General features: G+C 61.6%; 60 protein-coding genes and 2 tRNA genes (1 of these 62 cut by a window edge). 29 read left to right on the plus strand and 33 right to left on the minus strand.

The genetic code is table 11. From position 1 onward, the window contains the following. Together EOA19_RS08740 and EOA19_RS08745 are read left to right on the plus strand one after the other, a co-directional pair. A protein-coding gene (locus EOA19_RS08740) for a DUF6513 domain-containing protein (RefSeq protein ID WP_128303325.1) crosses the window boundary here: on the plus strand, positions 1-943 show its 3' portion. Its footprint begins 452 nt before the window's first position; the window shows 943 of its 1395 coding nt (coding positions 453-1395); the start codon falls outside the window, past its left edge; its stop codon occupies positions 941-943. A gap of 3 nt (positions 944-946) precedes the next feature. Further along, complete coding sequence (locus EOA19_RS08745) at positions 947-1537, plus strand: DUF447 domain-containing protein (protein WP_128303326.1); 591 nt, start codon at positions 947-949, stop codon at positions 1535-1537. Positions 1538-1556: 19 nt separating this feature from the next. Here the strand turns inward: EOA19_RS08745 and EOA19_RS08750 are convergent, their stop codons facing one another. Continuing rightward, the gene (locus tag EOA19_RS08750) at positions 1557-2594 is read right to left on the minus strand and encodes a hydantoinase/oxoprolinase family protein (protein WP_128303327.1); all 1038 of its coding nucleotides are present in this window, start codon (positions 2592-2594) and stop codon (positions 1557-1559) included. 33 nt (positions 2595-2627) lie between these two features. Between EOA19_RS08750 and EOA19_RS08755 the strand changes: the two genes are divergently transcribed. Beyond that, a complete protein-coding gene (locus EOA19_RS08755; protein ID WP_128303328.1) occupies positions 2628-3338 on the plus strand; it encodes a HisA/HisF-related TIM barrel protein in 711 nt (236 codons plus the stop codon). A 137-nt stretch (positions 3339-3475) separates the two neighbouring features. On the opposite strand, the gene fae is transcribed toward EOA19_RS08755, so the two are convergent. From fae to EOA19_RS08790, 7 genes are all read right to left on the minus strand, one after another. Further along, the gene (gene fae, locus EOA19_RS08760) at positions 3476-3982 is read right to left on the minus strand and encodes a formaldehyde-activating enzyme (RefSeq protein ID WP_013532036.1); all 507 of its coding nucleotides are present in this window, start codon (positions 3980-3982) and stop codon (positions 3476-3478) included. A 149-nt stretch (positions 3983-4131) separates the two neighbouring features. Then, on the minus strand, positions 4132-4992 hold the full coding sequence (locus EOA19_RS08765) for a triphosphoribosyl-dephospho-CoA synthase (protein WP_128303329.1): 861 nt from the start codon (positions 4990-4992) through the stop codon (positions 4132-4134). Between the two features lie 11 nt (positions 4993-5003). Continuing rightward, positions 5004-5951 carry a RimK family alpha-L-glutamate ligase gene (locus tag EOA19_RS08770; RefSeq protein ID WP_128303330.1) on the minus strand — a complete coding sequence of 316 codons (948 nt, stop codon included), beginning with the start codon at positions 5949-5951 and terminating at the stop codon, positions 5004-5006. 135 nt (positions 5952-6086) lie between these two features. After that, positions 6087-7043, minus strand: coding sequence for a methenyltetrahydromethanopterin cyclohydrolase (mch, locus tag EOA19_RS08775; protein WP_128303331.1), 957 nt, complete (start codon positions 7041-7043; stop codon positions 6087-6089). Then, complete coding sequence (locus EOA19_RS08780; protein WP_128303332.1) at positions 7040-8134, minus strand: ATP-grasp domain-containing protein; 1095 nt, start codon at positions 8132-8134, stop codon at positions 7040-7042. The genes mch and EOA19_RS08780 overlap by 4 nt, the downstream gene beginning before the upstream one ends. A gap of 13 nt (positions 8135-8147) precedes the next feature. Next, a complete protein-coding gene (locus EOA19_RS08785) occupies positions 8148-9041 on the minus strand; it encodes an NAD(P)-dependent methylenetetrahydromethanopterin dehydrogenase (protein ID WP_023810423.1) in 894 nt (297 codons plus the stop codon). A 29-nt stretch (positions 9042-9070) separates the two neighbouring features. Further along, positions 9071-10042, minus strand: coding sequence for a beta-ribofuranosylaminobenzene 5'-phosphate synthase family protein (locus EOA19_RS08790; protein WP_128303333.1), 972 nt, complete (start codon positions 10040-10042; stop codon positions 9071-9073). Positions 10043-10197: 155 nt separating this feature from the next. Here EOA19_RS08790 and EOA19_RS08795 point away from each other — a divergent pair, with 155 nt between their 5' ends. The 7 genes from EOA19_RS08795 (at position 10198) to EOA19_RS08825 (ending at position 16324) form a co-directional block, all read left to right on the plus strand. Beyond that, positions 10198-10578 (plus strand): 4a-hydroxytetrahydrobiopterin dehydratase, encoded by a 381-nt coding sequence (locus EOA19_RS08795; protein WP_013532029.1) that lies wholly within the window; start codon positions 10198-10200, stop codon positions 10576-10578. A gap of 117 nt (positions 10579-10695) precedes the next feature. After that, positions 10696-11784 carry a tungsten formylmethanofuran dehydrogenase gene (locus tag EOA19_RS08800; protein ID WP_128303334.1) on the plus strand — a complete coding sequence of 363 codons (1089 nt, stop codon included), beginning with the start codon at positions 10696-10698 and terminating at the stop codon, positions 11782-11784. Next, positions 11778-13409, plus strand: coding sequence for a formylmethanofuran dehydrogenase subunit A (locus EOA19_RS08805; RefSeq protein ID WP_128303335.1), 1632 nt, complete (start codon positions 11778-11780; stop codon positions 13407-13409). Before EOA19_RS08800 ends, EOA19_RS08805 begins: the two co-directional genes overlap by 7 nt. Next, a complete protein-coding gene (gene fhcD / locus EOA19_RS08810; protein ID WP_128303336.1) occupies positions 13397-14305 on the plus strand; it encodes a formylmethanofuran--tetrahydromethanopterin N-formyltransferase in 909 nt (302 codons plus the stop codon). The genes EOA19_RS08805 and fhcD overlap by 13 nt, the downstream gene beginning before the upstream one ends. Next, positions 14302-15111: a formylmethanofuran dehydrogenase subunit C gene (locus tag EOA19_RS08815; protein WP_128303337.1), complete on the plus strand. Its 810-nt coding sequence runs from the start codon at positions 14302-14304 to the stop codon at positions 15109-15111. Before fhcD ends, EOA19_RS08815 begins: the two co-directional genes overlap by 4 nt. A gap of 99 nt (positions 15112-15210) precedes the next feature. Then, positions 15211-16041 (plus strand): S-formylglutathione hydrolase, encoded by an 831-nt coding sequence (gene fghA, locus EOA19_RS08820; protein WP_128303338.1) that lies wholly within the window; start codon positions 15211-15213, stop codon positions 16039-16041. Further along, positions 16025-16324 carry a hypothetical protein gene (locus EOA19_RS08825; RefSeq protein ID WP_245486111.1) on the plus strand — a complete coding sequence of 100 codons (300 nt, stop codon included), beginning with the start codon at positions 16025-16027 and terminating at the stop codon, positions 16322-16324. The genes fghA and EOA19_RS08825 overlap by 17 nt, the downstream gene beginning before the upstream one ends. Positions 16325-16371: 47 nt before the next feature. Here EOA19_RS08825 and EOA19_RS08830 read toward each other — a convergent pair whose 3' ends face one another. From EOA19_RS08830 to EOA19_RS08865, 8 genes are all read right to left on the minus strand, one after another. Continuing rightward, a complete protein-coding gene (locus tag EOA19_RS08830) occupies positions 16372-16578 on the minus strand; it encodes a type II toxin-antitoxin system HicB family antitoxin (protein ID WP_127293307.1) in 207 nt (68 codons plus the stop codon). Positions 16579-16582: 4 nt separating this feature from the next. Beyond that, the gene (locus EOA19_RS08835; RefSeq protein WP_023810432.1) at positions 16583-16783 is read right to left on the minus strand and encodes a type II toxin-antitoxin system HicA family toxin; all 201 of its coding nucleotides are present in this window, start codon (positions 16781-16783) and stop codon (positions 16583-16585) included. A gap of 6 nt (positions 16784-16789) precedes the next feature. Beyond that, entirely contained in the window at positions 16790-20566 is a 3777-nt protein-coding gene (locus EOA19_RS08840) for a vitamin B12-dependent ribonucleotide reductase (protein WP_128303339.1), read from the minus strand. A gap of 598 nt (positions 20567-21164) precedes the next feature. After that, a complete protein-coding gene (locus tag EOA19_RS08845) occupies positions 21165-21476 on the minus strand; it encodes a PilZ domain-containing protein (RefSeq protein WP_023810434.1) in 312 nt (103 codons plus the stop codon). Between the two features lie 132 nt (positions 21477-21608). Next, positions 21609-22097 carry an NUDIX hydrolase gene (locus EOA19_RS08850; protein WP_023810435.1) on the minus strand — a complete coding sequence of 163 codons (489 nt, stop codon included), beginning with the start codon at positions 22095-22097 and terminating at the stop codon, positions 21609-21611. Positions 22098-22307: 210 nt separating this feature from the next. Further along, positions 22308-22808, minus strand: a complete 501-nt coding sequence (gene gpt / locus EOA19_RS08855) for a xanthine phosphoribosyltransferase (RefSeq protein WP_128303340.1) — start codon at positions 22806-22808, stop codon at positions 22308-22310. A 132-nt stretch (positions 22809-22940) separates the two neighbouring features. Beyond that, complete coding sequence (locus tag EOA19_RS08860; protein ID WP_023810436.1) at positions 22941-23774, minus strand: universal stress protein; 834 nt, start codon at positions 23772-23774, stop codon at positions 22941-22943. A gap of 81 nt (positions 23775-23855) precedes the next feature. Next, entirely contained in the window at positions 23856-24599 is a 744-nt protein-coding gene (locus EOA19_RS08865) for a competence/damage-inducible protein A (RefSeq protein ID WP_128303341.1), read from the minus strand. Between the two features lie 321 nt (positions 24600-24920). On the opposite strand from EOA19_RS08865, the gene EOA19_RS08870 reads away from it, so the two are divergent. Next, positions 24921-25202: a hypothetical protein gene (locus EOA19_RS08870; protein WP_128303342.1), complete on the plus strand. Its 282-nt coding sequence runs from the start codon at positions 24921-24923 to the stop codon at positions 25200-25202. A 155-nt stretch (positions 25203-25357) separates the two neighbouring features. Here EOA19_RS08870 and EOA19_RS08875 read toward each other — a convergent pair whose 3' ends face one another. The 3 genes from EOA19_RS08875 to EOA19_RS08885 all read right to left on the minus strand — a co-directional run bounded on the left by EOA19_RS08875 (position 25358) and on the right by EOA19_RS08885 (position 27261). After that, positions 25358-25597, minus strand: coding sequence for a DUF2188 domain-containing protein (locus EOA19_RS08875; RefSeq protein ID WP_013532013.1), 240 nt, complete (start codon positions 25595-25597; stop codon positions 25358-25360). Between the two features lie 30 nt (positions 25598-25627). Beyond that, complete coding sequence (locus tag EOA19_RS08880; RefSeq protein WP_013532012.1) at positions 25628-25906, minus strand: DUF982 domain-containing protein; 279 nt, start codon at positions 25904-25906, stop codon at positions 25628-25630. A 251-nt stretch (positions 25907-26157) separates the two neighbouring features. Continuing rightward, positions 26158-27261 (minus strand): NADH:flavin oxidoreductase/NADH oxidase, encoded by a 1104-nt coding sequence (locus tag EOA19_RS08885; protein WP_128303343.1) that lies wholly within the window; start codon positions 27259-27261, stop codon positions 26158-26160. Positions 27262-27485: 224 nt separating this feature from the next. Here EOA19_RS08885 and EOA19_RS08890 point away from each other — a divergent pair, with 224 nt between their 5' ends. Continuing rightward, positions 27486-28064 carry an NUDIX domain-containing protein gene (locus EOA19_RS08890; RefSeq protein ID WP_128303344.1) on the plus strand — a complete coding sequence of 193 codons (579 nt, stop codon included), beginning with the start codon at positions 27486-27488 and terminating at the stop codon, positions 28062-28064. 66 nt (positions 28065-28130) lie between these two features. On the opposite strand, the gene EOA19_RS08895 is transcribed toward EOA19_RS08890, so the two are convergent. Beyond that, a tRNA-Leu gene (locus tag EOA19_RS08895) sits at positions 28131-28215 on the minus strand. A gap of 372 nt (positions 28216-28587) precedes the next feature. Between EOA19_RS08895 and tig the strand changes: the two genes are divergently transcribed. Both tig and EOA19_RS08905 read left to right on the plus strand, forming a co-directional pair. Next, entirely contained in the window at positions 28588-30054 is a 1467-nt protein-coding gene (gene tig, locus EOA19_RS08900; RefSeq protein WP_128303345.1) for a trigger factor, read from the plus strand. 160 nt (positions 30055-30214) lie between these two features. After that, entirely contained in the window at positions 30215-30739 is a 525-nt protein-coding gene (locus tag EOA19_RS08905) for a hypothetical protein (RefSeq protein ID WP_128303346.1), read from the plus strand. A 254-nt stretch (positions 30740-30993) separates the two neighbouring features. Here the strand turns inward: EOA19_RS08905 and EOA19_RS08910 are convergent, their stop codons facing one another. The 8 genes from EOA19_RS08910 to radC form a co-directional block, all read right to left on the minus strand. Further along, positions 30994-32310: an ArgE/DapE family deacylase gene (locus EOA19_RS08910; RefSeq protein WP_128303347.1), complete on the minus strand. Its 1317-nt coding sequence runs from the start codon at positions 32308-32310 to the stop codon at positions 30994-30996. Next, positions 32310-33269 (minus strand): ABC transporter permease, encoded by a 960-nt coding sequence (locus EOA19_RS08915; protein ID WP_128303348.1) that lies wholly within the window; start codon positions 33267-33269, stop codon positions 32310-32312. The genes EOA19_RS08910 and EOA19_RS08915 overlap by 1 nt, the downstream gene beginning before the upstream one ends. Then, positions 33266-34213: an ABC transporter permease gene (locus tag EOA19_RS08920; RefSeq protein WP_023810447.1), complete on the minus strand. Its 948-nt coding sequence runs from the start codon at positions 34211-34213 to the stop codon at positions 33266-33268. The genes EOA19_RS08915 and EOA19_RS08920 overlap by 4 nt, the downstream gene beginning before the upstream one ends. 47 nt (positions 34214-34260) lie before the next feature. Next, positions 34261-35247, minus strand: coding sequence for an autoinducer 2 ABC transporter substrate-binding protein (locus EOA19_RS08925; protein WP_023810448.1), 987 nt, complete (start codon positions 35245-35247; stop codon positions 34261-34263). A gap of 33 nt (positions 35248-35280) precedes the next feature. Beyond that, positions 35281-36051 carry an ATP-binding cassette domain-containing protein gene (locus EOA19_RS08930; protein WP_023810449.1) on the minus strand — a complete coding sequence of 257 codons (771 nt, stop codon included), beginning with the start codon at positions 36049-36051 and terminating at the stop codon, positions 35281-35283. A gap of 28 nt (positions 36052-36079) precedes the next feature. Next, positions 36080-36853, minus strand: a complete 774-nt coding sequence (locus tag EOA19_RS08935) for a glutamine amidotransferase (RefSeq protein WP_023810450.1) — start codon at positions 36851-36853, stop codon at positions 36080-36082. 70 nt (positions 36854-36923) lie between these two features. Next, positions 36924-38105, minus strand: a complete 1182-nt coding sequence (locus tag EOA19_RS08940; RefSeq protein ID WP_023810451.1) for a PfkB family carbohydrate kinase — start codon at positions 38103-38105, stop codon at positions 36924-36926. A 256-nt stretch (positions 38106-38361) separates the two neighbouring features. Beyond that, entirely contained in the window at positions 38362-39123 is a 762-nt protein-coding gene (gene radC, locus EOA19_RS08945; RefSeq protein ID WP_127293273.1) for a DNA repair protein RadC, read from the minus strand. Positions 39124-39374: 251 nt separating this feature from the next. On the opposite strand from radC, the gene EOA19_RS08950 reads away from it, so the two are divergent. The 3 genes from EOA19_RS08950 to EOA19_RS08960 are packed head-to-tail and all read left to right on the plus strand — an operon-like array spanning position 39375 to position 42356. Continuing rightward, positions 39375-40232, plus strand: coding sequence for a MipA/OmpV family protein (locus EOA19_RS08950; RefSeq protein WP_128303349.1), 858 nt, complete (start codon positions 39375-39377; stop codon positions 40230-40232). Between the two features lie 40 nt (positions 40233-40272). Further along, positions 40273-41034: a response regulator transcription factor gene (locus EOA19_RS08955; RefSeq protein WP_032900681.1), complete on the plus strand. Its 762-nt coding sequence runs from the start codon at positions 40273-40275 to the stop codon at positions 41032-41034. Continuing rightward, positions 41031-42356, plus strand: coding sequence for a HAMP domain-containing sensor histidine kinase (locus tag EOA19_RS08960; RefSeq protein ID WP_128303350.1), 1326 nt, complete (start codon positions 41031-41033; stop codon positions 42354-42356). Before EOA19_RS08955 ends, EOA19_RS08960 begins: the two co-directional genes overlap by 4 nt. A gap of 26 nt (positions 42357-42382) precedes the next feature. On the opposite strand, the gene map is transcribed toward EOA19_RS08960, so the two are convergent. Further along, positions 42383-43210 carry a type I methionyl aminopeptidase gene (gene map, locus EOA19_RS08965; protein ID WP_127259746.1) on the minus strand — a complete coding sequence of 276 codons (828 nt, stop codon included), beginning with the start codon at positions 43208-43210 and terminating at the stop codon, positions 42383-42385. A gap of 199 nt (positions 43211-43409) precedes the next feature. Between map and EOA19_RS08970 the strand changes: the two genes are divergently transcribed. From EOA19_RS08970 to EOA19_RS09025, 11 genes are all read left to right on the plus strand, one after another. Continuing rightward, positions 43410-43832: a hypothetical protein gene (locus EOA19_RS08970; RefSeq protein WP_023810457.1), complete on the plus strand. Its 423-nt coding sequence runs from the start codon at positions 43410-43412 to the stop codon at positions 43830-43832. A gap of 111 nt (positions 43833-43943) precedes the next feature. Further along, positions 43944-44183 (plus strand): hypothetical protein, encoded by a 240-nt coding sequence (locus tag EOA19_RS08975; protein ID WP_128303351.1) that lies wholly within the window; start codon positions 43944-43946, stop codon positions 44181-44183. Positions 44184-44342: 159 nt separating this feature from the next. Further along, positions 44343-44639 carry a DUF982 domain-containing protein gene (locus EOA19_RS08980; RefSeq protein WP_128303352.1) on the plus strand — a complete coding sequence of 99 codons (297 nt, stop codon included), beginning with the start codon at positions 44343-44345 and terminating at the stop codon, positions 44637-44639. Positions 44640-44709: 70 nt separating this feature from the next. Then, entirely contained in the window at positions 44710-45114 is a 405-nt protein-coding gene (locus tag EOA19_RS08985) for a DUF6074 family protein (protein ID WP_245486113.1), read from the plus strand. A gap of 282 nt (positions 45115-45396) precedes the next feature. Beyond that, positions 45397-46623, plus strand: a complete 1227-nt coding sequence (locus tag EOA19_RS08990) for a pilus assembly protein TadG-related protein (protein WP_023810461.1) — start codon at positions 45397-45399, stop codon at positions 46621-46623. Between the two features lie 19 nt (positions 46624-46642). Then, entirely contained in the window at positions 46643-47068 is a 426-nt protein-coding gene (locus EOA19_RS08995; RefSeq protein ID WP_050592670.1) for a TadE/TadG family type IV pilus assembly protein, read from the plus strand. Further along, entirely contained in the window at positions 47058-47465 is a 408-nt protein-coding gene (locus EOA19_RS09000; protein WP_128303353.1) for a TadE/TadG family type IV pilus assembly protein, read from the plus strand. Before EOA19_RS08995 ends, EOA19_RS09000 begins: the two co-directional genes overlap by 11 nt. A gap of 394 nt (positions 47466-47859) precedes the next feature. After that, entirely contained in the window at positions 47860-48102 is a 243-nt protein-coding gene (locus tag EOA19_RS09010) for a hypothetical protein (RefSeq protein ID WP_081734816.1), read from the plus strand. Between the two features lie 114 nt (positions 48103-48216). Further along, on the plus strand, positions 48217-48519 hold the full coding sequence (locus EOA19_RS09015; RefSeq protein ID WP_023810464.1) for a DUF1330 domain-containing protein: 303 nt from the start codon (positions 48217-48219) through the stop codon (positions 48517-48519). 451 nt (positions 48520-48970) lie between these two features. Continuing rightward, positions 48971-49270: a hypothetical protein gene (locus tag EOA19_RS09020; RefSeq protein WP_127297149.1), complete on the plus strand. Its 300-nt coding sequence runs from the start codon at positions 48971-48973 to the stop codon at positions 49268-49270. Between the two features lie 272 nt (positions 49271-49542). Next, positions 49543-50370, plus strand: a complete 828-nt coding sequence (locus EOA19_RS09025; RefSeq protein ID WP_164892885.1) for a methyltransferase domain-containing protein — start codon at positions 49543-49545, stop codon at positions 50368-50370. A gap of 492 nt (positions 50371-50862) precedes the next feature. Here EOA19_RS09025 and EOA19_RS09035 read toward each other — a convergent pair whose 3' ends face one another. Continuing rightward, positions 50863-51162 carry a hypothetical protein gene (locus tag EOA19_RS09035; protein ID WP_245273186.1) on the minus strand — a complete coding sequence of 100 codons (300 nt, stop codon included), beginning with the start codon at positions 51160-51162 and terminating at the stop codon, positions 50863-50865. A gap of 1022 nt (positions 51163-52184) precedes the next feature. Between EOA19_RS09035 and EOA19_RS09040 the strand changes: the two genes are divergently transcribed. Beyond that, the gene (locus EOA19_RS09040; protein ID WP_031212982.1) at positions 52185-52418 is read left to right on the plus strand and encodes a hypothetical protein; all 234 of its coding nucleotides are present in this window, start codon (positions 52185-52187) and stop codon (positions 52416-52418) included. Positions 52419-52573: 155 nt separating this feature from the next. On the opposite strand, the gene EOA19_RS09045 is transcribed toward EOA19_RS09040, so the two are convergent. The 3 genes from EOA19_RS09045 to EOA19_RS09055 form a co-directional block, all read right to left on the minus strand. Continuing rightward, positions 52574-52816 (minus strand): hypothetical protein, encoded by a 243-nt coding sequence (locus EOA19_RS09045; protein WP_023810468.1) that lies wholly within the window; start codon positions 52814-52816, stop codon positions 52574-52576. 336 nt (positions 52817-53152) lie between these two features. After that, positions 53153-53227 (minus strand) — tRNA-Glu (locus EOA19_RS09050). A 241-nt stretch (positions 53228-53468) separates the two neighbouring features. After that, the gene (locus tag EOA19_RS09055; RefSeq protein WP_023810470.1) at positions 53469-54716 is read right to left on the minus strand and encodes a YcbK family protein; all 1248 of its coding nucleotides are present in this window, start codon (positions 54714-54716) and stop codon (positions 53469-53471) included. Positions 54717-54914: the final 198 nt, after the last annotated feature.

Genomic DNA, 54914 nt, shown 5'->3' on the forward strand with positions numbered 1-54914 from the left:
GCCGTTTCCGTTGCTGGCGGAGGCTGTGCGAGCGCTCAAGGCACGGGGATTCATGGTCAGCGTCGATTCGGCCAGCGTGGACGAACTGACGATCGGGGCACGCGCTGGCGCGGACTATCTTCTCAGCCTCGATGAGAACACGCTGCCGTTGATCTTCGACCATAGGGCTACGGCAGTGTTGATACCGTCCACGCCTGGCGATCTGGATTCGCTCGGCCGGGCCATCGAAGCCGCGCAAAAGGCCGGCGTTGCCTTCATTGCCGATCCCGTGCTCGACCCGATCCATTTCGGCTTCGCCGTTTCACTCGGGCGCTTCATCGAGGCGCGGCGCCGCTGGCCGGACGTCGAATTGCTGATGGGCACCGGCAATCTCACCGAATTGACCGACGCGGACAGTTCTGGTGTTACGGCCGTTCTAGCGGGACTCTGCTCGGAACTCCGGATCCGAAACGTGCTGGCGGTGCATGTCAGCCCACACACGGTGCGGACGATCGAGGAGCACGATATCGCCCGCCGCGTCATGTTGGCTGCTTGCACGGACGGCGCCTTGCCGCGCGGCTATCACCCAGGCCTGTTGCAGGTCCACGATCGCAAGCCTTTCACAGCCTCAACCGACGATATCGAGGCATTGGCGGCCCAGGTGCGCGATGCCAACTTCCGGATCGCGGTAGCGGAGGACGGCATCCATGTTTTCAATAGCAAAGGGCATGCAGTTGCCACGGATGCGTTCGAACTTTTTGCCGGGCTGGACGTCAACGCCGATGGCGCACACGCTTTTTACCTCGGCGCGGAACTGATGAAAGCCGAGATCGCCTGGCGCCTCGGCAAGCGTTATGTGCAGGACGAGCCGCTCGCATGGGGCGTTGCCGCGCCGGCTCCCGAAACCGACCGTACCCGTCTTGCCGAGCCGGGTAAAACGCTCCGCGCAAGGAAAGAGCGCTAGACCATGCCCTACATTCGCGAATCGATCATCACGACGGTCAACAAGGCAGGCAACGTCCACATCGCGCCGATCGGCATCATTGCCGAGAATGACGGCTGGGTGATTGCGCCGTTCCGGCCGTCGGTCACGCTCGACAATCTCGCCGAAGTGCCGTTCGCCATCGCCAATTATACCGACGACGTGCGTGTCTTTGCCGGCTGCCTGACAGGCCGCAAGCATTGGCCAATCGTTCCGGTTGACGGGTTTCCCGTGCCGAGGCTCGAGTCGGCGCTGGCGTATTCGGGCCTCGAAGTCCAGGCGGTCGATGACAATGGCGTGCGCCCCCGCCATCTCTGCCGCGTGGTGCGGGAGGAAGTACTTGCGCCGTTCACCGGCCTCAACCGAGCCAAGGCGGCGGTGCTTGAGTTGGCCATCCTGGTCAGCCGGCTCGGCATGCTGCCGCGCGATAAGATCGAGGCGGAAATCGCCTACCTTTCGATCGCCATCGAAAAGACAGCAGGCGACGGTGAAAAGGAAGCCTGGGGCTGGCTGATGCAGCGTGTCAGCGATCATTTGACCGCCAAAGGTTCCGGGAGCAAGGACGCGCGGGCTTAGGCCGAGCGCCGCATCCTGCTTACGACGGATATCCCGCCAAAAGCGCTACCGCGGAAGCGGGTGCCGCGCTGCTCGCTTGGCCGCGAACGGTGTCATCCGCGGGGATGATGTCGGCGAAATCGACATAGCTGCGTTCCATGCGTTCGGCCAGTCGCCTGATCTGCCAGCGACCGATTCCGGCCCCGACGATCGGGACATCCCGAGGCAAGGTCCCGGCAACCAGCGACGCTGCATCATGCATTTTGCGCAGTTGCTGCTCGCTGAACCAGCGCGCGATTTCACCCCATTCCGGCGAGGTCAGGTCAGTGGCGTCGCGCCCGACCATGCGCGCCAGCCGCGCGATCGAACCATCCACGGTCTTTTCCTTGCCGTCGGCGGGAGGGTGCCTGTCGTCGTCCTCGTCGAGCACGCCCAGGATGCGGTGAGCGTCGGCGATCGAGGCGAAATACTCGTTCATCAGCGGCGTTAGCCTGCCATGGACGGGAGCCGACGAGGCTACGCCGAACAGGAATGTCCTGGTAAAGCCGGTATAGACCAATTCGCCGGTTAGAAGCCGTCCGGCGTCGGTGTAGCCGTCATTGGCCACGACGCCGTTCTTGATGGCAATGATATCGGTGGTGGTGGAGCCCATGTCGACGAACAGGGCATCGCCGGCGAGTTTTGCCACCAACAAGGCTGTCGCGTGCCAATTGGCGGAAGCCACATCGGCGGCTAGCTGCGCTGCCCGCTCAATCCCGACGAAACCGGATGGCCCAGCATAGACCAGCTTTTTGTCTGTGGGGAAATGGGTGGAAATCTGACCCAGCAGAGCCCCTACGCCGACATCGCGGGACGGAAAGATGTCCGACAGTTCGCCTGTCATGGTGAATGCGTTGAGATCCGCACCCGCGTAGATCGGAGCCGTTTCGTCGAGGGCTGAAGCCAGCTTGTGCAGCCCTTGCCAGAGCGGCGTTGCGATCGTTACCGCCTCGACGATGCGACCGTCTTGTGCGCGGGTCACCTTCAGATGTGCGCCGCCAATGTCGAAACCGGCAATGATGCCCTTTCTTTTTTCCACGCTTCAAGCTTTCATGACGGGGGCAATTGGTCGGTGAAAAAAGCGTTGCGTATCATTCCGGTTCTCGACCTGAAAGACGGCGTGGTGGTTCGCGCCCAGCAGGGAAAACGCGATCGCTACAGGCCGATCGTTACGCCGCTCAGCCGAAGCCCTGATGTCGTCGCGGTCGCTGAAGGACTGCGTGGGCTTTATCCTTTTTCGACCTTCTACATCGCGGATCTGGACGCTATCGAAGGCGGTGTGCCAAACAGCGACGCACTCGCCCGGCTGAGGACGATGGCGGAGCCGCCGGAACTTTGGGTCGATGCCGGTGTGGCCGACGAAAAGACACTTTTGGCGGCGCTTGCCGAACGCTCGCTGTCTCCTGTTTTGGGCTCTGAATCGCAGCGGGACGACATGTTGCTGCGGCGTTTTCGCGATCATCCCGATCTCATCCTGTCCCTTGATTTCGTGGGCGATAGTTTTTGCGGACCGCGTTCTCTTCTCGATGAGCCCGAGCTTTGGCCGCAAAAGGTGATTGTCATGACGCTGGCCAAGGTCGGTGCGGCCGCCGGTCCCGACTTCGGGCGGTTGCAGGAGGTCAAGGCCAAGGCCGGAAATCGCGCCGTCATCGCGGCCGGCGGCGTCCGAGATGAGACCGACATCAGCGCCTTGTCCGCGATGGGTGTCGCCGCGGCGCTGGTCGCAACCTCATTGCACAACGCTACGCTCACCCCCGGCCGCCTCGCGTCACTCGGCGCCTGACAATCGTCGCTCGTCAACTCCCGAAGGGCGAGCGCCCTTCGGGAGTTGACGTTTCAAAAGCCCAGAACCTTTTTCAGCCGGCGCAACAGACCATCCGTCTCAGAAGAGGGTTTTTCCTGTGCGGGGCTGTCTCTTGTCTAGGCTGCGAACGGATGCTTGACCTTGTCGCGCTGGGCCGTTGCTTCGGCGGCGGTCGGCGTTCCTGCAACGGCGCGCTGGATAGCTTCCTTTGTCGCCTCGTAATTGTATTTCTGGATCTTGGCGTCGTCCGCCGCGTCCCAATGGATGAATACCCCGACGCAGATGAACACGTCGTCCGCTTCGTTGGCCGGAATGGTCCCGTCCGCGACGCTGTCCTGCACGGCCTTTGCCACGGCGTGCTGCGCCGGGCCGAACATCTGGACCGCCTGCTTGGCGCCCTTGATCGTGACCTTGTTGAACATCACGGTGTTGGGCTTGCATTGAAGATTGGGCGCGATCACCGCCAAAAGCGAAGTAAAGCCGTCCTTGTTGTTGGTAAGCGCGTTGCAGAATGCCGTTTCGACCGCGCTCCCCCGCGGGCCGATGAGCAGGTCGACATGCGCGACTTCGTTGCCGTCTCCCACCAGCGATTCACCGACCATAACCTTTGAGATTTTTGCCATGCCAATTTCCTCCAAGACACAATTATGGTGTCCACGGACGCTGCAACCGAGCAGGCGCTCGATGGACAGCTATCCTTGTTGGCAGCGTCCGGATTTGCCCGGACCGGTTGGCTAGATAGCCGCGGAAGCACAGCTTCCGCTTTTCGAAGTCAAGCACCAACGCCGCGATTATGCAAGGTGAGGGCGAGGGTGTGGACTAAAAGAGTAGCCACGGTGAGGTCGGCCGAGGTGCCGGGATTGATGTTGTCGGCCTTCAGCCGACGGTCGAACTCCATGAGCAGGCGAATGCGCGACGGCTCGTCGCCCTCGGCATGGAGCGCCGCCTGGACGGCAACGGCTTCCTGCCGCGCCTGATTTGCGACGTCAACGCCATGCTTGCGCATCACATGGCTGTCGGGGAAGCCGGCGAGAAACGCCATGTAGACGAATACCGTCGGCCACATGCCGGTTTCTCCACGTGCCAACGCTCCATCCAGCGCCGCGAGCCCGACCCCGAACACGTCGCCGAAACAGCTGCCGTACTGGCGGGCGATCATGTCCCGGTCGGTGGCCTCCCGCATCGCGTCCAGCAAATGGATCTTCGGCTCCTGCCGCACATCGTTGGCGGCTTCTCCGAGGCCGCCTGGCGCGGCCGTGACGATCGCCTCGAACACCGCCTTGGTATCCTGCACGCTCAAAGCCCGAAGCAGCGAGTCGAGATTGTCCTGCAGTCTGTCACCGCTCATTTCGGCGGCGCATATCAGTGGCCCTGTCAGAAGGATGATTCCGAGATTGGTATTGGTTGCGACCGCCAGTCGGGTCGCGCGCACCGCCTCCAGCATGCGCTGTCCGACCGGCAGACGAGGATCGGTCAGCGGCCCGGAAGAAACCTCCGCACTCATCATGAATTGAGCGGCCGACATGCCGTGTCCGTCGGCGAACAGATGGACGTTGCCCGGTTTGAGGGCTTCGATCTCCATCCTGCAGGCATCCTTGTAGCTGGCCCGGAGGCGTTCACGCGATAGCGCCATCCTACGGGCCCTCACGAATTCGCAGGCGCGGCGAAACGGTAGGGCCGCGGCGCGGCGGCCGCTTCGGCGCGGTCGGCCAGGAGTTTCAGCAAGGCATCGGCGATTGCTTCGGCGATGTTCACGGCGACCACCGATTGCAATCCCGACCAGGCGGGCATGCTGTTCACTTCGAGTATGAACAGATTGCCGTCGTCAGCCCGCACGATGTCCACGCCGGCAAAATCCGCGCCGACCGCGGCTGACGCGGCGACAGCCAGCGAGGCCAGTTCCGCCTTGCCATGTTCGGAAACCTGTTCCGGCACGCCGCCCCTGTTGACGTTCGTGATCCAGTCGTCGCTGATGCGGCTCATCATCGCCACGGTCTCGCCGGCGCAGACAAAGACGCGAAAATCCCGGAAAGGCGGACCGGCACGCGACACATATTGCTGAAGGTAGTAGACGCTGTTCACCTCTTCTGCGGCCGGCAGGTCCGAGAGCGTGCGGATCAGCTTTATCCCGCGGCCTTGCGCGCCGAACAATGGTTTCAGCACCAGCGGTCCCCGCGGAAGCTCTTGCGCCGCGATCTCCTCGGCGACGGCAAGTCCTTCTACGGCAAAGGTGCGTGGCGTAGGCAGGCCGGCATTTTTCAGGAGGAATGTCGTCATCGACTTGTCGACGCAGCGCTCGATCGCCTGCGCGGAATTCCACACGGGAACCGACAGTCTGCTTAACGCGTGCAGCACGCCGAGGCGCCGGGTAATCGCTTCGAACGATCCGGCGGCGATCGAACGGACGAGCACGGCGTCGGGCAGCGTGCCGCCGAAGCCAGGGATCGAAAGCCCGCTCGGGCTGCTGGTGTCGAATGCGATCGCCGCCAGCGGCACGGCTGCAACGGCGGCGCCTCGCCGACCAAGCCCTGCCGCCAGGCCGTTGGAGCCGGTGTCCACTTTGTCGCTGACGATCAGGATGCGAGGGATCATGTGGCCTCTCGGGTACGGGAATGTCGGCGGCGCGAGCGATTCCACGCCCCAATGGCCGCGTCCGCGATGGGGCTGCACGAAATGCAGTCGTCGGGCAGGCGAATGACGGACGAATCCCTTTGCACCGCCATCCTCTTAGCCGAGACTCCGTTCGAGCATCTTCAGATCACGCCGACCGGCGCGAAACGTATCGCCGGTTTCGATCGCTGTCACGATCACTTCGGCCGGGCTGAACAGCAGCGGGTCGATGGCATAGAAATCGCCCTTGAACCGCGCAAAGATCTCGGCGAAGGGTTGGCCATAGTCCCGTGAGGCGCTGCTTGGGAGTTTTTCCGCGAGTTTGCCAGCTTCTTTCGCCGATCCTTTCACGAAGAGCTGGACGCTGCCGCCATAGATGATGGCATCGTTGGTTCGGCCCATGGCGGTCAGGAAATCCGGATGGGGGGCGGGGATCGGAGCCGTTCCGATGCCATCGACAACGTTCTCCAGCGGGAATTTGAGATCGTTGATCTTGTGCAGGGCAACCTCGAGCGCGCGCGCAACGATCTGCACGCCGCCGGCAAGGCTTTGTGTCGGCGCATAGAGGAAGGTGAGCTTTTCCGTCGCCAATCCAGTTGCCTTGCCCACTTTCTCAACGATCGCGCGGGGAGGCGGTTCGGCCGTCTCCAGGATAAGCACCGCGGACGATGCGATGTCGCGATAGGAAAGTGTTTCGAACAGCGGTTCGACCCGGGCGAGCGCCCGCGCCGGCCCAGATCCCATGGCGAAATAGTCCTGGCCAGATAGATTCCAGCCCGCATATTGGCTGCCCAGGCAGGCTAGCACCGGCTGCGAAGATCGCGCTTCGACGGTGAACGGCCATTGCTGTGACGCACGATCCATGAACACCGAAACGCTGCCGAGACCGCCCATCGCAGCCTCAGCCATGCGCAGCCCGGCTTCGACGCTGCCGACGGTCTTGGCGCCGGCATCGATCAGGCGCTCGCCCAATGGCCCCGTGGAGACGACGATACGCAGGCGTTCGGCGTCGTCGATCATGCCGTCAACGATGCGCTGTGCATTGTCGTTCAGGAATGCCGAACCGTCTTTCATGTCCGGTCTCCTTCCCATTGGAGTTGCAATTGACTGACTTGTCCCTTGATGAGCCGCTTGGTCGATTGGACGCTCGGACCGCGCGCGAAGACCGTGCAGACAGGGTCGCCGGCAATCAGACGGGTGCCAGCCGACTGCTGGTCCGCTGTCCATTCAGGCCAGGCGATCGACGGAAAGTGAGTGATTGGCGTCGCGGCGTAAGTCACCATCGACGCCATCGAATCGACGAAGCGCGGCAAGCGGAAGACCTGACCCGTCGCGGCGCGCAGATGCGCTTCGATCAATGGCGCTTCGACATCGTCGAAAATGTCGAGGGTGGCGCCTGGCCTCGGATTGATCTCGATGAACTTGTAGCCATCCGGCCCGCGGATGAGATCGGCGCTGCACAATCCAACCAGGCCGGCGCGCCGCGTCAGACTTGAGAGCCAACCGCCGATGAGCGCCGCCTGTCTGCGATCGAAGCGTCTCAACCGCACGGCGCCGCCGTAGCGATAGGGCGCTGTCGGGGAGGGGGACGTCCATTGTTGGCTGAAGCCCACGACGTGCGCGGTTTGCCCGTTGCCGACGAACAGGGCCGAGATGCTGCGACCGGCAACGAAGCGCTGGAAGTAGCGGCCGGCGGTCGGGCTTTCTCCGGTTGCTCGTCTGACGTGCCCGCCACCGGCGCCGCCCGCGGTCTTGGCCACCCAGTTCTCCGGATCAGGCGGCTGGTCCCATCGCAATTGCGGATGCGGGATGCCAAGTTCGGCGCAATCATCAGCCAGCAACTGCGGATCCTTGATCCTGCGGATCGCGCCGCCGCCATTGCCTGCGAGCGGAAAGTGTCGCGCGATCTTGTCCACGGTCTCAGGCATCCGCTCAAACCCAGAGCCCAGGATAATGGCGACCGGGAGGTCGTCGCCAGCCAATCGCCGAAGCGTGTCGATGATGCGCTCGCCATCGACGCCCCCCTGCAGGTCGCCTGGCAATATCGTCGCGCGTTCTGCGAGCGCGACGGTGTCCGTATCGCAAAAGAAATCGGCGACCAGCGGACGATAGCCGGCGCGACGCGCGGCGGCGGCCAGCGCCCGGCCTGAAATTGCCGCGATCAAAAGAGATCCGGCGTTACTTGGCAATCTCGCGTGCAAGGGAAAACGCTTCCTGAAAATCGAGCGTGATCGTCTTTTCGGATTCGATCATTCTTTTGAAGAGACCGAATTCGACCTTATATTTGACATTGCCGATGGCAAGCGGACCAATGCCGACAGCTTTTGCCGTTTCGAGTGGATCACCATTAGCATTGACGGCCAATCCTTCGATGCCGGCCGGGGGAACAGCATTGACGTCGGCCGCAATAAGCAGGTCATTGCCTTTCAATTGGGCTTTGGAGACCACTTGGACGCCGGCTTTAGCGCAAGCCAGGATAATTTCGTTTGCCTCGACCAGCTTTGTCTTGCGGGCGTCGCTCGATCCGTCAGCGGCATCGACGATGATGTTGAATCTGCTTTCGATCTCGGCCGCGATCTGCTTGACCCTTTCGATGCCGTCATGGCCGACAAGTGTGACCCGTGCACCTTCCTCTGCCGCGATGACGGCGGTGCAGAAGCCGACGACGCCGGTGGCGCCGAAAACAGCCACCCTCGTATCCCTGAGCCCACGCTGGAATTTCTTCTCCAGCGCCTTTTCGACCTTGGCCACCATCGCCGCGGCCGTGGTGAACGAGCCGGCCGGATCGGCAAATACCGAAACCTGGAAAGGCGGCACCATCGCCTTCTTCGCGGCGTCGAACATGTCGAGCGCCAACGAGGCATCCTTCCCGGCGATGAAGATGCCGGTGTCGACACCCGCATCCGGCGGGCGCGAAAAGATCGCGTCCTGGACCAGGCCTGTCACTTCGGCGAGGCTTACATCGACATAGGGGACGACGGCGTCGAAACCTGCGTCGAGCGCCATATTCACGTCGAAGGGGCTCATCTGCTTCAACGGTGTCAGCATGTGCAGGATGTGTTTGCGGGCCATTTCTTGCCTTTCTGCCTGAAACGGGAGCGTCAGCTGCCGACGAGATTCAGCCTGGTTGAGCTGATCTTCGCGCCGGAGTTCCTGCCCTTGACGATCTTGATCTCAAGGCCGTCTCCAACTTTCGTCTTCCGAACCGCGTCGACGAACTTGAGTGCGGCGTCATGCGATGGCGCGAAGGCAAAGCCTGTCGGCCCCCAGGAACTCTGGCCGATGCCGACGGCGCCTGCTTCATTGAGACGGTGGGCCGCCATCTCGACCCCCTTCGAGGTGAACACGCCGCCCTGCGCCGGGGCGAAATGGCTGCCGATCAGCATCTGTATCGCGGTGACGGCGGCGCCGAATGCCGGAAGGTCCCGCTCGACCAGAGCCGGCATAATGCCCATCAGCACCCTCCGGCAGATCTCCCCGCTGCCTGCCGTTGGGAATGGCGGCAGCGAACGAAACGCCGCGACCTCGGCAGCGCCATGCAGTCCATGCCCGGAATGGTCGAGGATGAGGATGACGCGCCACTCTTCCGGAAACGGCAGCCGCGCGACGACCGGAGGCGTTCCGCCGCGGTCGTTCTTGCCGGCGTCGACTATGACGCCGCCGTCTTCGAAACTTGCGATGCCGATGCCGGATCGGCCGCCCCGCTCGAGCAGGCTGGCGTCGCCGACGATATCCAGAGGCAAATTATGGAGAGTGCGCAATGCCGAGGCGACGGCAAGGGCGATCTGCGTGCCGGACCCCAGACCCGCATGACTGGGGATCGACTGCTCGACCACCAGATGGTGCTGGCCGCGAATGCCGAGATGCTTGCAGAGCGTCGACAGATGCTCGCTGGCGCGGGTGCTCTCGGAGTCTTCGACGATGGTCTCGCCGGACCGCGACAGGGTGACGACGGTTTCGGGTTCGCTCAATGGAAGCCCGACGCTGCCGAACCGCCGTCCGGCATCGCCATTGAGATCAAGGAAGCCAAGGTGCAGGCGAGCGGGCACTCGTATGGTAACAGAATTCGACATCTGCCCCCCGATGGGTGCATCATGGATGCATCATGGAAGTTTAGGTGCCCGGTACCATGATAACTGTTTTCGTCGATGGGGCAAGCCAAAGAGAATGCATCACGTGTTTGCCGGCTCCGGCGCGTAGACAGACCGAGCAATTCGCGGAGGTCGAGATGAACGAGACAGTCAAGGAAAAGGTCTATTCGGAAGCCGAGATCGCCGATCGGCTTGAGAAGGAGCTGCCGAAATGGCGTTATGAAAACGGCTGGATCCGGCGCAAGTACAAGACCCACAGCTGGAAATCGACGCTCATGGTCATCAACACGGTTGGCCATCTCGCCGAGGCGGCGTGGCACCATCCCGATATCACCGCCTCCTATGCCTGGGTCGAGGTGCGCCTGACGAACCACGCGGCGAAAGGCATTACCGACAAGGATTTCGAGTTGGCGAAAAAGATCGAGGATGTTGTCCAGTGGCAGCCGGCCAAGGAAGGCGGGGCACTGGAAGGCACTCCGCTGACCGATCAACGCTTCGCTTACGTCAAATATGACTAGGCAGGGTCGGAATTTGTTGACGCGTATGAAAACATTCGCTGATCCGCTGCAAGGTGGGGTTCACGGCCAATCCAGTTTCGTCTAGGATCGGGCCGGCACCAGAAAGTAGTTTAGCGAATGGCGGTTGCTTGGATCGGCAACCGGGAAGCGCTGATTGAGCGCGCGGCTGCGCATGCCGCGTCGCTATTGTCGTCAAGTCGGTGCCCGGTTTTCAGCTTTGATACGGATATAGACGGCACCAGGGCGGCGATCGCGCTGGCCGAGCGGGCTGGCGCGGCATACGACCATGCCGATGGCGCGGCACTTGCCCGGGAGACCGCGCTTTTTACCGACAAGGGGGCAATGACCGTCGCCCCCGGAGAGACGCGCCGGCGTGCCGATGTCGTGGTGATCGTGGGCGAGATCCCGCGGATCCATCATGGTCTTGTTGGCGAACTCGACGGGACGGTTCCCGACCTCTCGACCGGGAACCAGCGCGCGTTCTTCGTGGTAGGTCCAAACGGGATGTCCGTGCCGCCGCTGAACGGCGGGCGCAAGGCAACGCAACTTTCCTGTGGCCAAGCCAGCCTCGCCGCCACGCTAGCGGCACTGCGGGCACAGTACAAAGGGCAGCGTACATCGCAACCGGTGTCGAATTTCAATGATTTCGCCAAAGCTCTGGCGGCCGCGCATTTCCCCGTGTTCCTGTTTTCAGGCCACGCCGCCGAAGGCTTGGCATTGGAGATGCTGCAAGGACTGATCGCCGATCTCAATCGCAAATCGCGCGCATCCGGCCTTCATCTGCCGGCGAACGAAAACGGCTGGGGAAGCACGCTCGCCTCGGCCTGGATGACAGGTTTTCCACTGCGCACCGGCTTTGCGCGCGGCTTCCCGGAATTCGATCCCTGGCGCTGCGATGTGGCGCGCATGATCGCTGCCGGCGAAGCCGACCTGCACCTGCGGATCTCCGCCACAACGGCTCAACCGAAGGAAAAAAAGCGCCGCATCGCGCTGATTGCGTTGACGAAAACGCAAGAGCCGGTTGCCGGCGCCGCGGTCACCATCGCCATCGGCGAGGCTGGGGTCGATCACGATGCGGTTGTCTACTCCAGCCGCACGGGCTCGCTCAGGTCGATCGATGCGCAAGCGGCCTCGCAATTGCCCTCCGCCGCGACGATCATCCGCCTGATCGCTACCCATGCTTTCGCCGAGGCACTGCCATGCTGACGAAAATCGCCGGCGGCGACATCATCGATCCCGTCAACGGCCGTCTCGGCAAAGGCGACCTCTGGATCAAGGACGACAAGATCGTTCCGGCGCCGGCGGGAGGGGCGGCCGACCGGATCATCGAAGCCAGCGGCTGCATCGTGATGGCTGGCGCCATCGACATCCACTCCCACATCGGCGGCGGCAATGTGAACACCGCGCGGCTGCTCTTGCCCGAACAGCACGCCGCCCATCAGCCGCGGCCAGCAATGACGCCGCTCTCCAATGCCGGCTGGTCGACGTTCCAGACCGGCTGCCTCTACGCAAAGATGGGCTTTACGACGGTGGTCGAGCCGGCGATGTCGCCGGGAGCGGCGCTTCACACGCATCTCGAACTGGCTGACATCCCGATCATCGACAAAGCAACCCTCGCCATTCTCGGCAATGACGATTTCCTGTTGTCGATGATCCGCGACGACGCCCCCCGAACGATGATCGAGGACTATGTCGCCTGGACGGTCGCTTCGACGCGAGCGCTTGGGGTCAAGGTGATCAACGCCGGTGCGGCGGCCGCCTTCAAGGAGAACGTCCGCACCTTCTCGCTGGACGATGTCGTGCCTTCCTATGGCGTCAGTTCGCGCAAGATCGTCAAGACGCTGCAGGCCGCCGTCGACAGTCTTGGCCTGCCGCATCCCCTGCATGTCCATTGCAACAATCTGGGCAGCCCCGGATCGGCGGATACGGCGGCTGCGACGATTGCAGCGGCGGATGGGCTGCCGCTGCATCTCGCCCACCTCCAGTTCTATGGCTATGGCACGGAAGGAAAACGCGGGTTTTCTTCCGCCGCCGCACGGCTTGCCGAACTGGTCAACGCGACGCCGGAAGTCACCATCGATATCGGCCAGGTCATGTTCGGCCAGACGGTCACGGTGTCCTCCGACGTCATGCGGCAGTTTTCGGCGCGTGGCAGCGCGCACCCGAAAAAGACCGTCATTCATGATGGTGACGGCAATGGCGGCGGCATCGTGCCCTACAGCTATGGCAAGGACTTCTACGGCACGATGCAGTGGGCGATCGGGCTCGAGCTTTTTCTCCTGATCGACGATCCCTGGCGCGTGTTCTTCACCACCGATCACCCCAACGGTGCACCTTTTACCGCTTATCCGGCGCTGTTCGAACTGCTGATGAGCCGGGAAGCGCGCACCGAAATGACCGCTGGACTGTCATCATCCGCCCTGGCGCTCTCTACCCTGGCCGCAATCGACCGCGAATACACGTTTGAGGAAATCGCCATCATGACGCGCGCGGCGCCAGCCAAGCTGCTCGGCTTGACGGATCGAGGCCATCTCGGCGCCGGCGCAACAGCAGACATCGCTATCTATCGCAGGGACCGCAGTATCGCGAAAATGCTCGGACGGGCGGCGTATGTTTTCAAGGATGGCGATCTCGTCGTGCAAGACGGGGAAATCATCCATTACCGCTGGGGCAAGGCATTGAGGCTCAAGCCCCCTGTCGACAAGGCAATGGTGCGACGGCTCGAGGACTATCACCAGCAGCGCTACGGCCTGTCGCTGGACTGGTTCAATTTTCCGGATTCCGCGATTGCGCGCGAACAGCCATTCGGCGAGGTGCCATGCCGAACATGAGCGTCAATGGGATGACGATCGACGATACCTTCGCGGAAGCCTTCGGCATGCGCGCAACCGCCATCGTCATCACCGCGCCGAGCCGGAAATGGGCTCGCCAGGCGGCGATCACGATGACCGGCTTCGCCACCTCGGTGATCGGTTGCGGCTGCGAAGCGGCAATCGATCTCGACCTGCCGCCGTCGGCCACACCGGATGGCCGGCCGGGCTGCCGCGTCATGATTTTCGCGATGGGAACGGACGAATTGCAGAAACAACTGCTCAATCGTGTCGGCCAGTGCGTTTTGACCTCGCCGGGTTCCGCCTGCTTTGCCGGGCTGCAGGGCAGCGCCGAGCTCAAGCTCGGTTCGGCGCTGCGTTATTTCGGCGACGGCTGGCAAATCTCCAAGAAGATCGGCGACAGGCATTTTTGGCGTATTCCCGTCATGGATGGCGAGTTCCTGTGCGAAGCAACGACCGGACTGACGAAGGAAGCTGTCGGTGGCGGCAATTTCTTTGTCATGGCGCAAAGCAGCGCCAACGCTTTGGCCGCTGCCGGGGCCGCGGTCGCTGCGATCGGCATGGTGCCTGGCGCCATCGTGCCGTTTCCGGGCGGCATTGCCCGTTCGGGTTCCAAGATAGGTGGCAAATACAAAGGCATGATCGCCTCGGCCAACGAAGCCTACGCGCCGACGCTGCGCGGCGTCGTCGCGAGTGAACTCGGTCCCGACATCAACGCCGTCCTGGAAATCGTCATCGATGGTGAAACCAATGATGCAGTTGCCGCCGCGATGAAGGCCGGCATCAAGGCTGTCATAGAGCTCGGACCGAAAAGAGGCGCGGTTCGCATCAGCGCCGGCAATTACGGCGGCAAGCTCGGAAAATTCATCTACTCGCTGAAGAATATGCTGCCATGAAGGGGCTGACCTTCACCCTGGTTGCCGAGCCGCCGGAGCGCCTTGACCTGTCGCCGCTGACGCCGGAGCGGCTGGCCGGGATCGAAACGCGCGACGTCGAAACAATCCAGATCGGCATGTCGAAGCAGGGATCGAAGGTGGGCGACATTTTTCGCGTCGCCGGCAGCGATCCGACAAACATCGTGTTCGAGGGCGGAAGCACGCGCCTTGACCTTGTGGCGCAAGGCATGCGGGGTGGGTCGGTTCGCCTCGTTGGCAATGCCGGCGCCCAGGCCGGGCGCGCCATGCGCGGTGGCAAGCTGACGATCGAAGGCAATGCGGGTCCATACGCCGGCTCCGGCATGCGCGGCGGCAGGCTTGAGATAACAGGCAATGCCGGCGACCACCTCGGTGCGCCGCTCGTGGGGGAACTGGCCGGCATGAACGGCGGTGTGTTGATCGTCAGGGGCAAGGCGGGCGCCTTCGCGGCGGACCGCATGCGGCGCGGCCTGATCGCGGTGCTGAAAGGCTCCGGCGACCTTGCCGGCAGCCGCATGATCGCCGGCACGCTGGTGGTGGCCGGTGGCACCGGCGAGATGCCCGGCTATTTGATGCGTCGCGGTTCGATCCTTCTCGATCGCGCGCCGGCACGCATGTCGCCGAGCTTCGTCGAATGCGGCGCGCCCGAGAGCGTTTTCGCCGCCATCATCGATCGTCATCTGATCGCCGAGGGCATTTTGAAACGGCCGCTTCTGGGGAGCGCACCGCGCAAATATGGCGGGGATAACGCAGTGCTCGGAATGGGCGAGGTTCTTTTTTCGCGCTGAGATCCGTCGACACAAGAACCATAGGATGGCAGGACGCAAGTGCTGCCGCTGGTTGGCAGTAGGGGGCGACCGTCATCCGACCCGCAACGTGGAGAACACATGAAAATCATCTCTCAAACGAAAGCCCATGGCGGCGTGCAGGGCGTCTATTCCCATTTGTCGACGAGTTGCCGTTGCGACATGATTTTTGCCGTTTTCATACCTCCGCAGGCGCGGGAGGCGCCTTGTCCCGTTGTGTGGTATCTCTCAGGCCTGACGTGCACCCACGCCAATGTAATGGACAAGGGCGAGTACAGGCGCATGGCCGCCGAGCTTGGCCTGATCGTCGTTTGTCCCGACACCAGCCCGCGCGGGGCCGACATTCCGGATGAAAAAGACAACTGGCAGTTCGGCTCCGGCGCCGGCTTCTATCTCGATGCGACGCAAGAACCTTATGCGAAGAACTATCGTATGTATTCCTATGTCACCGAGGAGTTGCCAGCTCTCATCGCGGCTGAATTTCCAGCCGATATGGCGCGCCAGGCTATCTCCGGCCATTCGATGGGCGGGCATGGCGCGCTGACGATTGCCTTGAAGAATCCGCAGCGTTTCAAGAGCTGCTCGGCGTTCGCCCCGATCGCCCAGCCAAGCACCGCCGGCTGGTCGAGACCGGCCTTTGAGAAGTATCTGGGCAAGGATGAGGCCTTGTGGCGAACCTGTGACGCGACGTCGCTCATCGACGACGGATACCGTTTCCCCGAATTTCTGGTGGATCAGGGAACGTCGGATGGATTTCTTGACGACGGGCTGAGGCCCTGGCTGCTTGAGGCGGCCTGCGCCAAAGCGGGTATTCCGCTAAAATTGCGGATGCAGGATGGATATGATCACTCGTATCTTTTCATCTCCAGCTTCATGGACGACCATCTGAGATGGCATGCTGAGAGGCTTTGATCTGGGCAGGCCGAAGGCATGGCCAGATGCAAACAAGTTATCGAATCCGACGCCTTACACCGAGGGCGCCGCGCCTGCCGCCGTCAATTGCTACACATTCAGCCCCGACGCCGCCCACGCGAAAGAACTGAAAGCAGTAGCCGACCTCAATGAGATCCCCGAGCCGCCCTGCGGCGAAATGCCTGACGGCATCCAGTATTTCGAGGTGCCCACGGGTGAGGGGCGCAAGGTGCTGTTCGTGCGGATAAGGCAGGACGAGCAGACGCTGGAGGTGTTGCCTTAGAGATAGGAGGCGGGATCAGAGCCTGATCCGATTGAGTGAATTGCCTTCTACGCCTCTACGTATTCCGCGAGGCTGACACCCTTGGGCACATCCAGCCCATCGGCTCGCAAACCTTCGATGTGAAAGCGTATTGCATCGCGGATCTCGGTTTCCACTTCAGGCACAGTGGCACCTGTCGCGATGCAGCCGGGTAGGTCCGGCACATAGGCAGAGAAATTACTTCCTGCTTTTTCAATCACCACCGCGTAACGCATGTCATCACTCCTTCAAACCTGACTGCTTGAGGATGCTGTTCAGTGTTCCCTGTGCAACCTCTTCAGACGGCTTGCCAGCCACGGTGACGCGGCCGGCTTTGACTTCATGCTTATATTGGCGATGGCTGCCCTTGGTTGCAACCAGATACCAGCCGTCGGCCTCCAGCAGGCGAATGATCTCGCGAACTGTAAGCCGAGGTGGCACTAAACCTCAGCTGCACCCGCTCGTCGAACCACACGTATCGCACTTCTCACAGGTCCCATTCCGCACCATGGTGAAATTCTGGCACTCGGAGCAGGAATTGCCGGTGTAGCCCTGGAGCAGGGATCTTGCACGGCGGTCGTTGGCGAGTTTCTTGGCTTCGGCCGCCTCAACGGCCGCGGCATCGGTGAACAATCCCGCCGTGGCGTCGGAAGCAGCCGCTTCCTCGAAGGCGATGTCCTCGGCCAGTTCCTTCGCCCGCTCCTCATAGTCGCGCTTGTAGGCGACCGCTTCGTCGCTGGCCGGTTTCAGGGCCAGCACGTTGGAGCCGGAGAAGGCGGTCGGCACTGAGCGGGCAGGGGTGCCCGAGGGAGCCGCAAAGCCTTTCGGATCGTTGCCGCTGACGCGCGACACCAGCTTCACCGGCGAGGCGCCGCGGGTCAGGCCCTTGGAGACCGCATCCGTCTTGCCTTCGCTGATGCCGCGGCCAAGTGCGGTGTTGGAAAAGTCCGACTGGTCGACATGAGCGAGATCGTTGCGCCCGAGATAGGAGATCGCCAGCTCGCGGAACACGTAGTCGAGGATCGACGTCGCGCTCTTGATGGCGTCATTGCCCTGCACCATGCCGGCCGGCTCGAACTTGGTGAAGGTGAAGGCGTGCACATATTCGTCGAGTGGCACGCCGTACTGCAGGCCGAGCGAAATGGCGATGGCGAAGTTGTTGAGAAGGCCACGCAAGGTCGCGCCTTCCTTGTTCATGTCGATGAAGATCTCGCCGAGACGGCCATCGTCATATTCGCCGGTGCGCAGGAAGATGGTGTTGCCACCGATCTTGGCCTTCTGCGTGTAACCCTTGCGGCGGCCGGGCAGCTTTTCCTGCTCGCGCGACACGCGCTCGATGATGCGCTCGACGATCCGCTCGGTGATCTGTGCGGCACGTGCTGCCGCAGGTGCGGCGAGCAGCTGCTCGACGGCATCATCCTCGTCGTCCTCGCCATCGGCGAGCAGCGAGGAATTGAGCGGCTGCGACAGTTTCGAGCCGTCGCGGTAGAGCGCGTTGGCCTTCAGCGCCAGCTTCCACGACAGCATGTAGGCGCCCTTGGCGTCTTCCACCGTCGCGTCGTTGGGCATGTTGATGGTCTTCGAGATGGCGCCGGAAATGAAGGGCTGTGCCGCCGCCATCATCTGGATGTGGCTGTTGATCGAAAGCGAGCGCTTGCCGATCTTGCCGCACGGGCTGGCGCAGTCGAACACCGCCAGGTGTTCGGCCTTGAGGAAGGGCGCGCCTTCCAGCGTCATCGCACCGCAGACATGGATGTTGGCGGCCTCGATGTCTTTGCGGGAGAAGCCCAGCGCCGGCAGGATCTCGAACGAGAAGTCGTTGAGCTGCTCGTCGGTGAAGCCGAACGTCTCCTTCACCCAGTCGGCGCCGAGCGTCCACTGGTTGAAGACGAACTTGATGTCGAAGGCCGACTTCAAGGCTGCGTTGAGCGCCGCGATCTTGTCGTCGGTGAAACCCTTGGCCTTGAGCGCGCCGGGGTTGATGGCCGGCGCCTGGTTGAGGTTGCCGTGGCCGACCGCATAGGCCTCCATCTCGGCGATCTGGGCTTCGGAGTAGCCGAGCGTGCGCAGCGCTTCCGGCACGGCGCGGTTGATGATTTTGAAATAGCCGCCGCCGGCCAGTTTCTTGAACTTCACCAGCGCGAAGTCGGGCTCGATGCCGGTGGTGTCGCAATCCATGACCAGACCGATCGTGCCGGTCGGCGCAATCACGGTCGCCTGCGCGTTGCGGTAGCCATGCTCCTCGCCGAGTTCGATGGCGCGGTCCCAGGCGGCCTTAGCGTGGGTAGCAAGGTCCTGCTGCTTCAGGTCGGAAGCGACCAGCGGCACCGGATTGACGGCGAGCTTCTCGTAGCCCTGCTTCTCGCCATAGGCGGCACGGCGATGGTTGCGCATGACGCGCAGCATGTTCTGCGCATTGCGGTCGTAGTCGGCGAAGGCGCCGAGCTCGCCGGCCATCTCGGCCGAGGTGGCATAGGCCATGCCGGTCATGATCGCGGTGAGTGCGGCGCAGATCGCGCGGCCTTCATCGGAGTCGTAGGGAATGCCCGACGTCATCAGCAGGCCGCCGATATTGGCATAGCCGAGGCCGAGCGTGCGGTATTCGTAGGACTGCTTGGCGATCTCCTTCGACGGGAACTGCGCCATCATGACCGAGATTTCGAGAACGATGGTCCACAGCCGCACCGTGTGCTCGTAGGCTGCGATGTCGATCGTGCCGTCGGCGTTGCGGTAGGGCAGCAGATTGATCGAGGCGAGATTGCAGGCCGTGTCGTCGAGGAACATGTACTCCGAGCACGGGTTGGACGCCCGGATCGCACCAGCGGAAGCGCAGGTGTGCCAGTCGTTCATCGTGGTGTTGAAATGCAGGCCCGGATCGGCCGACGCCCAGGCGGCGTAACCGATCTTTTCCCAGAGATCCCTGGCCTTCAGCGTTTTCATCACCTTGCCGTCCTTGCGGGCGGTCAGGTGCCAGTCGGCATCGTCCTCGACGGCGCGCAGGAAATTGTCCTTCAGCGACACCGAATTGTTGGAGTTCTGGCCCGAAACCGTGAGGTAGGCATCCGAATCCCAGTCGGTGTCGTAGGTCTTGAACGACATCGAGCTATAGCCCTGCTTGGCGAACTGGATGACGCGGTAGATGTAGTTCTCCGGCACGGCGGATTTCTTGGCCGCCTTGATCTCGCGCTTCAGCGCGGAGTTGATCGACGGGTCGAAGCAGTCGTCGCCATTGCCTTCGCAGTTGACGCAGGCCTTCATGATCGCTTCGAGATGCTTCTTGACGATCTTCGAGCCGGTCACCAGCGAGGCGACCTTCTGCTCTTCATTGACCTTCCAGTCGATGAATTCCTCGATATCGGGGTGGTCGGCGTCGACAATGACCATTTTGGCGGCGCGGCGCGTGGTGCCGCCCGACTTGATGGCACCCGCCGCACGGTCGCCGATCTTGAGGAAGCTCATCAGGCCCGACGAGCGGCCGCCGCCGGACAGTTTTTCGCCTTCGCCGCGCAGCAGCGAGAAGTTGGAGCCGGTGCCGGAGCCGTATTTGAACAGGCGCGCTTCACGCACCCACAGGTCCATGATGCCGCCCTCGTTGACGAGGTCGTCCTGTACGCCCTGGATGAAGCAGGCATGCGGCTGCGGATGCTCGTAGGAGGATTTCGACTTGGTCAGCTTGCCGGTGAACGGGTCGACATAGAAGTGGCCCTGGCTCGGGCCGTCAATGCCATAGGCCCAGTGCAGGCCGGTGTTGAACCATTGCGGCGAGTTCGGCGCGACGCGCTGGGTGGCCAGCATGTAGGCAAGCTCGTCGCGGAAGGCGCGCGCGTCTTCCTCCGACCCCTTGAAGTAGCCGCCTTTCCAGCCCCAGTAAGTCCAGGTGCCGGCAAGCCGGTCGAAGACCTGGCGGGCGTCGATCTCGGAACCGTAGCGCTCGGCTTCCGGCAGCTTCGCCAGTTCCGCCTCATCGGCGACGGAGCGCCACAGGAAGGAGGGGACGTCGTTCTCCTCGATCTTCTTAAGGCGTGCGGGGACACCGGCCTTGCGGAAATATTTCTGCGCCAGGATATCGGCTGCAACCTGGGAGAACTGCGCCGGCACGTCGATATTGTCCAAGCGGAACACCACCGAACCATCCGGATTCTTGATCTCCGAAAGCGCCTTGCGGAATTCGATCTCCGCATAGGCAGATTGTCCTGGCTTGGTGAAACGACGCTCGATGCGCATTGGTCCGGTCCCTTTTGTCTATATATAGCGCTTTTCCCAAGGGATTTCTGCCCCCGATGCGAAACGCGCATGTCCGCCGTCTGCCGGGCGTTCGAAACGACCGGCTATCCATTTTCGCGGTCTCCGCCGGCCCTGCTGGTCAAACTCCTTGCGAAGTATCTGTCCAACGCGCCGACGAACCCGCGGGTCCCTCAAAACTGATTTTTTCCGATTCCCTCGATCGAGGGAAATTCACACTATCTAGCGTCGAACCTACCTGCAAACACTAAATATAGTATTAACAGACAATTTATTCAAGCCCGACAATTGTCCCTATCGTCCCAACCGCCCCACAATCCCAACGCTTCCGCCGGCCTCGTAAACAGGCGGAAATGCGAGCAAAAACGCACATAGTCCGGGAAAAAAGACCGGGCTCAGAACTTTCCGGTCGCACTCTCAACAGGAGCACATGGCCTATAAAAGGCGACTCGTTTTGCGCCGTCAAGGATTCGTTTGCGTAGCTTTTGTGACCCCAACATCTTGTGTGTCACATATGTGGATAACGGGGATAGAATGCAGGCGCGGATCACGATTTTCCGCGCGCAAGCTTGCCCGGGCGTCAGCCGTAATGCAGCCGGGGTTTTGGCTCGGTGCCGGTGAACTGCACCCCGATACGGTCGTTGCGTCGCCAGCGGACCTCGCAACGATAGGCAATGCCGTCGAGCGGCACATAGAGAAGGAAGCGATCTGGGACCCGGGCTTCGAGCGGTATCTTCAGTTCGGCGCCGCCGTCGTGCTGATTGCGCAGCGTGCAGCCCACTTCCGAATTCGAAATTCCGGTGATGATCGACCCGCCCTTGAGCACGCGCGGACGACGCTCGCGCTGGGGCTCGTCGGACTCGTTTGGAATTGGATTTGCGGGATTCGCCATCGATCAAAAATACCAGAGCTGCCGAATCCTATCCTTGATTCCTTAGCAAAGCATTCATGTCGATACGCGCCAACGCATGTCCAGCCCTTGCAAGCCAGTCCCGTTTTGCAAAGAGCGCGGTGTGGCCGCCCGTCAGGAGAAGCTGTGCGGGTCGGCGCAGAAATAGGCGATGATCTGGCAAAGGTCGGGTTCGTTGACCATGCGCACCGCTTCGCTTGCGCGGACCCATTTGCGGGTGCGTGAGTGTTTTTCCTTCCAGCGGTCCGCGACTTTGTCGACATGCAGCGGAAACACCAGGACCTCGCACGGCACTTCTTCGCCGGAAGCCAGTACCTTGGCGTAGAAGTAACGGCCGGCTTCAAGATGAGAGACACGACCGCGCAGCCCGGCCTCCTCGCCGGCTTCGCGCGCCGCGGCCTCGCAGAGCGGCTCCCTGGCCTCGGGCCAGCCCTTGGGCAACACCCATCGACCCGTATCGCGGCTGGTGATCAGCATGATCTCGACGCCGTCTCCCGTGTCGCGCCAAGGCAGGGCGGCAACCTGCAGGCGGCACGGCGCCGTGCCGAAGAGCCGTCGGACCCTTTCGGCCAGATGATTGTGTGTCGTTGGCCTCGTCAACATCGAAGAAGCTAGCCCCAGCCTCCGGAATCGTTTGCCGTCTCACGAATCTTACGGCTAATTGTCGGCAATAAAAGTAAAAAATTTCATTCGCCTGGCCGATTTCCGCCGATAGACGTCGATTTCACAAATATCCGGCCCTGCCGGACCTGTTTGCGAAAGCAAATCATCCCCAGTGCAAGCTGCCGGTCTGTAACAGGCAGGTAGTTCGAATCAGCCCGCGTGGTCGTCGGCGATCGGCTTCTGGTAGGTGAAGCCCATGTCCCACGGGAAATAGATCCAGGTGTCCTGGCTGACTTCGGTGACGAAAGTATCGACCAGCGGCCGGCCTTTCGGCTTGGCGTAGACGGTGGCGAAATGCGCCTTGGGCATCATCGCGCGCACGATGCCCGCCGTCTTGCCGGTGTCGGTCAGGTCATCGATGATCAGCACGCCGGCGCCGTCTTCGGCGAGCAGGGCAGGGGTGATCTCCTTGAGGACCTGCAGCTGCCCCTGGCTGGTATAGTCGTGATAGGAGGCGACGCAGACCGTCTCGATGACGCGGATGCCGAGTTCACGCGAGATGATCGCCGCGGGGACCAGCCCGCCTCGCGTGATGCAGACGATCGCTTTCCATTGTCCCTTGTTGGCGCCGGAAAGCCGCCAGGCGAGCGCCCGGGCGTCGCGATGGAACTGGTCCCAGGAGACCGGAAAGGCTTTTTCGGGAAGGGACATGTCGCGCACTCCACAGCACGCGGGGATCGCGCGCAGGTAAACAGGGGAATGCGCGCGGAATTAGCTGGAAAGCCCCCATCTTGGCAAGAGCAAGGGCCTTGGCAAAGGCAAGGGCCAACGATCGGTGTGGACCTACCGCGACAGGAAGGCTGCCACCGGCGCGGTGCGCAGCACGCTGCGCGTCACGCCGCCGAACAGAAGCTGACGCAGCCATGAGTGGCTGTAGGCACCAAGCACCAGCAGATCGGCGCCGGTTTCCGCGATCCTGGTCTGGATGATATCATCGACCGAACTGCCGCCCGACTGCTGCACCGAGACGCTGACGGTGGCGCCGTGGCGCGATAGCGCCGACGCGATTTCGGCGCCGGCGGCCTCCGGGCTGTCGTCGAGCGTTTCAGGAGGGTCGATAACCAATATGTCGGTCTTCTCGGCTTCGATGATGAAGGGCAGCGCGTCGAAGGCGGCGCGTGCCGCTTCCTTGCTTCCGTTCCAGGCGAGCAAGACGCGTTTGAAGGTGGTGATCAGCGGACCCTCGTGCGGCACCACCAGCACCGGCCGGCCGGCATCGTAGACCAGCGTGTCTACGTCCGCACTGGAATCGCCGCCCGTTTCGCGCTGCGCCGCTATGATCAGGTCGGCGGCCCGCACGCTTGAAATCCCGGTCAGCGCGCTGTCACCCGAAAAGCTTTCCAGGCTTCGCCACTCGAAGGAAAGACCGGAATCCTCGATATGCCTGAGAAACAGCGTCCTCAACTTCTCGGCCCGTTCCCGGTTCATATCTGCCGAAACCTGCAGGAATTCGGTGTCGGGAAAGCCTGTGGCGGAGGTGTAGGGCACGGGAAGCGTTTCGGCGTGGATGCCGACCAGATGGCTCTGAAATCGGGTGGCGAGCGGAATGGCGCAGTCGAGCACGCGCTCGGCGTCCTGCTCGTTCTGCAGAATAGCGACGATGGTTTTGAATCGCATGACAATCCCTCGGTTTACGAGCTGGCAAACTCGTGCCGGGGAAACGTTGCAGCGTCGTGCTTTGTTCCGGCCTGGACCAGATCAGCCGGGATTGCTGGCGAAGCCGGCGACCATCGCCTCGACATCGGCGCGGGCGGCGTCCAGCGCCTCCTGGCTGCGGGCACGCACGACCAACTCGGTCCAGAACTTGCCGTCGCCATATTTCGGGTAGGAGCCGATGATCGTATCCGGATGCGCTTTCTGGATATCACCCAGCGGCCCGCCGATGAGGCCTTCGCCGAACGGGCAGGGCACGGTCGCCGACAGCATCTTCGTGCCGGCCTTCAGCGTCGGCACGACATTGTCGAGCATGGCTTGGAAAATCGATGGCACGCCGGCCATGACGTGGACGTTGCCGATGCGGAAGCCAGGTGCGACCGACACAGGATTGTCGATGAGATCGACGCCGCGCGGCATCCGCGCCATGCGCTTGCGGGCCTGCGTGTATTCGATGCCGCGCGCGGCATAGCTTGCTTCCAGCACCGCATAGGCCCGGGCATCGTATTCGCAAGGCACGCCAAAAGCCTTCGATATGGAATCGGCCGTGATGTCGTCATGCGTCGGACCGATGCCGCCGGTGGTGAACACATAGGTGTAACGGCTGCGCACGGCATTCACCGCGGCGATGATCTCGTCTTCCTCGTCAGGGACGACACGCACTTCCTTCAGGTCGATGCCGATCGCCGTCATGATGTCGGCGAGATGGCCGATGTTCTTGTCCTTGGTTCGACCGGACAGAATCTCATCGCCGATGACGAGCATGGCGGCGGTCACGATTTCAGGCATGGAAGGCTCCGGCAAGGCGAGTGGCCTGGGAAGGCGAGTGGTCTGAGATAGCGCGGCGCGACGGTGGCCGCAATGTCATCTTCGCGCCGCCACGGCGAGTCGATGAGGTCAAGGATCCAGGTTCGAACTGGTCGAGGGGATAGGGCACGTGCCGCAATTCGTGATCCCGGAGCGAACCGCCGCATTCATCGAGCGCATCGCCGGCCGGGCTTTGCTGGTCAGGGCCTCACCTCAGCTTCACGACAATTTCAAGGAACCATTCGGCTGACTACCGGGTTTTATGAGTGTCGCACCAAGGCGGCTAAGATACGGAGTGATTCAATGGTTACAAAAATTCTCGCAGCATCTGTTCTGACGATCGGTCTCGCAACATCGGCGATGGCGCAGTCACTGGACGACAGGTATTCCAACAATCGTGATTGGTGGCTGTTCGGCAACAGCGACCAGACAACTGTCGACCCCTATACCACGGGAAGCATCCGTGACGGCTCCGGGTTGAACACCCAAGGCAACACCGGCGCAATAGGCCCATGTGCCCACAACACGCCAGGTCCGGACGCCAACGCAGGGCAAAACGTCAACGATCAGTATTGCGGCAAATAGCCAAACGCGATTTCCACGCGCACACTGATTTTCTGGAAAGCAATGTTCGAGGGCTAGTCCGCAAGGACAGCCGCTGGCCGGTGGCGCGTCCTTTCTCCGGACGGCGCTGCGGTCGGCGCCCTGTCGGACCGCTCAACATCAAGCGCTATACCGAATTAATCTGAGACTTCTGTCTGCGGCCGGTCGCGGCCGTCGGCCAATTCTTCGTGCCATTTGCCTTCGGCGTCCTCATACTGGATGCCGTCGGTCGCTCCGGCGACCTGCTGCTCAGCCGAGGCGATTTCGGCTGCGCGCAATGCGTCCTGATGCGTGGGAAACGTCTCGGAAAAGGTCGCTCCGACCTTGTAGGCCCAGCCGCCGTCATGCTCGACGATCTTGTAAGTCAGCTTCGCCATGGAAAACCTCCGGTTGAAAGGTCCGTCTGCTCAATGCAGCCGGTCGTCGGGCAGTCTGTCGTCGGGCACCAGCACTTCCGATTCCTTGGCGGCTTCAATCAGCGCCCGGCGCGCATCTGCTGTCGAACGATAACCTTCCAGCACTTTGAGGCAAGTGTCGAGGGCATCACGATGGCGCGGGCCGCGATTGAGCGGCCACACCGTCATCAGGCACTCCGCGGCCTCCTGGGCGCTGCGGATGTGGCGATATTTGCCGACGTGGCCAAGTTCGACGACGACCGGCACTTCAAAAGGTTTGTTGTCCATCATGGCCGCAACGCAAAGCAGCCAAATTGGTTGCAACCATGGCCGTCAGCCTGCGCCCAAACGTCTCAGAGGCTGTTTGAAGGTTCTACACCTGCGGTCAGCGCCGCAACCGGCAAGAATGCCCTGAACAGGTTTCCTCCCACGCCCGGCCACGCCCGCCGCAGCCTCGTCCCACCCAACAGCTTGCGGACGGAATAGCTGCGAAGCACCGTCAAGCTGTCTGGAGACAGGAGGGCGCGTGTCGGGCGGACCGTTCAGCCTACTGCCTTCATCCAGTGCTGCATCGTGGTCACCGAACGGGCAAGTTGTGGCGCCGGGTGGATCGTTTCGCTGAATGTCGCCGCCGCACGCCATCCCCAGCGCGGATCAGCCAGGAAGGCCCGCGCCAGCGCCACCATGTCGGCGCGGCCCTCGGTGAGGATCGCTTCGGCCTGCTTGGGGTCGTCGATCAGGCCGACGGCACGGGTCGGAATATCAGCACCCTTGCGCACCGCCTCCGCCAGATGCACCTGATAGCCGGGGCCGGTGGGCAATTTCTGCAACGGCGAATTGCCGCCGCTCGAGCAGCAGAGATAGGCAACGCCCTCGTCCTTGAGCGCTTTGGCCACTTCGATCGCGTCCGCCACGTCGAAGCCGCCATCGACCCAATCCATCACCGACAGCCGCGCGCCGAGCATCAGCTTTGGCGTAGCCTTGCGCACCGCCTTGGCGATTTCGACGGCAAGACGCATGCGGTTTTCCAGCGAGCCGCCCCAGCGGTCCGTGCGCTGGTTGGACAAGGGCGACAGGAACTGGAAGATCAAATAACCATGCGCGGCGTGCAGTTCGATGAAATCGAAGCCGGCGCGTTCGGCCCGCCTTGCGGCTTCGGCGAAGCGTTCGATGAGCTGCAGGATCTCCTCGTCCTCCAGTGCGTGCGGCACGTTCCAGCCGGTGTCGTAGGGGATGGCCGAGGCGGAAACGGTCTGCCAGGGATCCTCGTTTGGCTGCAGTGGCCCGCCGCCTTCCCACGGCTTGCGGTTCGAAGCCTTGCGGCCGGCATGGGCGAGTTGGGAGCCGAATTTCGTGCCGGGTGCGGCGACGCGTCGTGCGGCGTTCAGTGCGCGGCGGGCGGCGGCTTCATTGTCTTCGGAATAAAGGCCGAGGCAGCCATGGGTAATACGCCCGCGCCGCTCGACATCGGTCATCTCGACTGTGACCATGCCGGCACCGGACATTGCGAGATTCATCCAGTGATGGAGATGCCAGTCACTGGCCGAGCCGTCGTCGGCGGAATACTGGCACATCGGCGCGACGGCGATGCGGTTGGGGAAGGTGAGGCCGTCGAGGGTGATCGACTGGAAAAGCGACGCTGTCATGAGAAACTCCGGGAGGGTTCGCAGCTATTTAGGCGACCGATGGCGCCCGCGCCAGACACGAGGCGGTGAAAGGGGTTCTGGACCAATCACTGACGGGATTGCCGAAATGCCGGTTCGCGGATAGGCCTCGGCAATGCATGGCGCCCAAAGTGGCCCCGGTTTGGGAGAACGACACGCATAAAACAGGAGCATAAAGCGCGACGCGCTTTTGCATGGAGACCACGATGGAAGATCGTATTCGCGTCCGTTCGGAGGAAATCCTCTCCGACGACTGGGCCGTCCTGAAGAAGACCGTTCTCGACTACCGTCGGCGCGACGGTCAGTGGGAGACGCAAATCCGCCAGACCTATGATCGCGGCGATGGCGCGGTGATCCTGCCTTACGACCCCTTGCGTTCGACCGTGCTTCTGGTGCGCCAGTTCCGCTATCCCGCCTATGTCACCGGCCACCGCGAGCCGCTGATCGAGGCCTGTGCCGGCCTGTTGGACGAAAACGATCCCGAAACCTGCATCCGCAAGGAGGCGGAGGAAGAACTCGGCTACCGGCTGCAGAACGTCGAGCGGCTGTTTTCGCCCTATATGAGCCCCGGCAGCGTCACCGAACGTCTCTGGTTTTTCATCGCCCGTTATTCACCCGCCGACCGCATCTCGGCCGGCGGCGGCGCGCAAGAGGAGGGCGAGGACATCGAGGTTCTGGAAATGCCGCTCGACGAGGCGCTGGCCGGCATCGCCGATGGCCGCATCATCGACGCCAAGACCATTATCCTGATCCAGCATCTGAAGCTCAATCCGATGGCTGCCTGAACGGCACTGGGCCTCCTTCGCCAAGGCTTCGGGTGGCCAGCCACCCGAAGCTCGCAGAGCGAAGGGTGGTGCGGATGAAGGGACTCGAACCCCCACGCCTTTCGGCACTGGAACCTAAATCCAGGGCGTCTACCAGTTCCGCCACATCCGCATGGACCGGCAATCCCATGTGGCCATCATTCTGTCAATGTCAGAGACAAGATGTGGGTCAGCGACAAGATGTGGTCAGGCCGAATGCTGGTTATTCGCCGGAATGCGAAGACTGTTGAAAATTGGCCTCGCCTGTGACAAAAGGCGTGTCAAATGTGACGGGACGCGACGATCCGCTTCTGCAGAATGTGATAAGAAGTAGGAAAAACAAGAACTTATTCACATTTTGGAACGCAGTTTGGGAGAGTTTGAGCCGGGTTTTCGGTCAAATCGCCAGGTTCCGTACCAAAAGCCATTCCCGGCAAGAATATACCGGCAGGCTGTGAACGGCAGAGGCCGTGGCAGTCTCATTGGTGAAAACAAAGGTTTTACGATGCAGGTCACCGAAACGCTCAACTCCGGTCTCAAGCGAGAGATCAAGATCACCGTGCCGGCCGGTGACATGGAAGCCAAGCTGATGGCGCGGCTTTCGGATGCCCGCAACAAGGTCCGCATCAACGGCTTCCGTCCAGGCAAGGTGCCGGTGCAGCATCTGCGCAAGGTTTACGGTAAGTCGTTCATGGCCGAAGTGGTCAACGAAATCCTCAACGATTCGACCCGTTCGATCATTACCGGGCGTGGTGAAAAGGCTGCCATGCAGCCCGAAGTCATCATGACCGAGGACGAGAAGGAAGCCGAGAAGATCCTGGCCGGCGGCGCTGACTTCGAATTCCGCCTCAACTATGAGATCATCCCGGCGATCGAGATCAAGGACTTTTCCGACATCAAGGTGACACGCCAGGTGTTCGACGTGCCTGATGCCGAGATCGACGAGCAGGTCCAGCGTGTTGCCGAATCGGCGCGCAGCTACGAGCCGAAGACCGGCAAGGCCGCCAATGGCGACCGCGTCAGCATCGACTATGTCGGCAAGATCGACGGCGAAGCCTTCAATGGCGGCGCCGGCACCGATCAGCCGCTGGTGTTGGGTTCGAAGGAATTCATCCCCGGCTTCGAGGATCAGCTGGTCGGCGCCAAGGCCGGTGACGAAAAGCAGGTCACCGTGACTTTCCCGGAAAACTACCAGGCCGCGCATCTGGCCGGCAAGGAAGCGACCTTCGACGTCACCGTCAAGGAAGTGTCCCAGCCCGGCGCGCTGGAAATCAACGACGAGACCGCCAAGAACCTCGGCCTGGAGTCGCTGGAGCGCCTGCGCGACGTCGTGCGCGGCCAGATCGAGAACCAGTTCGGCGCCATGACGCGCCAGAAGGTCAAGCGCCAGCTGCTCGACCAGCTCGACGCGTCCTACTCGTTCGAGGCGCCATCGAAGCTCGTCGACGCCGAGTTCAACAACATCTGGGCGCAGGTCAATCGTGACCTGGAAGCAGCCGGACGCACCTTCGCCGACGAAGAGACGACGGAAGAAGAGGCGCGTGCCGAGTATCTGCGGCTTGCCGAGCGCCGTGTGCGCCTCGGCCTGGTGCTGGCTGAAATCGGCGAGAAGGCCGGCGTGACCGTATCGGACGAAGAGCTGCAGCGCGGCCTGTTCGAGCAGGTGCGCCGCTATCCCGGCAATCAGCAGCAGGAAGTCTTCGAGTTCTATCGCAACAATCCGGAAGCGTTGAACACGCTGCGGGCGCCGATGTTCGAGGAAAAGGTGGTGGACCATCTGCTCGGTCAGATTTCGGTCACCGACGTCAAGGTCAGCAAGGAAGAGCTGATGGCCGACGACGAAGAGGACGATACCGCCGTCAAGGCGAAGCCGGCGAAGAAAGCCGCCGCCAAGAAGGCCGACGCCAAGACGGCCGACGACGCGGAAGAGCCCAAGAAGAAGGCCGCGCCGAAGAAGAAGGCCGCCGAATAACACCAGCGCTCCGCTGAAACAGGAAGGCCGCCGTCGAGGCGGCCTTTTTCGTTGCCAAACTGCAACAGCCGCCATGCTTCGCGAGCGATGGCCTGTGGCGACCAAGCTTTGATCATTATCTGCGCTTCTATTGCAAGCCGCTTGGTTGTTGGAGGGCGTGTTGAGACTGTTCGTCGAATTGGGACACGCTTCGGTAATCGCGCTGATCCTTGTTTCGGTCTGCGGCATTGCCCAGGCCGGCACGGTGCCTGATAACTGGCGGTTCGGCACGAGTGAAGACGGCCTCGTCACGGCCTCGCTCTATGCCACCAACAAGCTGATCACCGGCGGCGGTGCCTTGAGCTACAGCCCGATCCTGACGATTGCCTGCCGGGCAAACGGCGAGCCGCATTGGACTGAATGGCTGCAATTGAACGACGCTGTTTCGGCCAGCCGCAAGATCACGATGTCGATCACGGTCGATCAGGAGAGCAAGTTCGATGAAAGCTGGTCGGTCGGGCCGCGCGGCCGGATGCTGGTGCGCGATGGCGCCGACGGCATCAGGCGCCTTGTTGCCGCGAACCGGCTCCAGCTTTCGTGGCGGTTCGGGCTGCTGGCGGGGCGCGGCGAGGCCGATTTCGACCTCGCCGGGTTCGGCGAAGCGGTCAACCAGGTAGCCGGCAGCTGCAACACCGATCCGCCGTGAACGGACCGCAACGGGCACGGCTTGCTGCACAGGCGTTCAGCTCAAATCACGTGCGCAAGCTCGCCGGGTGTCAGAACGCGACGACGTCACCAGGCAGTGGCGGAACCATGCCTGCAGTGCGGCAAAGATCGATCACTTGCCGCATGGCGGGAACTCGAGGGCGTGCCGCCGCCGGTCGATGACCAGAAGCTGCGGCTCCTGTCGAAGGGCCATGGCCCCTATGCTGCGTTGTCGCACTGCCAATCGTCTGCCCGCTAGCGGCACCATTTTTCGACGGCAATTGCAATTGCCTTGGTGCAATCGACGAGATCGCGCACCGAAACGCGTTCGTTCGGCTGATGCGCCTGCGCGGGGTCGCCGGGACCGAAATTGACGGTCGGGGTGTTGCCGAGGCCGGTCGGCAGGCCGATGTCGCTGTGCGCGCCAAAGCCACTCAGGACCGGCGAGAGATTGGCTTCTTTGACGGCCTCCTGGAAGACGCCGACAAAGGGATTGTCCGCTGGGATCTCGGCGCAGTCGGCGTCGAGAATCCATTCGACGCGGGCAGGGCGCTGGCGAAGATAAGGGTCTGCCTGGCAGACATTGGCTATGTGCTCTTCGATTTCGCGTTTGACGTTGCCGCCCAATTTGAACTCGTCATGCTCGCTTGGCAGATACTGGGCGTCGATGATGATCTCGCCGCGCCCTGCCATGGAGGACGGATGTTCGCCGGCGCTCATCTGGGTGACGATGATCTGGTTGGGCAGGTCCATCAACGGATGGTTCTTGCTGGGATCGAACATCCAGCGCCGGTTGAGGATGTCGATGCCGTCGAGGATCTGCCGGCAAAGCTGGACGGCATCGACCGGGCCGCTCGAATACCAGGCATTGGGCGTCAGCTCCGCATGCCCGCCTATGCCGTCAATGATGATCTTCCCCCACAGAATGCCGTGACAGAGCGGTGCGATCCTGTTCGCGGTCGGTTCGGTCATGATGCCGGCGTCGGCGTGAAAGCCGCGATCGACCATGGCCAGCGACCCCATGCCGCCGATTTCCTCGTCGACGACGGTGGTGAAGACGACGTCTCCGGACAGGGGAATGTCGAGTCCCCTCAGGATCTCGACGGCCATCAGCATGCAGGCGACGCCGCCTTTCATGTCGACCGTACCACGGCCGTGTAGAAATCCGTCCTTGAGGACAGGCTGGAACGGGTCGGTCGTCCAGTGCCCGGCGGCGCCGGGCGGGACGACATCGATATGGCCGGTCAGCATGATGGAGCGACCGCCGCCCGTGCCCTTCAAGATACCGCCGAGATTGGGCCGGCCTTCGAACGTCCTGCCTTTGTTGGCGCCGGCCCGCCCCTTGTATTTTTCGTAGAGTGCTGGGCCGTCCGGGTCCCATAGATCGGTCGAGAAGCCTAGCGCCTCGATCCGCTTTTGCAGATAGACCTGGCAATCACGCTCGCCGGGGCCGGCCTCCTTTGGATCGGATTTCACGATCGAGGGGAAGGCGACGAGATCGCTCAGCGTTTGGACGATACGGTCAGCGCTTGCCTCGACGCGCGCGGCAATGATCTCTTCCATGGACGGCATCATGATCTCCAACGTTGGGAAAGTCGGTCGGCGAGAAGGACAAAAACCAGAAGGGCGCCGACAATCCCCACCTGCCAAACCGTGTTGATGTTCAATTGCAGAAGGCCGGTCTTCAGCGTGACCAGCAGCAGGACGGCCGCGAACACGCCGCCGACGCCGCCGCGCCCGCCGGTGATGGCGATGCCGCCGAGCATGGCGGCAGTCAGCGATTCAAGTTCGAGGTTCTGGCCGATATTGGGCCTGCCGCTGCCGAGCCAGGCGATCGAGACGAGTCCCGCGGCGCCGGCGAGCGCGCCACTCAAGGCGTAGAGGACCAAGCGAACGCGATCGACCGGAATACCGACCAGCCTGGCCGAGCGTTCGTTGAAGCCCATGGCGTAGATCCAGCGCCCCCACGCTGTCGAGAGCAGCACCAAACCGGCTAGCGCAAAGCAGGGGATGGCAAGGGTGAGAAAGGGCAGGGGAATGCCCATGACGACGCCGCGCCCCCACACAAGCAGCCAGGAGGGCACGCCGGCTTGGGCCGCGCCGCCGGTAATGGCAAGTGCAGCGCCGGAATAGACGAAGAAGGTGCCGAGCGTCGCGATGAAGGGGAGAAGCGCGAGCCCGTTCACCAGCCATCCGTTCAAGGCACCGAGCATCGCGCCGGCCAGGATGCAGACGGCGGGCAGCAGGACCGGCGGCAATCCCAGCTTGAGGCAAAGCATCGCGACGATGGCGGACAGCGAGACCGCGCCGCCGACCGAGAGGTCGATGCCGGCGCCACCGGCCATGATGACCAATCCCTGCCCAAGGCCGACCAGGGCCAGGATCGTCGAGAACTGAAGAATGGTGGTGACAGTGCCGAGATGGAAGACAGACGGCTTGAGCGCCAGCAGGCCGACAATGACGATCAGCCAAAGCGTACAGAGCAAAGCCAGGGTAAGGGCCGGGCCCTGCAGGTTGCGGAACGTTTTCATGCGCGGGCTCGTTGAAATCTGCCGAGCGGCAATCGGTTGCAAACAGCTTCGAAGCCAAGCACGCCGATGATGAGAACGCCGGTGACGACAGGCTGCCAAAGGGAGGGGACACCGATCAGCAGCAGACCGTTTTGCAGGATTCTAAGCAGAAGCACGCCGAGCACGGTGCCGATCAGGCTGCATCTGCCGCCCAATATGCTGGTGCCGCCAAGAATGACCGCGGCAATGGCGTCGAGCGCCAGCGTGCTGCCGATCGTCATCTCCACATTGCGATAGGTGGCGACATAGAACGTGGCGGCAATGCCAGTCAGCACACCGCTGATGGCGAAGGTCATGAAGCGGATCTTGATCACTGGGATGCCAGAAAGCCGCGCTTTTTCCTCCGAATTGCCGATCGCCAGCAGATGCAGCCCATAAGGGGTTCGCCGCAGCGCCAGCCAGACGGCCAGATAGGCAGCGGCAATCACCAGGGCAGGGACGGGGACGCCGAGCACGCTGGTTGCAAGAAGATCTGTAAGGCTCGAGGGCAGGCCCGAAAGCCATTGCCCTCCGAGAAGTACGAAGACGGCGGTGCGGTAGACACCGAGCAGGCCGAGTGTACCGACAATTGCCGGAACGCGGCCGAGGACAACGACGGCGGCGGTCACGCATCCCAGCACCGCACCGACCAAAGGACCCGCAATGAGCGCCAGCAGCGGATTGCCGCCGGCGCCGAGCACGCGCCCAATGGCGATCGCCGCCAGACCCATGACGATGCCGATCGAGACATCGATGCCGCCCATGGCGAGCAGCAGGGTCATGCCAAGGCCGATCAGCAGCAACTCGACACTGTTGCGCAAGACCGTGGCTGCATTGCCTGATGTCGCGTAGTGCGGCGATGCGACAGAAAAGATGACGATCGCCAGCAAACAGGCGACAAGCAGAGACCACTCCCGCCCGCTCATGGAGAAGACACCGTTTCCAAACTGCCGCACCACGTTCATCTCAGAGCTCAGAAGTTGAACTTGTCGACATTGTCCTTGGTGAAGACAGCCGGCGGCCCGAGAAGCAAAATGCCCTTGGCGGCATCATAGGTGACGGGCTTTTCCAGGCCGGCGACCTTGTTTTCCGCCTCGAAGCTCTTGCCGTCGATCAGCTGTTTGCCGGCCCAAACCGTGAGATAGCCGAGTTGCTCGGGATCCCAGAGCACGGTGAAGCCGAAGGCTCCGCTCTTCAGGTAGGACCGTGCCGTGTTCGGGCTGCAATAGCCGGCACCGATGACCGAGCCGATCTTGCCTGCGGTTTCGATGGCCTGGGCTACGCCCGGGCATGTCGAGGAGGCGACGGCGATGATGGCCTTGATGTCCGGGTTGGCCGCCATCAGATCGCCTGATATTTGCGCGGCGCGTTCGGCGGTGCCGCCGGCGAATTGCGGCGCGAGCAGCTTCAGCTTCGGATATTTGGCGGTGGCTTGCTTCTGCATGAAGCCGATCCAGGCGTTGAGATTGGACGCCGTTGCCTCGCCGGAGATGATGCCGATGGTTGCGTCCTCGCCGACGCGCTTGACGAGTTCGTCGACAATGGTTGTGCCGAGGCCTTCGTCGGTCGCCTGCGCCACATAGACGGCGCGGCCGCTGTCGGGCGCGTCGCTGTCACTGGTGAACAGCTTGATGCCTTTCGCCTTGGCGCTCTCGACCACGGGTGCGATGCTGGAGGCATCGAGGACGCTGACCGAGATCGCCTCGACGCCCTGATCGATCAGGTTCTGGACGATCTGCAACTGGTCGACCGGATTGGTGTCGACGGGACCGGAATAGATGAAATCGACGCCCAGGTCCTTGGCGGCGCGATTACCGCCGGCTTCCATGGCGTTGAAGTAAGGGATGCCGATCAATTGCGGAACGAAGGCGACCTTGTGTTTGTCCGCGGCATGCGCCGCGGTTGCAATGGCGAGTGACAGTGCGGAAGCGGCGAGCACTTTCTTGAGCTGTGAAAGCATTGTGTTTGAACCTCTCTGGAAATGACGTGCGTTTCAGTTTGTTTTTTCAAGCGCCCGCACGTCGGGATGAGCGCCTGTTATGAGCGAAACGACTTCCTCGTGATCGGTATCGGCGGCCAGCCGTTCGGCCACCTTGCGGCCGCGCCGGAACACCACGATGCGGTCGGCGACCTCGAAGACCTCGGAAATGTTGTGGCTGATGAGCACAACGGCACAGCCGCGCGCGGCAAGCCGCCGTGTCAGTGCCAGGACCTTGCGCGTTTCGGCAACGGCAAGGGCCGCGGTCGGCTCATCCATGATGACCAGCCTGGCATTCAGATTGAGCGCCCGGCAGATTGCGACGGCCTGACGTTGGCCGCCCGACAGGCTGCCTACGGGCGCTTCTGGATCGGAAATATGAGCATCGAGCTCCTTCAGCAGGCCGTCGACGCGCTGGCGCATTTCTTTGCGCTTCAGGAACGGAATGCCCAAAATGGAGCGTTTCAATTCACGGCCGAGAAAGACGTTTTCTGCGATCGACAGGTTCTCCGAAAGCGCCAGTTCCTGAAAGATCGTCGCGATCCCCGATGCCGCGGCATCCTTGGGCGAGTGAAAGGCGACCGGATTGCCCTCGATCACAAGCTCCCCACCACTGGGCGGATGAGCGCCTGCCAGGATCTTGATGAAGGTCGATTTGCCGGCGCCATTATCGCCGAGAAGCGCCAGCACCTCGCCGGAGCGGATCTCCAGATCGACATTTGCCAGCGCGGTCAGAGCGCCGAAGCGCTTGGCGATGTTTCTGGCGACAAGAAAGGGCTCTGTCATGACGGGTTCCCCGACGATTGCGGATCGGCTAGGCGTTGCTGACCCAGCGCAGCACGTTGGTCCAAAGCCTCGCGTAGCCAGGCCATTCGACAAAACTGTTCGGCAGCCAGTGAGGACCGATGTCCGACGTCCAGACCAGCGTACGCCCTTCGCCATGGCGCCCGGTGACCAGCAGGGGATGACCGCCCTGGTCCTGCGGCAGCCGCGCCAGGACCTCGACATCGTCGCGATCACGGGCGATGACCTCGTTGGCACCGAGCAGCAGCGGCCATTCGCCCTCGATGCCGGCAAAAAGCGGGTGGTCTCTGGAACCAGTGATCTCAGGACGAAAGCCCTCCGGAATTTCGAGCCGGTCATCATTGGGAAGGCAGGTCACCGGCAGCGCCTCCTCGACCGCCGTGCGATGCCAGCGCGCCTTGCCGTCAATGCCCTGGAAGCTGAAATAGCCGCCGATCATGATCAGGCCGCCGCCGGCCAGCGTCCAGTCGCGCAGGAGCTTGAGCCGGTTGGGAACCGTTTTGCCGTGCAGCCAGACATCGGGGTGGAGCAGGAGCGAATTCGCGCCAATGTCGGACAGGATGATCGCCCTGTATTGCGACAGCCCTTCCATGGTGAAAGGCAGCTTCTCGACGGCCTCGTGGGCGGGCATGTAGTCGAGATCGAATTCGCTGCCCTTCAAAGCGTCCACCAGGGGTGTTGCGCCCAGGTGAAAGGTGACGCTGCCGAACTGGTCGAACCCCTTGTAGTGGGTCGCCGAACTCACCCAGCTTTCGCCGACAAGAAGGACTTTTGTTTTCGCCATGATCATACTCTCCTGATTTCGTCGGTTGATGCGGTTTTCGCGCCAGGTCGAACGTCGATAAGCCATTGTTTCAACTGGCTATCACGGCATTGTTCGCCAGGGCCGCAGCCTTCAGCGTGGCAAAGTCTGCGATGTAACCCTGCGCGCCTTCGACCGTTGTCGTCAGGCTCGCCCCGATTGCCGCATAGCGCGCGGCGTCGCCCAGCGACGCGCCATGCAGCCAAAGGGCAAGGAAGATGCCGGCAAAGCTGTCGCCGGCGCCCGTCGCGTCGACGCGATTGACCGGCAGCGCCGGCACCTCGATCTGCGGACCGCCATTCGCCGGAAAAACGACGGCGCCGAACTCGCCGAGGGTGAGCACGACCGTTCCCCGTTGTTTGATGCGTGACAGCATCAGCCGCACCTCTTCGATCGTCGTCGCCATGCGGCTGCGAAAGTCGAAGATCTCCCGTATCATCACATCGTTGATGAAGGTCAGATCGATCTGTTTGACCATCTGCGAGAAGGTTTCCGGCGTGCGGACGCTTTTGGGAAGACCGGCCGAATGCAGGCTCACCTTCCAGCCCGCCTGATGAAAGCGCGCGATGGACGCGGTCATCGTCTCGTAGTGAAAGCCTTCGATATGAAGGCAGGCCGAACGTTGCTCGGGCTGGATATCCAGATTGGCTGTCAGGTCGACCTCGCCAAGCTCGAACGGTTCGCTGATGATCGTCCGGCTGCCGTTGCGCTCGATGATCACGATCGCCTGGGAGAGGCGGTTGTTGGGCGTGTTGCGGATCGGCAAGGCGTGGACCCCCAATTTCGAAAGCGCGCCGAGCGCCCAATCGCTCTCTGGATCCTGGCCGACCGCTGTCGCCAGCTCAACGTCCAGCGCGTAGGGAGCTCCGATGCCGGCGGCGGCAACCGCGAGATTGGCCGCGGGGCCACCCAACGCCTTGTCGATGTGGCTGGCGGTGATCCGGTCGTCGCGATGCGGCAGCACGTCGACGCGGCACAGGAAGTCGACACTCACCCTACCGGCGACCAGAAGTCTTGGCAGATGGTCGAGATTCTTTGGCCTGCGTGGTGCGCGGCCCGGCAGTGAGCGCGCAAAGGAGCTCGGCCGATACATCAGCGCGGCAACCGCCTTCTCGATGCGGTCGCGCGTGCCTTCCCTCAGGCTGGCCGTTCCATTGATGAAGTTCGACACCGTGCCGATGGAGACACCGGCGGTTCGTGCGACATCCGCTATGGTCGGGCGCTTGCGTTGCAATGGCGGAGTTCCAATTGAAGCGTTTCAAAACGGTAGCAGCGAAAATGCGATGCCTCAACGGAATTATCTTCTAAAAATCAAAGAGAGAATTCTTATAGATTGGAAGATTAATCCAGAAATAGAGCGGATACTGGGATCCTCTTTCCAAGATTGAACAATTTTCAAATTTTTTGGCAAAAGATTGTGCAAGCGAATTTCCTGCACTTCATTCGATCGCCCGGGCTTGATCGGACGGTCGTGGCATGCCCCCGGCCCGTCAGATCAGCAACAGGCCCTTCATGCTGGCGTATCCCTTGCGCCCGATGATGATGTGGTCGTGCACCGCGATGCCCAGCCGCTTGCCCGCCTCGATGATCTCCTTCGTCATTTCGATATCGGCTCGTGAGGGTGTGGGGTCGCCTGACGGGTGATTGTGGACCAGGATGATGGCGGTGGCCGAGAGTTCGAGGGCGCGCCTGACCACCTCGCGCGGGTAGACGGGCGTATGGTCGACGGTGCCTGTCTGCTGAACCTCGTCGGCGATCAGCGCGTTCTTCTTGTCGAGGAACAGGATGCGGAACTGCTCGCGCGCCTCGAAGGCCATGACCGACCGGCAATAGGCAAGAAGCTGTGTCCAGGACGAGAGGACTTCGCGACTCTGCACCTCTCCGCGCGCCATGCGCTGCGCGGTTGCCGCGACGATCTTGAGATCGAGCGCCACCGCAGGGCCAATGCCCTTGACTTCCTGCAGGAGGCCAACCGGCGCCCCGAGCACTTCGGCCAGCGTGCCGAAGCGCGCCAGCAGCGCCTTGGCCGCCGGTTTGGTGTCGGCACGAGGGATCAGGCGAAAAAGCAGAAGTTCCAGAAGTTCGTAATCGGGCAGGGCGTCCGGGCCCGCCAGGGCAAAACGCTCGCGCAGTCGGTCGCGGTGACCGAGGTAATGGGGCTTTTCGTCGAGCGTCGCCTTGGCTTTCGCCGCAGGCCGCATCGGCGCTTCGGAGAAGAAACTCCGCTCGTCGTCGTCGTTTGTGTTCCCCATACACCGCCCACATTGCTCCAGCGCAGACATTAGAACCGTTCTGGCCGGGATTGAAACAGTTCTGTTCCCCGATCGCGAGACGATCCACGGCAGATCGTGGCAGCTCCCGCTGTCAGTCTATGGCTTCCCTATACGGCAAGATGAAACCACGATTGCGCAACAAAACTTAACATCACTTAACGCATGCGGCCACTTTCACCTGACATGTTGGCGCCATCGGAGGCTCGTGGCCTCGTTATACTGGAGCGCGCATGTTCGCCAAAATCGACTCTGGACTATTTGCCGGCCGGGCATCTCTCGCGGCCATGGCAATCCTGCTTTCGACGCATTCGGAGGGCGCGCTGGCGGCAGACGCCATTGCCGTGAATTCCGATGATTTTACCCTGCCGCCCGAGCCTTCCCGTTTCGGGCGTTTCGAACAGAAGCTGGCCGACTGGCATGTCGTGCTCGGCGGCGGGGCCATCATCGTCCCCAAATACGAGGGCAGCGATGAGTTCAAGATCATGCCGGTGCCTTTCGTCACGGCGACATTCCTCGACACGGTGACGATCGATCCGACAGGTGCCAACATCGCCGTCTATGGACAAGGACCGTTCGCGTTCAGCGCGCGGCTTGGCTATGAGATGGGCCGCAAGGAAGACGACTCCGACCATCTGCGCGGCTTGGGGGATGTCGACATGGGCGCGACGGTCGGCGTGAAGGCAGCGGCGAAGTTCGGTCCAGCCGAAATATTCGCGCAGCTGGACAAGACCATCGGCGGCAGCGATGGCCTGGAGGGCAGGGTGGGGATCGAGGTGACCCGGCCTCTGTCTCAATCGTTGATGATCGGCGCCAGCGCGTCCGCCGTCTTTGCCGACGAAAATTACATGCAGGCCTATTTTGGCGTCACGCCCGAACAATCGGCTCGCTCGGGGCTGGCGCGCTATGATGCCGGCGCCGGTTTGAAGCGCGCCGATTTTTCGATTTCCGCCACATATATGCTCGACGAGAACTGGATGGTGCGCGGCGAAGCGGGGGTCGGTGTTCTCTTGGGTGACGCTGCCGACAGCCCCGTTGTCGTCGAAAAGATCCAGCCTTCAGGGATGCTTCTCGTCGGATATCGGTTCTGACGCCTACCAGGCACCAAATGCAGGCTAGACAAACTCCGGAATGGCACAGCAACGGCACCAAAGCGATTTGAGCGCCGAATCCAGGTCGGCAAGGCAAGGTTCGCGCATCCTCATTGTCGAAGACGATCTTGAGATCGCACGCATGCTGGGCGAGACGCTCACCGACAACGGCATGATCGTGGAAATTGCCGAGAGCGGCGTCCAGATGAATGCCGCGCTTCGCAACCAGAAATTCGATCTCATCGTGCTCGATGTCATGCTGCCGGGCGAAAACGGTCTCAACATCTGTCGCCGTCTTCGTGCCGGAACCAACATTCCGATCCTGATGCTGACCGCGCTCGGTGAGGAAATCGACCGCATCTTCGGGCTGGAAATCGGCGCGGACGACTATGTGACGAAACCGTTCAGCGCACGCGAACTGACGGCCAGGATACGGGCGCTGCTGCGCCGTACAGCCTATGCTCCAGACGAGCGGGACTGGTCGAAGGTGCTTCGTTTCAACGGCTGGCGCCTCGATCCCATACGACGGCAATTGCATGACCCCAACAATGCGCGGGTTACGACCACGACGCATGAATTCGACCTGTTGCTTGCGTTTTGTCGCAATGCAGGCCGGGTTCTCTCGCGCGAGGAACTTCTGGGCGTAACCCATGCCGGGCTCGCGGGGCCGATCGAGCGTAGCGTCGATGTCCATATCAGTCGAATCCGCAGGAAGATCGAAAAGGATGCGCGCGATCCGGTGCTTTTGAGGACCGTTCGGTTGGGTGGCTACATCTTCACCGCGACGGTAGAGGAAGCATGAGGGGTTTCATCCGCCGTTTCTTGCCACAGTCCGTGCGTGGGCAGTTTGTGGCAATCATTTTCATCGCGGTGATCGTGATTATGTTCGTCGGTTCGGTCGTCGAGAGTTTCATAGAGAACGTCGACCTTCCCGCTGCGGAAGATAACGCAAGGCGTGCGGCCGTTGTTGCTGCCTTGTTGCAAGAAACGCCAGCGGAGGCGCGTGGCGCAATTCTGGCGACAGCAAAGCGGGCCGGCTTTGATTTCGAGATATTGCCCAAGGACCAGATACGCGGCATTCCCCAATCATATCTGCAATGGCGAAGTGTCGAATGGCTTTTGCGTATCGACAGGGGGACGGTTGATGGACGCTGGCTAAGGATCGGCGGCCGATACGCGTTTGTCATCGACCTGGACCAGCAGGACGTCCTGGCCCATTTCGGCATGCCCGATTCCTGGCTGACATCGGGCCTCGTCCGTGCCTCGTTCTACAGGTTCATGGCTTTCGTCGCCTTGCCCGTGCTGATCTGGCTGTTTGCGGTTTGGGCCGTGACGGATCCATTGAAGCGCATCTCGGCAGCAGTCGGTTCGGCCGAGATCGAGAATGCCGAACAGCTCTTCGTCGAACACGGCTCCATTGAAATGGTGGGCTTGGCGCGCGCCCTGAACAGGATGAGGACGCGCATCCGCACGATGATCGAAAATCGCACGCGCATGTTGCGCAGCGTCAGTCATGATCTGCGCACGCCGTTGACGCGGCTGCGGCTTCGCGCCGAGCGTATGGATGATGGCCCAATCCGAACCGCAATCCTGTCCGATGTCCAGCACATCGAAATCTTGATCGACGAGACCCTGACCTATCTGCGCAACGATGTTTCGACGGAGAAGCTGCAGCGCGCCGACATTGCCAGCGTTCTGCAAACCGTTTGCGCCGAGTTCTCCGATGTCGGATTTCCTGTCTCATATTCCGGGCCGGACCGGCTCCTGGGCTGGTGCAAGCCCAATGCATTGGCGCGTGCCATCGCCAATCTTTGCGACAACGGGGTCAAATTCGCTGGCAACGTCACGGTCGCATTGACGGCGACCGGCACGGCGGCGCGCATCATGGTAGGGGATGACGGGCCGGGTATTCCGATGACGGCACGCGCCCGTGTTTTCGAACCATTCTTCAAGGAAGATGCGTCGCGCGGCATTGCATCGAAGCATGGCTTCGGTCTGGGCCTGTCGATCGTTGCCGACATCGTCCAGGGTCACGGCGGTAGGATCGAATTGCAGGACAACCAGCCCAGCGGACTGGTCGTCACCATCGACCTGCCGAATGCCGCTGGCGTGCAGTCGGCATAGACGGCCTCCTGCCGGGTAGATGCGCTCTAAGCCGGCAGGCCGGGGCGATCGAGCTTTTGGGGCGACAGCGTGAAAATCTCGCATCCTGTGTCGGTCACGCCGATCGTGTGCTCGTACTGCGCCGACAGCGAGCGGTCGCGCGTCACCGCAGTCCAGCCGTCCGACAGAACCTTCACATGCGGCCTGCCCAGATTGATCATCGGCTCGATGGTGAAGATCATGCCAGGCCGCATCTCTACGCCCTCATTGGCGCTGCCGTAATGCAGGATGTTAGGCGCGTCATGGAAAAGCTGGCCGACGCCGTGGCCGCAGAAGTCGCGCACCACCGAGCAGCGCTCGCCTTCGGCAAAGGTCTGGATGGCGGCGCCGATGGCGCCGGTGCGGGCGCCCGGCCTGACCGCCGCAATGCCGCGCATCAGGCATTCATGCGTGACTTCGAGCAGGCGCTCGGCGGCGCGCTTGATCGTGCCGACCGGATACATGCGCGAAGAATCGCCGTGCCAGCCGTCGAGGATGTAGGTGACGTCGATGTTGACGATGTCGCCATCCTTGAGCGGCTTGTTGTCGGGAATGCCATGGCAGACGACATGGTTGATCGAGGTGCAGGACGATTTCGTGTAGCCGCGATAGTTGAGCGTCGCCGGCAGCGCGCCGTGGTCCATGCCGAATTCGAAGACGAAGCGGTCTATTGCTTCGGTGGTGACGCCGGGCTGGACCATCGGCACCAACTCGTCGAGGCAGCGTGCGGTGAGATCGCATGCCTTGCGCATGCCGGCAAAGCCGTCCTCGCCATAGAGGCGGATCTGGCCGGTATTTCTGAGCGGGGCCGTGGCAGCGTCGAGATAGGTGACCATTTTGTCCGTGTAGCGGGTAGGGCTCTGCAGGAGAGCCAGCGTGAAATCTCCCCAGATTTGGCACTTGAGGGCAAAAGGTTCAAGGAAGAACTGTCTGATGTAGCCGCGCGCTTCCGGATATTTGCCTCGCATCGGCCATGTCTTGCCGGCTTTTGCCCGGTTTGCTTCCCTTTCTGGCCATGGTGCGTTAGGGCGGGTGATGTTTTCGAGATCGCGTCCCTTCGCGGCGGCCAGGCAAACCGGATGGCCTGAAGCGCCGCTGACGGCAGCGTGCTCATGCCTGATGGGCATGGTGCTGCTGGCGATGCTGTGCTTCGGCCTGCCGGCGGCGTCAGGCTTTGCGGGGTCTGCGCCAAGCGGTGCCAGTGTCGGTGTCGAGCGGTCGGGCGAGGTGGCGGCGCTGCTGCGTGTCACCGGCAAGGCGCAAGCGCTGGAAGTTCGTGCCGGCCGTCCGCTCCTGGTCAAGTTCGCCGGCGGCCATCCCGCGCTTCCGGTCCCCGACGCTGTTTTTCTTTGGGCCGAACGGACATCGCAAAGAGCGATGGTTTCGGGATATGGGGCCGCTCCGGTTCCCGGGGCGAGCACCAATCAGCCGCGCGCACCGCCGACCATCACGGCCTGAGCGGTCCAGGACCGTACCCTTTACCTCATCGTTATTCCTGTTGCGTCGTGATCGTGCGGCGGCTGTCGGCCGCGCAGCGGTCGCGCGGCGCGTCATTTCCGGATTATTTCAATGCAACAACGCATCAAGACTTTCAAAACCCTGTCGCGCGCGGCCTCGGCTGCCATGTTCCTCTCCGTCCAGGCGCTCATCTGCATCGGAACCGTCTATTGGGCGGTTGCCGAGACGCTCGGCCTGTCGGCGACGGCGGCCCTTGTTCTCGGCGGCATCTTCGCCGTGCCGACGGTATTTGTACTGATCACCGCCATTCGCATGGCCTTCGACGCGGAGACGGATTCGGCGAACCAGTGAGCATATGGCACCCAGGACAGATCTCGGATGCGCGATTTCTTTGGCGCGATGTGGCGGCCCGCGACCCAAGTGACGACACATTTCTGAGCCAAAAGCCGGTCAAAGCAACTTTTGACGACGAACGGCGTTGCCTCGGCGACGCCGTTCGGGAGACAGGAAATGGATAGACTGCAATTCGAGGTGCCGGTGCGCATAGCGCCTGGATCCGGTCTGCCAGTCGAGGAGATCTATGGCGTCGAACAGGCGCTCGATTTTCTCCAGGACTGGCCTGCGCGCCGTCAGGGCCCGATCTATCAGAAAGCGTTCAACGCCTGCTTTGGCGCCACGGTGGAGGTGGTCAAGACCGAGGATGCCTGCCGGGCGTTCATGGCGTTTTGCCGCGCCAGTGGACTGATGGCCAGGGACATGATGACGCCGCGCAAGCGCGGCGGTGAGGCGAGGGCGCTCCAGGCCTGAGGGCCGTCGCCCGTTTCGCCTGCCCCGATTCCTACGTCAACGATCGCGTTTGAACGCACGCGGCGATGTCGTGAGCGTAGGGCTGCGCCCTTTCGTCCCCGACGACCGCAGCACCTACGTCAGCGCCGTTAAGCTTCCGTTTCCACCTTCCCGGCTACGCCATTGCTTGTTGGCGATGGTGATTCGTTGCGTCAGTCTCATGGTTTGGAAGATGTCCCCAGAAAAAGTCCGTGCATTCCCGATCGACCGTCAGGTATTCTTGGTTAGAGAGGTTGCCGCCAAGCTCGGCAACCTGCATGGCGAGACCGCCACCTCGTTCTGGAGAGCCAAGGCGTCGGAGTTGCTCGATCTTGTGGTCGGATCCGGCAGGGACAGAACAGCAGCCGGCGATGAAGTGCGCAGGTTTTTCCTGGCCGTGCAGCGAGAGATGTTGGCTGATACGGCCTCGGAGTCGATGCCAATTCTTTCCGCTTGAAGCAAATCCTGAACCTCCATCCTCCACACATGCATCAGTAATTTGTAAATACGCTTACTCCGGTGTGTTTTTCGGAGACCCGGTCGTTGTTCGCGCGGTCTCGGCTGCGAATCCGGCAATTTCCCGCCGGCCTTGAGGGGCGGCCCACTCTGAGACATCGATGCGCTTGCGCGTTGGTCAGCCAGCGAAACACTTCTTTTTTGAAGCCAATGGACCACTGCTCAAAAATGCAACGAACTTTTTAGCCATTCGTTCATCTATGCGTGCTTTCTAATTTAAACCATGGCCTTGAGTAGCTTCACCCGTGTTCGGCTTGTAATGGACGCCATGCGCCGCAGCACGGGCGCGAATGTCGCTACGATTTTTGCCTTGACCTTGCCGGTCGTTGTCGGCGCTGCGGGCTTCGGCGTCGAGACCTCCTATTGGTACTACAACAGCCTGAGATTGCAGGCGACGGCCGATGCAGCCGCTTATGCCGGTGCGCTCGAACAGATCTCGGGTTCCGACAAGCCGACGATCGTCGCGGCCGCGACCCAGTCCGCGGCGTCGAACGGACTGGGCTCGGGCACGATCGTCGTCAATACGCCCCCAGCGTCCGGACCGAATACGGCAAAAAAAGCGGTCGAGGTGATCGTAGGCCAGAAGCTCGACCGGATGTTCACCCTGATCTTTACACAGGAAAAGGTTCCCGAACAGGCGAGGGCGGTGGCCGTCATTACCGATGCCTCGAGTGCCTGCATGCTCGCGCTCGATCCATCCGCTTCGCAGGCAGTGCTGTTTTCCGGCAGTACCAGCGTTAAGCTCAGCGGCTGCTCGGTCATGTCCAATTCGATCGCCTCGGACGCCATCAAGCTTCAGGGCTCGGCCGGTCTGCAGGCCGATTGCCTGATATCGGCGGGCGGTGTCTCTCTCAGCAATCCCGTCAGGACCGTCTGCGCGGCCCCGATCACCCAGGCACTGCCTGCCGGCGATCCCTTTGTCGACCTGCCGGCCCCGGTGGCCGGGACCACCTGCCAGAACGACAACAAGGCGACGCTCGGTCCAGGCACCTATTGCAGCGGCATGAACCTAAAGGGCAATGTCACGCTTTCGCCCGGCGTCTATGTCGTCCAGGGCAGTTTCAAGATAAACGCCAATGCGGCCATCACTGGCAGCGGGGTGACCATCTTCATGTCGGGCAGCTCGACTGTCAGCATGAATGGCAATGCGTCCGTGAACCTCAGCGCGGCGACTTCGGGCACCTACTCAGGCGTTCTGTTCTACGGCGACAGGACCGGCATGAGTGCATCCAGCACATTCAACGGCACGGCGGACTCGCTTTTGACCGGGGCGATCTATTTCCCCAAGCAGCAAGTGAACTATCTTGGCAACTTCTCGGGCAAGGGCGGCTGCACCAGGGTCGTCGCCAATACGATTCAATGGTCCGGTAATTCAACCATCAATCAGGATTGCTCAAGCCTCGGAGTGCCCAACATTCCAGCCGCGCGGTCCGTGGCACTTTCCGAGTAGCCCCGTGGGGCGCCGATCGATGCCGAACCTTGGCGATGATTCGGGCGTTGCGGCGGTCGAGTTCGCGATGGTGCTGCCCATTCTGTGCCTGGTGCTGCTTGGTATTCTGGACGGCTGGTCCTACGTAACGAGTTCACTGTCGATGCGCGCCGGTGTGAAGACCGCCGCGAACCTGGTCATGAGCGGATCGACCGATGATGCGGCGACCCAAGCTCTTGCCATTGCGAGCTGGGAAAATCGGCCGGAGGACGGTCAGGTCACGCTAAGCCGCATCCGTATGTGCGGGGCGACGGTGGTCGACGTGTCCACCATGTGCAGTGGGCCGAAGGTGCCGGCGGTCTATGTCCAGATACAGGCATCGGGCACCTGGGTGCCGCCAATTGCCTTCGGCCCATTTGCCACTTCCACTGTAATCGGTCACCAGGAGATGATCCGTGTCCGCTAGGGTAAGCGCGTTCCGGCAGGATCGATCGGGCGGGGCCGGGCTGGAGTTCGCGCTAATCGCCCCCTTCCTCGTCATGCTGCTGTTCGGGATCTTCGCTTTTGGCTGGTCGATGCACTCGGTCTCCAGTGTTCGCTATACGCTGGAGACGTCAGCGCGCTCGCTGCAGCTTAAGAACACGCTGACCCAGGCCGACATTCAATCGATCGCCACGCAGAAATTGCAGGCCTTGGGGTTTAAGGACGTGAACGTCACCATCGCCATCGACCCGGTGAGCGGCGGCTTCCGCAAGGCGCATCTGACCGCGGCCTATGCCTTCGTCATCGACTTTCCCTACTTCAGTTCCTTCCCCATCAACTACGCGACAACCGTTACCGTGCCGCTGCTTGGCAGCGGCTAGGCTGTGGCCTGATAGCTTCGCGTGCTGGGGCTCTGCTTACTTGTACGCCTTGAGCGCGATTAGACCACCGAGAATGGTTATCGCCATCAGGATCAGCGCCCACGACACGACGTTATGCGACAGACGCCTCCGGCGGCCGCGCAGGGTCCGGTCCCGCTAGCGTTTGGCCTGATCAGCCCCTGTGTTTTGTCGATCCACATCCTTCCCCACGAGCAGAATGCGACTCATGCCGGCTGGTGTCCAGATCGGCACCGGTTTTGGCGGTCGCGCTGCAAGCCTGGCTCTCAGCCTGCTTTTGATGGCAAGGGGCTAGATAATATATTCATTAGTGCTAATATTGAGATGACGTTACGTCATGTCGGACCATCTATCGGGTGCAATAAAGGGGGTTCCAATGAGAGTGGCTGTATTTTGCGCGGCTGTGGTTTTCGCTGCGACTGGTGTCGCTGATGCCAAGGAAAAGAAGGTGGCGGTCAGTGATGCCGCCGCCTTGTGTTCCACCAACCCGTCAGCCAAGAAGCCCGTTCCAAATCTGGACTGCGGTGTCACCGGAACCGCCAAATCGCAAGATAGCGGCGCAAAGGCAGAGCCGCGCCTCGGATACGACTCCAACCCGTGGATTGTAACAGGCTTTTGACTTCGCATGGCGAATGCCGGTTGAAGCGCTGAAGAGAGTCGTCTTGACCGACGGGCGCCGCCCCCTGGGAGTGGAACGCAAGGGTCGGGCGCCGTTGAGAAGAAGGATGCGCAAATGGCCGCCTATCTGATCGCGGATGTAGACATAAAGGACGCTGCCGTGTTCGAGGAATACCGGCGGGATGTGCCGGCCACCGAGGAGCGTTATGGTGGGAAATATCTAGGTCGTGGCGGTGCGACCAAGGTTTTGGAAGGTGATTGGGAGCCACACCGTTTGGTTATTATCGAATTTCCCGACATGACGTCATTGATGGGCTGGTACAATTCGCCGGAATACGCGCGCCTTATCGAAATCCGTAAGCGTTGCGCCAACACCAGGATAATTGCGCTTGAGGGGATCGCAACACCCACTGTTTGACAGTGGTGACTCGGCTCCGCCTTCATCAGGCAGAATCCGGCTTTTGCCCGAATCCGCACACCGCGAAGTCAGCTGTTTAAAGCCGGGAAACCAGGCAATAAATACGGGCTTACCACCACTGCGGGGCTTTCTCATCATCGCAGTGCCGAGAACCCAACTCGACCGTGCAATTGAAAAGCCCGCCACGGGGGCGACCTGCGGCGGGCTCTTGGAGCGGCTACATCCCTGAGGAATCGACCACTTTGTAGCAGGATTATGACCCGTGTGACCGCGTTAGCCTATGGTGTGATCGCGGAAGACAGGTCTTCGTTGAAGATAACGGCAGAGAGCTTCCCAGTGGCGGGCCATAGGGCAATCCCAGGTGCGGACCTCTGGATTGCCCATTTTTCTTGGAACCGTCGTGCCGCAGCGAAGTTCGGTACCAAAGGGACATTCCGAAATGGAGTTGATCATGAAACAGGTTCTTTTCGCTTCAGCCATTATGGCACTGTCAACTGGCCTCGCATTTGCGCAATCGACCGACACGACCACAGGCGGATCGTCGACCTCGACAACCAAGACCATGCCGAGCACTACGACCGATCAGGGCACGGATTCGACCACCACGAGTGGAACGAACTCGAACTCCGCCAAGGACTGCGCTCCGGGTCAACAAACTGGCAGCGCCAAGCAGGCCGCCCCAGGTCAACAGGACACCGATGCTAACTCGGCTGCTCCTGGTCAGATGAAAAAGACCACGGAAGGCTGCTGACCTGCCTTTGGACTGTCCCAGGTTGATGCATAGCGGTCGATTCTCAGGATGTAGCCGCTTTCGAAAAGCCTGTCGTGCTAGGCCGCCAAGGCGGGTTCGCCTCGCTGAAGGACTTCTGGGAGGTCCAATGAGGATGCGCCTAGACACCCTTTCAGCCGCCATTTATGTTAGACATCTCTAAAGTGCAGATGAGCCGCTCGGCTTTAGAGTGCGCCAAGGGCCTGCATTCGAGCTCTAACTTGTTGTGCTTTTTCATCCGGGGGGACACCAGTATGACAAGCGAACGTCAGCACGAATACGAACTGGGGCATTCGGAAAGAGAACTGAAAAGGCTTGCGACGCAGGCGACATTGGTTGACCCGATGACACGGAATTACCTGCGGCGAGCTGGTCTCCGAGCGGGAATGCATGTCCTTGACGTGGGGAGCGGCGCCGGGGATGTCGCCTTTCTCGCGGCTGATGTTGTCGGACCCACAGGTCTTGTCATCGGCTCTGACAGGTCGGCGGAGGCTCTTGACGCTGCTCGGGCGAGAGCCGCGCAACGTGGTTTGGAGAATGTAATCTTCCACCAATGTGATCCTGCCACCTTCACTTTCGATGTATCGTTCGACGCTATCGTGGGCCGATACGTATTAATGTTCTCGCCCGATCCCGTCGAAATGTTGAGGGGCGTTGCGCGGCATCTTGCTCCCGGCGGCGTGATAGTATTCCACGAAGTCGATTGGACCGGCGCTGCCTCATTTCCCTCCGTCCCGACCTACGACAACTGCTTTCGATGTATCGTTGAGACATTTCGTCGGGTAGGGACCAACCCAAACATGGGCCTGCAACTCCATTCGACCTTCCTCAAAGCCGGGCTGCCGGCCCCTAGCATGGCGGTAAGTGCTCTAGCCGGAGGTGGATCAGACAGTCTGAGCGGCATTGATCTGATCTCCGATCTCGCAGCGATCATGGCTCCGGTCATGGAGCAGATGGGCGTTATCACAGCTTCAGAACTCGGTCCCGAGACGCTTCAAGATCGAATTCGCGCAGAGGTTTATGCAAGCGCAAGCGTGGTGGTCGGCCGATATGAGGTGGGTGCCTGGTCGCGACGAATGTAAGCACCATGATCATGCCTATGCCTTCTACGTCGCTTTCCTCGCCGAGCCGCCGCTTGATGTCACGGGCGGCGCTCGTGCGGGATATCGGCCCTCCAGCATTCAGCCCACGATGACCTGAAAGCCGGCCCATCGCCTCCTGACAGTCAATCTCAGGGTCACTCGCGCTCATGGTGCGTTGATCATGCGTTTCCTTCCACAGTGCTGTCCTCGTCCAATGCATGCGGAACCGGCAGATACGCATTAGCGACAGCCAATCGCCCACTATCGTTCGGATGGTCCGCCCTCCTGAGCCCCATTTCTTCCGCCACGCCCGACAGGGGCTCTTGGACCCTCGGGTCAAGCGCTGGGTTACGTTTCGGAGCATCAGGGCCGCTCGTAGGAGCATTACCAGAAGGTCCGCGCGGGAAAGGTCGGCGGGCGGGTTCTTTGTTAAAATCGCCCGGCAGCCCGAAAAAAGTTTTCCAGACCGGTGCGGATTTGTTCCCAACCCCACTACTGCTGCTCGGGCATTTCAGTATTTTCCTGAGGGTCTTTTTTCACGCCTGGGCTGGGTGACGTGTCCGCTGGCGCATTACCGCCCTGGTTTTGCTCAGGAGCACGCTTGAACGGTGCCGTCTGCCAAGAGCCGTTCGATAAAGGCGTGAGTACAAAGAATGCTATCAGGCCTAGAAAAAGGACGGCGATAACCGCCACGCCCCACGCCATGAGTCTTCGCGTGCCACGCTGTTCTTGCCTGCGAGATAGATTGTCCGCCATTGCTCCGGCCTTTCGTGACGTGGCGCTGGTGAGCAACGCGCCTTCCCGAACTCGGTTCCGCCCGTCGTCCGACATCAGGCTTCGCCTTGAGGCGGCTTCCCGTCGCAGTGACGGTCTGCGGTTTCTGCTTTCTGCTCCGGGGGTGGCGTCTCCGCTCGAATCACCGGTTCCAGGTCGTTGGGAAAATTGGGTCGACTGGCAGTTTCGGCAGCAAATCTTTTTCGTCCGGTGATAGCGACGGAAGTATCTCTGCCACCTCGGCCAGGATGTCGTTTACGATCCCGTTCATTGCGTGCCTGCTGCGAAAATATCTCCTCTCGAACTTCGCTATTGCATCAAAGTTCCGGCCCATAAGGATGCTTCGTCATTCAGTGGCACGGGACAGGACCGGTGAATTGGCCAATGTTCGAACCCTGCTGGTGATCTGATTTCCGTCCAAGGTTTGGCCCGCTGCCGAACTGTGGGGGCTTTTTTATGTATTAGCGGAACCTGATATGTCGAGGCGGGTTGGAAATGGCGGCAGCGTCCCCCGCTGCCGGGCCGAGGCTCCAAGCCCCGGCCGGGTCCGCCTCTGCCCGCCAGTGGGGGCGGACCCACTGGAACACGCTCCGAAAAGGAGGTTTGGATCGCGCTCGGTTCCCCTGGCGGAGCAGAACATCGGAAGGCCGTCACTGCTCCCTCAGGGCGACAAAATTGATGGGAACATTTTAGCAAACTGTAAATTGAAGGTTCTTCTGCAGGAGGCCAAACTGTCCCAGCGGAGCGTCGACAAAGACCGGTTGGAGCGCGCAGACCGTGAGGCAAAGATTGCTAACGCGGCCGAGAGAGAGGCGCGAGATACAAAAACTGCCCGACTTCGAGAACAACGCCTTGCTGCCGAAGCCAAGGCTTCACAAATCAAGAAAGGTCGATCCGGGTGCTAGGTCGCTTTAGCCGCTGATGCTCGCGCTCGATGCTCGGCTGCTTGATCGGGCCGACTACGGTCGCTTGCCAGCCCGATGGCGATGAGGAATATAATCCTTCCGTTGCGGCGATCCCCTCAAACGGAGTTCGCACAAATGGCCCGATCGAAACCTTCCAAGCAGTTATCACAGGTTGAAATCGAGCGCTTTCTGGTGGCAGCGGAAGCGCTGCACCTGAGCATCGTCAAGCCGTTCATATCGCCGCTCTGCGACCACTACAGACAGACACGCGTCTTACATGAGGTGCTTTTGAAAGCCGTGCGGGATGTGACCGGAAGGGAAGTCGAGTTCATCCGGTGGAACACTACTGGGCCGGTGCTACCCACTTAAGGCCTGACGTGTCGGTTAGTCCTTCTAGCAGCTTGCGCGACTCTGCGATTGTGCGGCGCGTCTCCGCGATGGCCGAAAGCATGTTGTCTGCCTCAGCGACCGCATGTCGCTGGCGTCGGTGCGCCGCCATAATGAATAGCTCTAAGGCGATGTCCTCATCCATCGGGCAGCTCACGCACCCACTCGAACGTGACCTTCACGGTGAATAGCGGCTTGCTGGTGTGGTCGCGGACACGGATGGCAACTTTCCTGAAAGTTTCCGGCATCTGGTCTTTGGCTATTTCGAGTAACGCTGTTGCTGCCTCATCTTCAGCGGCTTTCCGGCTTTTAAGCTCGGTGCCTTCAGGGTCGGGAAACACTTCGCCATCGTCCGTTAGATCAAAGAAGAAGCGGGCCATATGGCCTTAATTCCTAACCCCGAAACTACTTGCTGGTTATCCAGTCCACCAAGCCAACTTCGATCTGCTCGCACCCGACATATTCGCGGACCAAGCATGAGGACATTGACGCGCTGCTCTGGTCGTTCCTACCGGAAGAAGTATTGGAAGAGGCGGTCAACGCTTCGGAAGGCGGCGCAGCCTGAACTGTCGCGTTTGGCCCGCTACCTCACGGTGGCGGGCTTTTCTCAGTCACGTTGATTCGGTTTGTGCGCGAACGTCCGCTGAAATTCGCTGCGCTTATTCGACGCTTATGTGACGAATGGGGTACAGATTCGGCTAAGTCGTTGAAAGATCTGGTACGCCCAAGGGGAATCGAACCCCTGTTACCGCCGTGAAAGGGCGGTGTCCTAACCGCTAGACGATGGGCGCGCTCAGACGAAGCGGCTTATACTGGCGTTGTGCGCAACCGGCAACCCGTCAGGTGCCACCTTGGACAACTTTTTTCCGGGCCTGCCAAATCAACGATTTCCCGAAGTTGGCGAGCTTGACGATTAGCGGGGACGCCGCATCGCTCTGCTCCGGAATGATGAAGTTGGGAAGGCTTCGGCCAATCCGATATTCGGGATGCCCAACGGAACGATCTTGGCCGCCAGCCGATCTCAGATCCGCGCTAGCCGTCACCGCCGCTGCGCCGGCGGCAGCGCCAGTTCCAGTCGCGCTCGGGGCCGACGTCGACGTGAACCGATTCTGTGTGGCAGTAGGTGCCGACGCCGCCGCGGCCGGGCATGCTTCTGATGTAGCTCGCCAGTTCCCATTTCGAAACGCCGGGCACCTGGATGTCGGCGGCGGCGCAATACATGTGCAGCGAATTTTTGGCGCCGTTGGCGCGCCGGTTGCGGGCCGGGTCGCGATAGCCTGACGTCACCGTCATCTTGCGGCCGTAGTGGCCTTCGATCGTCTTCAGCACACGCACCAGCGACGGCTTCAGGCAGGCCACGTCGACGCTCTCGTTCTGCTTGAGCAGCCCGTTGGGCGCCAACCGGGCCATGCCGGCGGCTGACGCAACCTGATAGGAGCCGCCGATTGGCCCCTCATCCTCGTTGAGGTCGACGTCGCTTTCGTCATCGAGGCCGGACTTGCGCTTGATCTCGAACAGGGCCGTTTGGCGCACGCCGGGCAGGGCATCGCTGCCAGTGACGTGGCCGGTATCGCCGCCGAGCGAAGCCAGCTGCACCGGCTTGGCCGTGGAACTGGCCGAGGCAAGCGTGATGATCGGCTTTGCCGCTGCTGGCGCCGCTTTTGCCTGCGCCGGGGGCTGCTCGCCCGTCCGGGCGTTGCTGATGATGGGGGCTGGTGTCGCCGAGGCTGGCGTTGCGCCAAACATCGAGGCGAGGAAGCCTTTCTTCTTTGGTGCTTCGGCCTGCGGCATCTCGCCAGCTGTCACATAGACCGGGTTGTTCATGGCCGGAACGGCAGCGGGCTTCGGCGCCGCCACGTCGCCGTCGACCGCGGCAATCTGCTGGGCGACCGCGTCGGTTTGGCGCGCGGTCTGTGCCTGCTGCGTCAGCGATTGCGGCGTGTTTCCAACGATGGTTTCGGCGCCCGCCGGCGTGGTCAGCGGAAAGGCAGCTCCCGGTTTGGACATAGGCACGTAGGCGACTTTTTCAGGCAGCGCCGTATCGCTTGCCGTCATCACCGTCGTCTGCTCGGTCGTGATATCAGACGAATCGGAGGCGATCGCCTTGCCGCTGGAGGCCGCGTTTATGTCCGATGCGGTGGCATTGTAACCGGGCATTCCGACCGACATTGTCGGGTCGCCAGCCGAAGTGCAGGAGGCCAGAAGCAAGGAGCAGAGCGCTGCCACAATGGCGCGGCGTTCTCCCTTTGCGAGGCTCCATCCTGCTGATTTCAAAGTCAAATTCCCCCTCGATGTCCGGTCGGTATATCCTTGGCGCCACACGCATGCGTCGATGCCAGGGTGACCTTTGTCTCCGATCCGGAAACGAGACCTGTGTCAAATCCGCAAGCCTGAAAGTATTTTTGCGGTGATTGCCGAATTACGGCCGCTTGATGGTTGACGACACCATTTCGCCCGCTTTTGGCGGTCCGTCAACTC

Origin of the sequence: Mesorhizobium sp. M7A.F.Ca.US.010.02.1.1 (assembly GCF_004023085.1) — a bacterium.
GTDB lineage: Bacteria > Pseudomonadota > Alphaproteobacteria > Rhizobiales > Rhizobiaceae > Mesorhizobium.

Excerpts from the sequence above, each read along its gene's own strand:
- EOA19_RS08745 (WP_128303326.1), top strand. The coding sequence starts at position 947 with ATGCCCTACATTCGCGAATCGATCATCACGACGGTCAACAAGGCAGGC.
- fae (WP_013532036.1), bottom strand. The coding sequence starts at position 3,982 with ATGGCAAAAATCTCAAAGGTTATGGTCGGTGAATCGCTGGTGGGAGAC.
- EOA19_RS08765 (WP_128303329.1), bottom strand. The coding sequence starts at position 4,992 with ATGGCGCTATCGCGTGAACGCCTCCGGGCCAGCTACAAGGATGCCTGC.
- EOA19_RS08770 (WP_128303330.1), bottom strand. The coding sequence starts at position 5,951 with ATGATCCCTCGCATCCTGATCGTCAGCGACAAAGTGGACACCGGCTCC.
- mch (WP_128303331.1), bottom strand. The coding sequence starts at position 7,043 with ATGAAAGACGGTTCGGCATTCCTGAACGACAATGCACAGCGCATCGTT.
- EOA19_RS08785 (WP_023810423.1), bottom strand. The coding sequence starts at position 9,041 with ATGGCCCGCAAACACATCCTGCACATGCTGACACCGTTGAAGCAGATG.
- EOA19_RS08790 (WP_128303333.1), bottom strand. The coding sequence starts at position 10,042 with ATGTCGAATTCTGTTACCATACGAGTGCCCGCTCGCCTGCACCTTGGC.
- EOA19_RS08795 (WP_013532029.1), top strand. The coding sequence starts at position 10,198 with ATGAACGAGACAGTCAAGGAAAAGGTCTATTCGGAAGCCGAGATCGCC.
- EOA19_RS08800 (WP_128303334.1), top strand. The coding sequence starts at position 10,696 with ATGGCGGTTGCTTGGATCGGCAACCGGGAAGCGCTGATTGAGCGCGCG.
- EOA19_RS08805 (WP_128303335.1), top strand. The coding sequence starts at position 11,778 with ATGCTGACGAAAATCGCCGGCGGCGACATCATCGATCCCGTCAACGGC.
- fhcD (WP_128303336.1), top strand. The coding sequence starts at position 13,397 with ATGCCGAACATGAGCGTCAATGGGATGACGATCGACGATACCTTCGCG.
- EOA19_RS08815 (WP_128303337.1), top strand. The coding sequence starts at position 14,302 with ATGAAGGGGCTGACCTTCACCCTGGTTGCCGAGCCGCCGGAGCGCCTT.
- fghA (WP_128303338.1), top strand. The coding sequence starts at position 15,211 with ATGAAAATCATCTCTCAAACGAAAGCCCATGGCGGCGTGCAGGGCGTC.
- EOA19_RS08825 (WP_245486111.1), top strand. The coding sequence starts at position 16,025 with ATGCTGAGAGGCTTTGATCTGGGCAGGCCGAAGGCATGGCCAGATGCA.
- EOA19_RS08830 (WP_127293307.1), bottom strand. The coding sequence starts at position 16,578 with ATGCGTTACGCGGTGGTGATTGAAAAAGCAGGAAGTAATTTCTCTGCC.
- EOA19_RS08840 (WP_128303339.1), bottom strand. The coding sequence starts at position 20,566 with ATGCGCATCGAGCGTCGTTTCACCAAGCCAGGACAATCTGCCTATGCG.
- EOA19_RS08845 (WP_023810434.1), bottom strand. The coding sequence starts at position 21,476 with ATGGCGAATCCCGCAAATCCAATTCCAAACGAGTCCGACGAGCCCCAG.
- EOA19_RS08850 (WP_023810435.1), bottom strand. The coding sequence starts at position 22,097 with ATGTTGACGAGGCCAACGACACACAATCATCTGGCCGAAAGGGTCCGA.
- gpt (WP_128303340.1), bottom strand. The coding sequence starts at position 22,808 with ATGTCCCTTCCCGAAAAAGCCTTTCCGGTCTCCTGGGACCAGTTCCAT.
- EOA19_RS08860 (WP_023810436.1), bottom strand. The coding sequence starts at position 23,774 with ATGCGATTCAAAACCATCGTCGCTATTCTGCAGAACGAGCAGGACGCC.
- EOA19_RS08865 (WP_128303341.1), bottom strand. The coding sequence starts at position 24,599 with ATGCCTGAAATCGTGACCGCCGCCATGCTCGTCATCGGCGATGAGATT.
- EOA19_RS08870 (WP_128303342.1), top strand. The coding sequence starts at position 24,921 with ATGGTTACAAAAATTCTCGCAGCATCTGTTCTGACGATCGGTCTCGCA.
- EOA19_RS08875 (WP_013532013.1), bottom strand. The coding sequence starts at position 25,597 with ATGGCGAAGCTGACTTACAAGATCGTCGAGCATGACGGCGGCTGGGCC.
- EOA19_RS08880 (WP_013532012.1), bottom strand. The coding sequence starts at position 25,906 with ATGATGGACAACAAACCTTTTGAAGTGCCGGTCGTCGTCGAACTTGGC.
- EOA19_RS08885 (WP_128303343.1), bottom strand. The coding sequence starts at position 27,261 with ATGACAGCGTCGCTTTTCCAGTCGATCACCCTCGACGGCCTCACCTTC.
- EOA19_RS08890 (WP_128303344.1), top strand. The coding sequence starts at position 27,486 with ATGGAAGATCGTATTCGCGTCCGTTCGGAGGAAATCCTCTCCGACGAC.
- tig (WP_128303345.1), top strand. The coding sequence starts at position 28,588 with ATGCAGGTCACCGAAACGCTCAACTCCGGTCTCAAGCGAGAGATCAAG.
- EOA19_RS08910 (WP_128303347.1), bottom strand. The coding sequence starts at position 32,310 with ATGCCGTCCATGGAAGAGATCATTGCCGCGCGCGTCGAGGCAAGCGCT.
- EOA19_RS08915 (WP_128303348.1), bottom strand. The coding sequence starts at position 33,269 with ATGAAAACGTTCCGCAACCTGCAGGGCCCGGCCCTTACCCTGGCTTTG.
- EOA19_RS08920 (WP_023810447.1), bottom strand. The coding sequence starts at position 34,213 with ATGAGCGGGCGGGAGTGGTCTCTGCTTGTCGCCTGTTTGCTGGCGATC.
- EOA19_RS08925 (WP_023810448.1), bottom strand. The coding sequence starts at position 35,247 with ATGCTTTCACAGCTCAAGAAAGTGCTCGCCGCTTCCGCACTGTCACTC.
- EOA19_RS08930 (WP_023810449.1), bottom strand. The coding sequence starts at position 36,051 with ATGACAGAGCCCTTTCTTGTCGCCAGAAACATCGCCAAGCGCTTCGGC.
- EOA19_RS08935 (WP_023810450.1), bottom strand. The coding sequence starts at position 36,853 with ATGGCGAAAACAAAAGTCCTTCTTGTCGGCGAAAGCTGGGTGAGTTCG.
- radC (WP_127293273.1), bottom strand. The coding sequence starts at position 39,123 with ATGGGGAACACAAACGACGACGACGAGCGGAGTTTCTTCTCCGAAGCG.
- EOA19_RS08950 (WP_128303349.1), top strand. The coding sequence starts at position 39,375 with ATGTTCGCCAAAATCGACTCTGGACTATTTGCCGGCCGGGCATCTCTC.
- EOA19_RS08955 (WP_032900681.1), top strand. The coding sequence starts at position 40,273 with ATGGCACAGCAACGGCACCAAAGCGATTTGAGCGCCGAATCCAGGTCG.
- EOA19_RS08960 (WP_128303350.1), top strand. The coding sequence starts at position 41,031 with ATGAGGGGTTTCATCCGCCGTTTCTTGCCACAGTCCGTGCGTGGGCAG.
- map (WP_127259746.1), bottom strand. The coding sequence starts at position 43,210 with ATGGTCACCTATCTCGACGCTGCCACGGCCCCGCTCAGAAATACCGGC.
- EOA19_RS08970 (WP_023810457.1), top strand. The coding sequence starts at position 43,410 with ATGTTTTCGAGATCGCGTCCCTTCGCGGCGGCCAGGCAAACCGGATGG.
- EOA19_RS08975 (WP_128303351.1), top strand. The coding sequence starts at position 43,944 with ATGCAACAACGCATCAAGACTTTCAAAACCCTGTCGCGCGCGGCCTCG.
- EOA19_RS08980 (WP_128303352.1), top strand. The coding sequence starts at position 44,343 with ATGGATAGACTGCAATTCGAGGTGCCGGTGCGCATAGCGCCTGGATCC.
- EOA19_RS08990 (WP_023810461.1), top strand. The coding sequence starts at position 45,397 with ATGGCCTTGAGTAGCTTCACCCGTGTTCGGCTTGTAATGGACGCCATG.
- EOA19_RS08995 (WP_050592670.1), top strand. The coding sequence starts at position 46,643 with ATGCCGAACCTTGGCGATGATTCGGGCGTTGCGGCGGTCGAGTTCGCG.
- EOA19_RS09010 (WP_081734816.1), top strand. The coding sequence starts at position 47,860 with ATGAGAGTGGCTGTATTTTGCGCGGCTGTGGTTTTCGCTGCGACTGGT.
- EOA19_RS09015 (WP_023810464.1), top strand. The coding sequence starts at position 48,217 with ATGGCCGCCTATCTGATCGCGGATGTAGACATAAAGGACGCTGCCGTG.
- EOA19_RS09020 (WP_127297149.1), top strand. The coding sequence starts at position 48,971 with ATGAAACAGGTTCTTTTCGCTTCAGCCATTATGGCACTGTCAACTGGC.
- EOA19_RS09025 (WP_164892885.1), top strand. The coding sequence starts at position 49,543 with ATGACAAGCGAACGTCAGCACGAATACGAACTGGGGCATTCGGAAAGA.
- EOA19_RS09040 (WP_031212982.1), top strand. The coding sequence starts at position 52,185 with ATGGCCCGATCGAAACCTTCCAAGCAGTTATCACAGGTTGAAATCGAG.
- EOA19_RS09045 (WP_023810468.1), bottom strand. The coding sequence starts at position 52,816 with ATGGCCCGCTTCTTCTTTGATCTAACGGACGATGGCGAAGTGTTTCCC.